At 46.3% G+C, this 55679-nt stretch carries 56 protein-coding genes, 20 tRNA genes, 1 rRNA gene and 2 riboswitches; of the genes, 21 read left to right on the top strand and 56 right to left on the bottom strand.

Annotation, left to right across the window (positions count from 1 at the left end):
• Positions 1 to 163: 163 nt before the first annotated feature.
• Together BTA31_RS09500 and BTA31_RS09495 are read right to left on the bottom strand one after the other, a co-directional pair.
• Positions 164 to 1345 carry an MDR family MFS transporter gene (locus BTA31_RS09500; RefSeq protein ID WP_076791069.1) on the bottom strand — a complete coding sequence of 394 codons (1182 nt, stop codon included), beginning with the start codon at positions 1343 to 1345 and terminating at the stop codon, positions 164 to 166.
• 120 nt (positions 1346 to 1465) lie between these two features.
• The gene (locus BTA31_RS09495; protein WP_043926269.1) at positions 1466 to 2290 is read right to left on the bottom strand and encodes a MetQ/NlpA family ABC transporter substrate-binding protein; all 825 of its coding nucleotides are present in this window, start codon (positions 2288 to 2290) and stop codon (positions 1466 to 1468) included.
• 56 nt (positions 2291 to 2346) lie between these two features.
• Positions 2347 to 2454, bottom strand: a riboswitch (SAM riboswitch).
• A gap of 127 nt (positions 2455 to 2581) precedes the next feature.
• On the opposite strand from BTA31_RS09495, the gene BTA31_RS09490 reads away from it, so the two are divergent.
• Positions 2582 to 3262: a sunset domain-containing protein gene (locus BTA31_RS09490; RefSeq protein ID WP_076791067.1), complete on the top strand. Its 681-nt coding sequence runs from the start codon at positions 2582 to 2584 to the stop codon at positions 3260 to 3262.
• A gap of 27 nt (positions 3263 to 3289) precedes the next feature.
• Here BTA31_RS09490 and BTA31_RS09485 read toward each other — a convergent pair whose 3' ends face one another.
• The 7 genes from BTA31_RS09485 to BTA31_RS09460 form a co-directional block, all read right to left on the bottom strand.
• Positions 3290 to 4621 carry an ABC transporter permease gene (locus BTA31_RS09485; RefSeq protein ID WP_043926271.1) on the bottom strand — a complete coding sequence of 444 codons (1332 nt, stop codon included), beginning with the start codon at positions 4619 to 4621 and terminating at the stop codon, positions 3290 to 3292.
• On the bottom strand, positions 4611 to 5309 hold the full coding sequence (locus BTA31_RS09480) for an ABC transporter ATP-binding protein (protein WP_076791064.1): 699 nt from the start codon (positions 5307 to 5309) through the stop codon (positions 4611 to 4613). The genes BTA31_RS09485 and BTA31_RS09480 overlap by 11 nt, the downstream gene beginning before the upstream one ends.
• A gap of 25 nt (positions 5310 to 5334) precedes the next feature.
• Positions 5335 to 6312 carry a permease gene (locus tag BTA31_RS09475; protein WP_076791062.1) on the bottom strand — a complete coding sequence of 326 codons (978 nt, stop codon included), beginning with the start codon at positions 6310 to 6312 and terminating at the stop codon, positions 5335 to 5337.
• On the bottom strand, positions 6306 to 7184 hold the full coding sequence (locus tag BTA31_RS09470; protein WP_076791059.1) for an ATP-binding cassette domain-containing protein: 879 nt from the start codon (positions 7182 to 7184) through the stop codon (positions 6306 to 6308). The genes BTA31_RS09475 and BTA31_RS09470 overlap by 7 nt, the downstream gene beginning before the upstream one ends.
• The gene (locus tag BTA31_RS09465; RefSeq protein ID WP_003184565.1) at positions 7177 to 7569 is read right to left on the bottom strand and encodes a GntR family transcriptional regulator; all 393 of its coding nucleotides are present in this window, start codon (positions 7567 to 7569) and stop codon (positions 7177 to 7179) included. The genes BTA31_RS09470 and BTA31_RS09465 overlap by 8 nt, the downstream gene beginning before the upstream one ends.
• 41 nt (positions 7570 to 7610) lie before the next feature.
• Entirely contained in the window at positions 7611 to 7739 is a 129-nt protein-coding gene (locus BTA31_RS23545) for a hypothetical protein (RefSeq protein ID WP_256164402.1), read from the bottom strand.
• Between the two features lie 126 nt (positions 7740 to 7865).
• A complete protein-coding gene (locus BTA31_RS09460) occupies positions 7866 to 8138 on the bottom strand; it encodes a YtzC family protein (protein ID WP_076791057.1) in 273 nt (90 codons plus the stop codon).
• Between the two features lie 152 nt (positions 8139 to 8290).
• Between BTA31_RS09460 and mnmL the strand changes: the two genes are divergently transcribed.
• Together mnmL and mnmM are read left to right on the top strand one after the other, a co-directional pair.
• Positions 8291 to 9259, top strand: coding sequence for a tRNA modification radical SAM protein MnmL/YtqA (gene mnmL / locus BTA31_RS09455; protein WP_043926277.1), 969 nt, complete (start codon positions 8291 to 8293; stop codon positions 9257 to 9259).
• The gene (gene mnmM, locus BTA31_RS09450; RefSeq protein WP_043926278.1) at positions 9256 to 9840 is read left to right on the top strand and encodes a tRNA 5-(aminomethyl)-2-thiouridylate-methyltransferase MnmM; all 585 of its coding nucleotides are present in this window, start codon (positions 9256 to 9258) and stop codon (positions 9838 to 9840) included. Before mnmL ends, mnmM begins: the two co-directional genes overlap by 4 nt.
• Before the next feature lie 13 nt (positions 9841 to 9853).
• Here the strand turns inward: mnmM and BTA31_RS09445 are convergent, their stop codons facing one another.
• Both BTA31_RS09445 and BTA31_RS09440 read right to left on the bottom strand, forming a co-directional pair.
• A complete protein-coding gene (locus tag BTA31_RS09445; RefSeq protein WP_043926279.1) occupies positions 9854 to 10933 on the bottom strand; it encodes a tetraprenyl-beta-curcumene synthase family protein in 1080 nt (359 codons plus the stop codon).
• Between the two features lie 14 nt (positions 10934 to 10947).
• A complete protein-coding gene (locus tag BTA31_RS09440) occupies positions 10948 to 11727 on the bottom strand; it encodes an alpha/beta hydrolase (RefSeq protein ID WP_076791054.1) in 780 nt (259 codons plus the stop codon).
• A 43-nt stretch (positions 11728 to 11770) separates the two neighbouring features.
• Here BTA31_RS09440 and BTA31_RS09435 point away from each other — a divergent pair, with 43 nt between their 5' ends.
• The 3 genes from BTA31_RS09435 to BTA31_RS09425 all read left to right on the top strand — a co-directional run bounded on the left by BTA31_RS09435 (position 11771) and on the right by BTA31_RS09425 (position 14182).
• A complete protein-coding gene (locus BTA31_RS09435) occupies positions 11771 to 12289 on the top strand; it encodes a gamma carbonic anhydrase (RefSeq protein ID WP_076791052.1) in 519 nt (172 codons plus the stop codon).
• A gap of 173 nt (positions 12290 to 12462) precedes the next feature.
• A complete protein-coding gene (locus tag BTA31_RS09430; RefSeq protein WP_043926281.1) occupies positions 12463 to 12987 on the top strand; it encodes a phosphatase PAP2 family protein in 525 nt (174 codons plus the stop codon).
• A 58-nt stretch (positions 12988 to 13045) separates the two neighbouring features.
• Positions 13046 to 14182, top strand: coding sequence for a glycosyltransferase family 4 protein (locus BTA31_RS09425; protein ID WP_076791050.1), 1137 nt, complete (start codon positions 13046 to 13048; stop codon positions 14180 to 14182).
• Between the two features lie 43 nt (positions 14183 to 14225).
• On the opposite strand, the gene asnB is transcribed toward BTA31_RS09425, so the two are convergent.
• Positions 14226 to 16124 (bottom strand): asparagine synthase (glutamine-hydrolyzing), encoded by a 1899-nt coding sequence (gene asnB / locus BTA31_RS09420; protein WP_076791047.1) that lies wholly within the window; start codon positions 16122 to 16124, stop codon positions 14226 to 14228.
• A gap of 144 nt (positions 16125 to 16268) precedes the next feature.
• Positions 16269 to 17471 (bottom strand): methionine adenosyltransferase, encoded by a 1203-nt coding sequence (metK, locus tag BTA31_RS09415; protein WP_043926284.1) that lies wholly within the window; start codon positions 17469 to 17471, stop codon positions 16269 to 16271.
• A gap of 390 nt (positions 17472 to 17861) precedes the next feature.
• Positions 17862 to 17999: riboswitch (SAM riboswitch) on the bottom strand.
• Between the two features lie 194 nt (positions 18000 to 18193).
• Between metK and pckA the strand changes: the two genes are divergently transcribed.
• On the top strand, positions 18194 to 19777 hold the full coding sequence (pckA, locus tag BTA31_RS09410; protein WP_076791045.1) for a phosphoenolpyruvate carboxykinase (ATP): 1584 nt from the start codon (positions 18194 to 18196) through the stop codon (positions 19775 to 19777).
• A 250-nt stretch (positions 19778 to 20027) separates the two neighbouring features.
• Positions 20028 to 21212, top strand: a complete 1185-nt coding sequence (locus tag BTA31_RS09405; RefSeq protein WP_076791042.1) for a dicarboxylate/amino acid:cation symporter — start codon at positions 20028 to 20030, stop codon at positions 21210 to 21212.
• 40 nt (positions 21213 to 21252) lie between these two features.
• On the opposite strand, the gene BTA31_RS09400 is transcribed toward BTA31_RS09405, so the two are convergent.
• Both BTA31_RS09400 and BTA31_RS09395 read right to left on the bottom strand, forming a co-directional pair.
• On the bottom strand, positions 21253 to 21495 hold the full coding sequence (locus BTA31_RS09400; protein WP_009329422.1) for a DUF2584 domain-containing protein: 243 nt from the start codon (positions 21493 to 21495) through the stop codon (positions 21253 to 21255).
• Positions 21496 to 22320: an alpha/beta hydrolase family protein gene (locus tag BTA31_RS09395; protein ID WP_076791040.1), complete on the bottom strand. Its 825-nt coding sequence runs from the start codon at positions 22318 to 22320 to the stop codon at positions 21496 to 21498. It abuts the gene before it with no gap.
• 143 nt (positions 22321 to 22463) lie between these two features.
• On the opposite strand from BTA31_RS09395, the gene BTA31_RS09390 reads away from it, so the two are divergent.
• From BTA31_RS09390 to BTA31_RS09380, 3 genes are read left to right on the top strand one after another with little or no spacing between them, the layout of a single operon-like run.
• Complete coding sequence (locus BTA31_RS09390; protein WP_076791177.1) at positions 22464 to 23420, top strand: ABC transporter substrate-binding protein; 957 nt, start codon at positions 22464 to 22466, stop codon at positions 23418 to 23420.
• Between the two features lie 12 nt (positions 23421 to 23432).
• Positions 23433 to 24221, top strand: a complete 789-nt coding sequence (locus BTA31_RS09385) for an ABC transporter ATP-binding protein (RefSeq protein WP_076791037.1) — start codon at positions 23433 to 23435, stop codon at positions 24219 to 24221.
• Positions 24184 to 25008 carry an ABC transporter permease gene (locus tag BTA31_RS09380; RefSeq protein ID WP_076791035.1) on the top strand — a complete coding sequence of 275 codons (825 nt, stop codon included), beginning with the start codon at positions 24184 to 24186 and terminating at the stop codon, positions 25006 to 25008. The genes BTA31_RS09385 and BTA31_RS09380 overlap by 38 nt, the downstream gene beginning before the upstream one ends.
• Positions 25009 to 25038: 30 nt before the next feature.
• On the opposite strand, the gene ytkD is transcribed toward BTA31_RS09380, so the two are convergent.
• From ytkD to BTA31_RS09360, 4 genes are all read right to left on the bottom strand, one after another.
• A complete protein-coding gene (gene ytkD, locus BTA31_RS09375; RefSeq protein WP_043926289.1) occupies positions 25039 to 25515 on the bottom strand; it encodes an RNA deprotection pyrophosphohydrolase in 477 nt (158 codons plus the stop codon).
• A 176-nt stretch (positions 25516 to 25691) separates the two neighbouring features.
• The gene (locus BTA31_RS09370; protein WP_003184604.1) at positions 25692 to 26015 is read right to left on the bottom strand and encodes a hypothetical protein; all 324 of its coding nucleotides are present in this window, start codon (positions 26013 to 26015) and stop codon (positions 25692 to 25694) included.
• A gap of 47 nt (positions 26016 to 26062) precedes the next feature.
• Positions 26063 to 26467 (bottom strand): phage holin family protein, encoded by a 405-nt coding sequence (locus BTA31_RS09365; RefSeq protein WP_003184607.1) that lies wholly within the window; start codon positions 26465 to 26467, stop codon positions 26063 to 26065.
• A 152-nt stretch (positions 26468 to 26619) separates the two neighbouring features.
• Positions 26620 to 27057 (bottom strand): Dps family protein, encoded by a 438-nt coding sequence (locus BTA31_RS09360; RefSeq protein ID WP_043926293.1) that lies wholly within the window; start codon positions 27055 to 27057, stop codon positions 26620 to 26622.
• A 133-nt stretch (positions 27058 to 27190) separates the two neighbouring features.
• Here BTA31_RS09360 and ytzI point away from each other — a divergent pair, with 133 nt between their 5' ends.
• Positions 27191 to 27334, top strand: coding sequence for a YtzI protein (gene ytzI, locus BTA31_RS09355; RefSeq protein WP_076791033.1), 144 nt, complete (start codon positions 27191 to 27193; stop codon positions 27332 to 27334).
• On the opposite strand, the gene BTA31_RS09350 is transcribed toward ytzI, so the two are convergent.
• Together BTA31_RS09350 and BTA31_RS09345 are read right to left on the bottom strand one after the other, a co-directional pair.
• Positions 27328 to 27771, bottom strand: a complete 444-nt coding sequence (locus BTA31_RS09350; protein ID WP_076791030.1) for a FixH family protein — start codon at positions 27769 to 27771, stop codon at positions 27328 to 27330. The genes ytzI and BTA31_RS09350 overlap by 7 nt on opposite strands.
• Positions 27772 to 27901: 130 nt before the next feature.
• Complete coding sequence (locus tag BTA31_RS09345) at positions 27902 to 28375, bottom strand: S-ribosylhomocysteine lyase (protein ID WP_043926295.1); 474 nt, start codon at positions 28373 to 28375, stop codon at positions 27902 to 27904.
• 137 nt (positions 28376 to 28512) lie between these two features.
• Between BTA31_RS09345 and yidD the strand changes: the two genes are divergently transcribed.
• Positions 28513 to 28740, top strand: a complete 228-nt coding sequence (yidD, locus tag BTA31_RS09340; RefSeq protein WP_043926296.1) for a membrane protein insertion efficiency factor YidD — start codon at positions 28513 to 28515, stop codon at positions 28738 to 28740.
• Here yidD and BTA31_RS09335 read toward each other — a convergent pair.
• Complete coding sequence (locus BTA31_RS09335; RefSeq protein ID WP_043926297.1) at positions 28737 to 29306, bottom strand: beta-class carbonic anhydrase; 570 nt, start codon at positions 29304 to 29306, stop codon at positions 28737 to 28739. The two genes, yidD and BTA31_RS09335, sit on opposite strands and share 4 nt — an antisense overlap.
• 126 nt (positions 29307 to 29432) lie before the next feature.
• Between BTA31_RS09335 and BTA31_RS09330 the strand changes: the two genes are divergently transcribed.
• Positions 29433 to 30614 carry a GTP-binding protein gene (locus BTA31_RS09330; RefSeq protein WP_076791027.1) on the top strand — a complete coding sequence of 394 codons (1182 nt, stop codon included), beginning with the start codon at positions 29433 to 29435 and terminating at the stop codon, positions 30612 to 30614.
• Positions 30615 to 30712: 98 nt separating this feature from the next.
• A complete protein-coding gene (locus tag BTA31_RS09325; protein WP_076791025.1) occupies positions 30713 to 31744 on the top strand; it encodes a metal ABC transporter solute-binding protein, Zn/Mn family in 1032 nt (343 codons plus the stop codon).
• 81 nt (positions 31745 to 31825) lie between these two features.
• On the opposite strand, the gene BTA31_RS09320 is transcribed toward BTA31_RS09325, so the two are convergent.
• The gene (locus tag BTA31_RS09320; RefSeq protein WP_003184624.1) at positions 31826 to 32071 is read right to left on the bottom strand and encodes a type B 50S ribosomal protein L31; all 246 of its coding nucleotides are present in this window, start codon (positions 32069 to 32071) and stop codon (positions 31826 to 31828) included.
• Between the two features lie 191 nt (positions 32072 to 32262).
• On the opposite strand from BTA31_RS09320, the gene BTA31_RS09315 reads away from it, so the two are divergent.
• The 4 genes from BTA31_RS09315 to BTA31_RS09300 are packed head-to-tail and all read left to right on the top strand — an operon-like array spanning position 32263 to position 35091.
• On the top strand, positions 32263 to 33588 hold the full coding sequence (locus tag BTA31_RS09315) for a cytochrome ubiquinol oxidase subunit I (RefSeq protein ID WP_043926301.1): 1326 nt from the start codon (positions 32263 to 32265) through the stop codon (positions 33586 to 33588).
• A gap of 36 nt (positions 33589 to 33624) precedes the next feature.
• Positions 33625 to 34668: a cytochrome d ubiquinol oxidase subunit II gene (locus BTA31_RS09310; protein WP_193427229.1), complete on the top strand. Its 1044-nt coding sequence runs from the start codon at positions 33625 to 33627 to the stop codon at positions 34666 to 34668.
• Positions 34669 to 34711: 43 nt separating this feature from the next.
• Entirely contained in the window at positions 34712 to 34873 is a 162-nt protein-coding gene (locus BTA31_RS09305) for a DUF1540 domain-containing protein (protein WP_076791022.1), read from the top strand.
• Between the two features lie 26 nt (positions 34874 to 34899).
• Entirely contained in the window at positions 34900 to 35091 is a 192-nt protein-coding gene (locus tag BTA31_RS09300) for a hypothetical protein (RefSeq protein WP_043925813.1), read from the top strand.
• A gap of 161 nt (positions 35092 to 35252) precedes the next feature.
• Here the strand turns inward: BTA31_RS09300 and menC are convergent, their stop codons facing one another.
• The 6 genes from menC to BTA31_RS09270 form a co-directional block, all read right to left on the bottom strand.
• Positions 35253 to 36362: an o-succinylbenzoate synthase gene (gene menC, locus BTA31_RS09295; protein WP_043925814.1), complete on the bottom strand. Its 1110-nt coding sequence runs from the start codon at positions 36360 to 36362 to the stop codon at positions 35253 to 35255.
• 12 nt (positions 36363 to 36374) lie between these two features.
• Positions 36375 to 37811 carry an o-succinylbenzoate--CoA ligase gene (locus BTA31_RS09290; protein WP_076791020.1) on the bottom strand — a complete coding sequence of 479 codons (1437 nt, stop codon included), beginning with the start codon at positions 37809 to 37811 and terminating at the stop codon, positions 36375 to 36377.
• Between the two features lie 77 nt (positions 37812 to 37888).
• On the bottom strand, positions 37889 to 38707 hold the full coding sequence (menB, locus tag BTA31_RS09285) for a 1,4-dihydroxy-2-naphthoyl-CoA synthase (RefSeq protein WP_043925816.1): 819 nt from the start codon (positions 38705 to 38707) through the stop codon (positions 37889 to 37891).
• A gap of 13 nt (positions 38708 to 38720) precedes the next feature.
• A complete protein-coding gene (gene menH, locus BTA31_RS09280) occupies positions 38721 to 39542 on the bottom strand; it encodes a 2-succinyl-6-hydroxy-2,4-cyclohexadiene-1-carboxylate synthase (RefSeq protein ID WP_076791018.1) in 822 nt (273 codons plus the stop codon).
• On the bottom strand, positions 39530 to 41266 hold the full coding sequence (gene menD / locus BTA31_RS09275; RefSeq protein ID WP_076791016.1) for a 2-succinyl-5-enolpyruvyl-6-hydroxy-3-cyclohexene-1-carboxylic-acid synthase: 1737 nt from the start codon (positions 41264 to 41266) through the stop codon (positions 39530 to 39532). Before menD ends, menH begins: the two co-directional genes overlap by 13 nt.
• Positions 41263 to 42687, bottom strand: a complete 1425-nt coding sequence (locus BTA31_RS09270) for an isochorismate synthase (RefSeq protein ID WP_076791014.1) — start codon at positions 42685 to 42687, stop codon at positions 41263 to 41265. Before BTA31_RS09270 ends, menD begins: the two co-directional genes overlap by 4 nt.
• A gap of 268 nt (positions 42688 to 42955) precedes the next feature.
• Here BTA31_RS09270 and BTA31_RS09265 point away from each other — a divergent pair, with 268 nt between their 5' ends.
• Together BTA31_RS09265 and BTA31_RS09260 are read left to right on the top strand one after the other, a co-directional pair.
• Positions 42956 to 43888 carry a 1,4-dihydroxy-2-naphthoate polyprenyltransferase gene (locus BTA31_RS09265; protein WP_076791012.1) on the top strand — a complete coding sequence of 311 codons (933 nt, stop codon included), beginning with the start codon at positions 42956 to 42958 and terminating at the stop codon, positions 43886 to 43888.
• A gap of 108 nt (positions 43889 to 43996) precedes the next feature.
• Complete coding sequence (locus BTA31_RS09260) at positions 43997 to 44752, top strand: TraR/DksA C4-type zinc finger protein (protein ID WP_076791172.1); 756 nt, start codon at positions 43997 to 43999, stop codon at positions 44750 to 44752.
• Positions 44753 to 44785: 33 nt separating this feature from the next.
• Here BTA31_RS09260 and BTA31_RS09255 read toward each other — a convergent pair whose 3' ends face one another.
• The 27 genes from BTA31_RS09255 to rrf form a co-directional block, all read right to left on the bottom strand.
• Positions 44786 to 47185 carry a glycogen/starch/alpha-glucan phosphorylase gene (locus BTA31_RS09255; RefSeq protein WP_076791009.1) on the bottom strand — a complete coding sequence of 800 codons (2400 nt, stop codon included), beginning with the start codon at positions 47183 to 47185 and terminating at the stop codon, positions 44786 to 44788.
• The gene (gene glgA, locus BTA31_RS09250) at positions 47146 to 48627 is read right to left on the bottom strand and encodes a glycogen synthase GlgA (protein ID WP_076791005.1); all 1482 of its coding nucleotides are present in this window, start codon (positions 48625 to 48627) and stop codon (positions 47146 to 47148) included. The genes BTA31_RS09255 and glgA overlap by 40 nt, the downstream gene beginning before the upstream one ends.
• Positions 48624 to 49652, bottom strand: a complete 1029-nt coding sequence (locus tag BTA31_RS09245) for a GlgC family sugar phosphate nucleotidyltransferase (RefSeq protein WP_076791003.1) — start codon at positions 49650 to 49652, stop codon at positions 48624 to 48626. The genes glgA and BTA31_RS09245 overlap by 4 nt, the downstream gene beginning before the upstream one ends.
• A gap of 26 nt (positions 49653 to 49678) precedes the next feature.
• A complete protein-coding gene (locus tag BTA31_RS09240; protein WP_076791001.1) occupies positions 49679 to 50818 on the bottom strand; it encodes a glucose-1-phosphate adenylyltransferase in 1140 nt (379 codons plus the stop codon).
• A complete protein-coding gene (glgB, locus tag BTA31_RS09235; RefSeq protein WP_076790999.1) occupies positions 50815 to 52698 on the bottom strand; it encodes a 1,4-alpha-glucan branching enzyme in 1884 nt (627 codons plus the stop codon). The genes BTA31_RS09240 and glgB overlap by 4 nt, the downstream gene beginning before the upstream one ends.
• 185 nt (positions 52699 to 52883) lie before the next feature.
• Positions 52884 to 52955, bottom strand: a tRNA-Glu gene (locus BTA31_RS09230).
• 12 nt (positions 52956 to 52967) lie between these two features.
• Positions 52968 to 53058 (bottom strand) — tRNA-Ser (locus BTA31_RS09225).
• A gap of 1 nt (position 53059) precedes the next feature.
• Positions 53060 to 53134, bottom strand: a tRNA-Asn gene (locus tag BTA31_RS09220).
• Between the two features lie 6 nt (positions 53135 to 53140).
• A tRNA-Ile gene (locus BTA31_RS09215) sits at positions 53141 to 53217 on the bottom strand.
• 12 nt (positions 53218 to 53229) lie between these two features.
• Positions 53230 to 53303, bottom strand: a tRNA-Gly gene (locus tag BTA31_RS09210).
• Positions 53304 to 53311: 8 nt separating this feature from the next.
• Positions 53312 to 53387 (bottom strand) — tRNA-His (locus BTA31_RS09205).
• A gap of 22 nt (positions 53388 to 53409) precedes the next feature.
• Positions 53410 to 53485 (bottom strand) — tRNA-Phe (locus tag BTA31_RS09200).
• Between the two features lie 11 nt (positions 53486 to 53496).
• Positions 53497 to 53573, bottom strand: a tRNA-Asp gene (locus tag BTA31_RS09195).
• A gap of 44 nt (positions 53574 to 53617) precedes the next feature.
• Positions 53618 to 53694, bottom strand: a tRNA-Met gene (locus BTA31_RS09190).
• A 24-nt stretch (positions 53695 to 53718) separates the two neighbouring features.
• Positions 53719 to 53811: transfer RNA gene (locus BTA31_RS09185), tRNA-Ser, on the bottom strand.
• Between the two features lie 7 nt (positions 53812 to 53818).
• Positions 53819 to 53895 (bottom strand) — tRNA-Ile (locus BTA31_RS09180).
• 5 nt (positions 53896 to 53900) lie between these two features.
• Positions 53901 to 53974, bottom strand: a tRNA-Met gene (locus BTA31_RS09175).
• A gap of 25 nt (positions 53975 to 53999) precedes the next feature.
• Positions 54000 to 54072 (bottom strand) — tRNA-Ala (locus BTA31_RS09170).
• A gap of 6 nt (positions 54073 to 54078) precedes the next feature.
• Positions 54079 to 54155 (bottom strand) — tRNA-Pro (locus BTA31_RS09165).
• 8 nt (positions 54156 to 54163) lie between these two features.
• Positions 54164 to 54240 (bottom strand) — tRNA-Arg (locus BTA31_RS09160).
• Positions 54241 to 54251: 11 nt separating this feature from the next.
• Positions 54252 to 54323, bottom strand: a tRNA-Gly gene (locus BTA31_RS09155).
• A 15-nt stretch (positions 54324 to 54338) separates the two neighbouring features.
• Positions 54339 to 54422: transfer RNA gene (locus BTA31_RS09150), tRNA-Leu, on the bottom strand.
• 6 nt (positions 54423 to 54428) lie between these two features.
• A tRNA-Lys gene (locus BTA31_RS09145) sits at positions 54429 to 54504 on the bottom strand.
• An 80-nt stretch (positions 54505 to 54584) separates the two neighbouring features.
• A tRNA-Thr gene (locus BTA31_RS09140) sits at positions 54585 to 54660 on the bottom strand.
• A 15-nt stretch (positions 54661 to 54675) separates the two neighbouring features.
• A tRNA-Val gene (locus tag BTA31_RS09135) sits at positions 54676 to 54751 on the bottom strand.
• Between the two features lie 280 nt (positions 54752 to 55031).
• Positions 55032 to 55229, bottom strand: coding sequence for a hypothetical protein (locus BTA31_RS23160; protein ID WP_193427228.1), 198 nt, complete (start codon positions 55227 to 55229; stop codon positions 55032 to 55034).
• Between the two features lie 233 nt (positions 55230 to 55462).
• Positions 55463 to 55578: ribosomal RNA gene (gene rrf, locus BTA31_RS09125) — 5S ribosomal RNA — on the bottom strand.
• Positions 55579 to 55679 lie beyond the last annotated feature (101 nt).

Below are 55679 nucleotides of genomic sequence, written 5' to 3'. Positions count from 1 at the left end.
TAGACCCCTTGCGATGATATTCGATACTACCATACAGAAAATGTGTTCTGTCTGAGAAGAAAAAAAGCTTGTTTCTTCCATTATATGTGAAGAATTGGTTGATAATCTTGATTCCTTCGATTCATTTTCGAATAATTACAATTACCTATTTTTTCTATGTCACTCACGCATCTGATTGAGCGGAGAGCTGCTTTTCCTTCCTGTCGTATAAAAACGCCGTCCCTATGGCGATCAGCAGCAATACGAGCAGAACCGCGAGCAAAAGCTGCATATTGAAATAATCAACCAGCATTCCGCCAAAAAGCGGCCCGATCATTCTTCCGCCGGTCGCCATACTGTTGACAAACCCTTGATAAAATCCTTCTTTCCCCCTCGGGGCGAGACGGTTTGCGATTGTCGGCACAGCCGGCCACACAAGCATTTCGCCAATGGTCAGCACAACCATCGCGGCAAGAAACGCAGGAAACCGTTCAGCGCCAAACAAAATTCCGTATGCCATCATAAAAATGACAAATCCGATCACGATTTGGTTTTTCAGCGATTCGGCAAACCGTTTCACAAAAAAACCGAGCAACGGCTGACCGAAAACAATGAGCGCCCCGTTCACTGTCCAAAGCACGCTGTACTGTCCCAGAGATATCCCCAGCTCCTGGGTATGTGAAGCGATGGTCGAGGACCATTGCGAATAAGCGACCCAGCCGAGCAGGTAGCCCGTACATATAACCAAAAGCGCGGAAAATCTCGATTTCCCGTTGACTGAATCGGCATGATCCAAGACAGAAGACTGCATGGTTTTTTCAGAGCGGATGCGTCTAAATCCGAAAAACGCAATCATGAAAAAGACGGCATACAGCATCGCATTCGCCAGAAAAACATACGTAAATGAAAAAGATGCGACAATTCCACCGAGCGCTGAACCGACTGCCACCCCTGCATTTTGCGCCACGTATACAGCATTGAACGGCTTTCTGCCGCCTTCCGGCCAAACCGAGCCGGCCATTGCATAGCATGCCGGAAAAACGATCCCTGATCCAAAACCGGCCAATGTCAAGAAAAGAATGTATTGGAACCAATCATGAAAAAAGACGAGGCCAGAAAGGCTCGCAAACGTGATTACAATTCCAAGAACAACCGTTTTAAATCCGCCGATTTTATCGAATAGATATCCCCCGAACAGGTTGCCCAGCACATTTGCCCCTGAGTTCAGCATCAGCACAAATCCGGCCGCTGTCAGCGACTTTCCCAAATGCTGATGGATATAGATGGTATTCAGCGGCCATAAAAAAGACGCCCCTGTGACATTGATAAACATTCCGATGACCAAAAGCCATAATGTGCGCGGCATAGCGTTTCCTTCTTTCTCTTTAGCATTCCCTCTAGATTCTATTCGTTTTGCCCATTTTTTTCAATTGACACGTTTTCGATTTTCAACATAAAAAACCCCCTTTTGAAAGGGGGGATTTGTTTATGATTGCGTCATCCATTTCGGCTTTCCGAAGCCGGCGAATTCCCGATCGATCGCATCTTCGAAAGCTTTGGATTTGACCGCTTCTTTGAGATCTTTGGCGAATGGCTTGTCTTTGTTTTTTTCATCCACCACCACTTGATTGCGGTAGCGGTCAGGCATGTTCTCAAGCGCCAGCGCGTCCTGCAGCTTCATATTGGCGGAGAGAGCGAAATTTCCCGGAACGGCCGCGATATCCAGGTCATCGACAGCTCTTGGAAGATTGGCGGATTCAAGCTGTTTAAATGTCAGCTTTTTCGGATTTTCCGCAATATCCTGCACAGAGGCTTTCAATGTGTCGACATCGCTTTTCAGCCGAATCAGCCCCTGATCCTGAAGGGTTAAAAATGCCCTGGCAGCATTTGCCGGATCGTTTGGAACCGCCACTTCCGCTCCCGTTTTGACATCGTTCAAGTCGTTATATTTTGCAGAATAGAGACCCATCGGAGCAGTCGGCACAGAAATGAGAGCGGCAAGATTTTTATTGTTTTCTTGATTGTATGACTTCATAAAAACCTCGTGCTGAAACAAATTGGCGTCGAGTTCGCCTTCGCTTAACGCCGTGTTCGGCTGTACATAATCGGTGAATTCGACCACTTCCACTTTGTAGCCTTTTTTCTCAAGCTCAGGTTGAATCGCTTTTTTGACCATGTCGTAATACGGTCCTGCAGTAGCGCCTATTTTGATCGTTTTGCCGTCGCTTTCGGCACTGTTTCCGCATGCGGCCAGAAGCGCCAGACTCAAGGCCAGTCCCAGCGCAGAAGTCCATTTTAATAACTTGTTCATGTTGATCTCCTCCTCCAAAATAAAAAAACTCTTTCAGCCGTCTGAAAGAGTTGTTCAACTTATCTTTCAGAATGCGCCTGACATTCTGCTGGATTTAGCACCTTGCACTGCTGCAGGTTGCTGAGATTTCGCCGGGCCAGTCCCTCCATCTCTCTTTATAAGCTGCATATTCGGTTTTTAAATGATTTCTTTATTTTACGTTTGAATATTTAGATTTGCAAGAAGTTTTTCGATATAAACATTTTTTTTTTAAGCTAAAATATAGTTATCAAATAAGAAAGGAGACGAATCATGGAATCTCTCATGTTGATCGGGTTTTTATCCTTCCTTTTTTCCATCTGCTATCTTGTATTTCATTTGATCAAAAGGATCTTTTCTCCAGGCAAAAGGTTTTCCAAGAAACTCTTTTATCCTTGTTTTGCAGGCGGACTTCTCCTCTTGATCATCTCTGCACCTTATTATGATGAGGAAACATATGCCGTCGATGAGACAAAAACGGAGGATCTGACAGTCGAGATTCAGGAACTGAAAACTGAACACAGCGCTTTGCAAAAGGAGCAAACCGCATTAAAGCAGCAGGTCAAACAAGCAAACGAAAAACTGAAGGCAGTCAAAACGGAGAATGACACATTAAAAAATGAAAACGAAAAACTGACAAAAGAAAAAGACTCGCTTACGAAAAAAACAAAATCGCTGACAGAAAAACTGGCCAAGGCTGAAGAAAAAAGCAGCGGTGCCGAAACCTCTGTAAAAGAAAAGAACGCCGCCGCTCAGGCCGGGACGTCACACAGCGCGCCAGCCGCTAAGAAAAGCAGCGCTGAAAGCAAACAGGAGTGCAAAATCAAAGGAAGCGTCAACCATATTTATCATACACCGGGAAGTACCTATTATGACCGCACGAAAAACGTCGCTCGCTGGTTCTGCACAGAACAGGAGGCGCTTGATGCGGGGTACAGACCGCCGAAACGTTAAAAAGCCGGCATAGCGCCGGCTTTTTCTTTACAGCTCTCTTCTTAATGCTGTCAGCACGTTCGTTCTTGTCGCTTTAATGGCCGGATTCAGGCCTGAAAGAATGGCGACGCCTGCACTGATCAAGGTCGCGATGAGGACAAGACTGACAGGAATGTACGAGAAGGTGATGCTGAGGTCTGCTGCACTCGCTTCTCCTTCTGAAACCGATGATAAAATGACAGGAATAATCTTGTTCACTAAAAAGCTGACACCGTATGAAATGATAATACCTAAAACAGATCCTAAGATACCGATATAGGCGCTTTCCAGCAGGAACATTCGGCGGATCACATTCGGACTCGCCCCGATCGCTTTCATAATGCCGATTTCCTGCGTCCGCTCTGTAACCGCCATTGTCATCGTGTTGAAAATGCCGATCGCTGAAATCAAGACGGCAATGACTCCGACAAAGATCAAACCGATTTTAAAAGCCATGAAAAAAAGATTGATGCTTTCGAGTTTTTTCGTTATTGAATCGACGTAGAAGCCTTCATCCTCCAAATCTGTTGTCAGCTGTCCGACATGTTCAAAGTTATCCGCGTAAACCGAAAGCGTTTTTTCGATCATGCCGCTGTCTTTGTCCGCCTTCAGAAAACCGGTGATGTCTTTTTGCATGTCGTCGCTGACATAGACTGTTGAATCGCTCGCCCATTCATAAGAAGGTTTTTTCGTCACTCCGACAACTTTCAGATCGTATGTTTTCGCCTTCCCTTCTTCACCTGTTTTTTCATCCATTTTTGAAATCTTTAATTCAATCGTTTTGCCGAGAATATCTTCTTCGTATCCTTTTGGTTCCTTTACTTCCTCAGCATTATTTTCCATCTGCTTTTCATAATCTGCGGCTTCTTTTTTCGTCCAGAGGTTCTTCCCGAAATGGTAGCCGACGACGATTTCATTCGGTGTTTTCGCTACGCGGCCGCGATCGAGTTTGATATTGGCTTTTTGCTCAGCGGCCATGTCAGTAATCGAGATATGCGAAATTTGATTGTTGGTCCTGCTGCCCAATTTTGCTTCAGCAGGTGCGTACACCCCCGTGCGCTCGATAATCGCAGACACATCTTTGCGGTTTTCAAACTCTTTCAAGTCTTTCTTTTGAACTTTCTGATCGCTCTTTCCTTCTTTTCCGACAACCTGAATTTCAGTGACAATCTGCTCTTTCATCAGCTGTTCAGTCATCGATTTTTGCAGGCCGAATCCGACCGATGCGAGCACGATTAAAAACGCGCAGGCCACTGTTGTTGCGAGAATGGTCATGAATACACGCAGGCGGTTTTTCTTCATATTTCTTCTAATGAACTTCAACTGATCCTTAAACTTCAACAGTCTCTCCCCCTTTCTCTAACACGCCGTCAAATAAATGAAATTTCGTTTTGGCGATCGATGCCACCTCGTCATCGTGCGTGATGATGACAAATGTAATGCCGCGCTCCCTGTTCAGCTGCCGAATGAATTCGAGGATTTCCTGCTCTGTTTCGGAATCCAGGCTTCCGGTCGGCTCGTCGGCTAAAATGATTGAAGGATTCAAAATTAAAGCGCGGGCGATGCTGACGCGCTGCTGCTGTCCGCCTGAAAGCTCATTCGGATAGTGGCCGGCATGGTTTTCAAGGCCGACGCGGTGAAGCATTTCATTGACGCGCTGCTTCCGCTCCGACGGATGAACACCTTTTAAAGTTAGAGGCAGTTCGATATTTTCAAAAGTCGTCAAGCTCGGAATCAGCTGAAAACTTTGAAAGATGAAGCCGAAATGTTCAAGCCTGAATGCGGCCCATTCTTTTTCGCTGTACTTCGTGACATCCGTGCCGTCGATGACGATGTTGCCTTTTGTCGGGGCAATGTAGCCGGAAATCAAGTTCAGCAGTGTCGACTTTCCGGAGCCGCTCCGTCCGACAATGCAGGCGATTTCGCCTTTTTCAACGGTAAGCGAGACGTCCTTTAACACTTTAATTTCATTTTCTCTCCCCTTTTTGCCGACTTTAAACGAGTGGTGAATATGCTCTACACTGATCATTTGTAAATCTCCTCTCCATTTTGGATTACAGCTGTTTTATTTTTTTAAAAATCAAGAAGTAACTGATTAAAAATCCGACTGCCGAACCGATCAACATACCGAAGATATAGCTGTACAGGCTTGAGCCAGAGGCTGTCCCGAATCCCCAGATGCCGAATAAAATAACAAGGATTTGAATCGGACGATCCATTTTTCCCCAAAGAAAAAAATGTCCGTTCCGTTCAATCTGCTGTCTGATAAAGCAGAAGTAGCCGATTATATAAAACAAGATCCCCATGGCGAGCGGAATAAGCGTAAAGGCCAGGCTGCCGTCTTGAATGCCGAAACGGTTGAGGTATATGATCGGCGTTATATAATCTAATAGTTCTGTTTCACCATAAAAGAAAGCAGGGTCATACCCAAAGAAACCTAGGATGATTCGAAAGTTGGCCAACGGAAGCCCGATCAGCAAATACGGCAGAATCGATGCTGAAAAAGCAACGATCATTTGGGCCAGCGGATTGCCGGTCATCGCGCCCGCCGCCATGACAAGCGAGTAGACCATAAAGCAGAAGATGACCGACCCGATAAAATACTCATGGAAATGGACGACGTCAATCTTATATAAAACAATCAAGGCATAAGATAAAAAGTAAGATAATAGCTGGGCTGTTAAAAGAATTGAAATGCCAAAGAAATATTTCGTATTGAAAATGACGCCGCGTTGATAAGGGAGGCCGAGTGTAAAATCAAGCGTTCCTCTGCTCCGTTCAAACCCGATCTGGCTGAGCGCAAGCGCGACTCCGCCAACCCAGAACATTCTGATAGTCCCGCTCAGCTCATAATCTTTATATAAAACGCACTCTATATCGGGAAATTTTTTCTGTTGTGCAAGGCATCCCTGGTACTGGAAATAATCATTCAAAATCGCTAGCGGTTCACTCAGCATCACCGCTGCGAACACAACTAAAAAAATCCAAAAATGCTGTTTCCACTCTTTATATAAAAGTCCGCGCTCTACCATCTTCGCTTACCTCCATACTTCGCGATGAATACTTCCTCTAGACTGACCGGAAGCTCGTTCCAAACTTTCGGAGACAAACTTTTTAGAAATTGTTTGCTCACATCGTCTTCTTTCGGAATCAACACCGTATAAAACACGCCGGTGTGATCCAAAACAGGGATTTCCCTTTCCCTGATTTTCAAATTGACATCTTCTTCAAATGCCATTTGGATTTTAATAAAATCGCCTTTCAGTTCATCAAGATCCATGATATTCGACAATGTATTGTCTTCGAGAAAACCGATTCGGTTGCACATTCTTTCAATATCCTCAAGCCGGTGGGATGTGATGAGAATCGTCGTGTTGTTTTCAGCCACTTCATCGACCATCAGCTGAAGAACGTCTTGTCTTGTGACGGCATCAATGCCGTCTGTCGGCTCATCAAGCAGGATGACCGCCGGCCGGATCGCAAATGACAAGATCAGCGACATTTGCTTTTTCAATCCTGTAGACAATTCCCTGTACTTTTTTGTTTCGGGAATATCGTACCGGTTCATTAATTCATTCGCATATGTAACATCAAAATCCGGATAAATGTTACGTAAAATATTGACGAGCTGTTTGTAATTGTATTTTTCGAAATAGGTGTTTTGAACCGGCATATAGACGATGTTGCGCTTGACGAGCGGATGGTCCTTCACCTTGACGCTGCCGAAAAAGATATCTCCCTCATCAAGCAGCAGGATTTGCTGAATCAGGCGGAGAAGCGTCGTTTTCCCAGAGCCGTTTCTTCCGAGCAGTCCGAAAATCTCTCCTTCCTCCAGCTTAAAGGAGATGTTTTTGAGTATTTGTTTTCCGTCAATCGTTTTTGACACAGATTTGAGCTCAATCATTCACTTCGCCTCCTCTCACTTCTTCGTCGATTTCCGCCATCCACTCCTGCAACTTTTTGGTGTCGATCCCCGCGTAATGCGCATCGATGATCAGCTGCTTTAACTGCTCTTTAATCATCGCAATCTTCCCTTCATCAAGCGTAACTTTCGCGTTTTCTGAAATATACGTTCCTCTTCCCCTCAACGTTTCAATAATTCCTTCCCGTTCAAGTTCTTTATAGGCTTTGCTGACCGTATTCGGGTTTGCAATGATAATGGTTGCAAGCTCTCTGACAGAAGGAAGTTTATCTCCAGGCTTGATTATCCCTTTTAAGCAAAGCTCTTTCATCTGCTGGATAATCTGCTCATAGATCGGGGTTGAGCTTCTCGGATCGATTTGAATCATCTATCTCCCTTCTTTCTCGTTCAATCTCAGGTCATTCACTTTTAAAAAAACACGTATCCCAAATTTTCTTGAATTATAAAGCCCAGCTTCGCAAGTACAAACAAGAACGAACAGGCAATGATAAACGCCACGACCACCATTGGCGTTACTTTTTTATGTTTATCACTCATGAGTATTGCTCCTTTACATGTGTGTGTTAATTGTATTACTCGATATAGTACACCTAATACATTAAATACATCGTCTTTTTTTGTCAATCACTTTTTTCAAAAAAAATGAACCCTTTCAAAAAGGGTTCATCTTTCATACGATCTCTGCAGAATCATATTGTTTTGAAGGGTTTGCAGCTGAAGCCTTTTGCGGTAAATTTCCTCCCTTTGCTGCTCATTGGCAAACAGCGAAAGCTTGTTTAATTCATTGACCGCGTTTTCAAGCATCACCTGCGCATCGCTGTACTCTGTCTCATTGTAATGTTCCTGCCTGCTTGCAGTTTCAAATTGAGATAAAGCATAATCATAAGCATCTTCGCTTCTTTGGATGTGCTCTCCGACGGATTGTCTTGTAGCCAAAGAAAACCCCTCCTTAATGGAAAAATCCATCGTGATTAGTTTGGCCATCACAGCCGTGATCATTGAAGAAAATAATTGGGAATCGGTTTGTTCTTATCGTGTTTATTTGCTACAATTTTAGGATGCGTGATACTAAAAGGAGGTCCTTTTGTTTGCATCAAAACAACCCTTTTCCATATACGAACAGTGAAAAACGATATCATACATGGAATTATCATTTGAGAAATCATTTCGGTCATAAAGTGTTTAAAGTCGCCCTTGACGGAGGCTTTGACTGCCCGAACCGCGACGGCACGGTCGCACACGGCGGATGCACATTTTGCAGCGCCGCAGGGAGCGGAGACTTTGCGGGAAACCGTGCCGACGATCTGATTACCCAATTTAATGAAGTGCGCGACAGAATGCATGAAAAATGGAAAGACGGCAAATACATGGCGTACTTTCAAGCATTTACGAACACGCACGCTCCTGTCAGCGTTCTTCGCGAAAAATACGAAACGGTCCTCGGCCTTGACGGCGTAGTCGGCCTTTCAATTGCAACCCGGCCGGACTGTCTTCCTGACGATGTTGTCGAATATCTTGCCGAGCTTAATGAACGAACATACCTCTGGGTAGAACTCGGCCTTCAGACCGTTCATGAACGGACGGCTGATTTGATCAACCGCGCCCATGATTTCGACTGCTATGTGGAAGGTGTGAACAAGCTGAGGAAACACGGCATCCGCGTCTGCTCTCACATCATTAACGGGCTGCCTCTCGAAGACCGCGGCATGATGATGGAAACCGCAAAAGCCGTCGCCGATTTGGACGTGCAGGGGATTAAAATCCATCTGCTGCACCTGTTAAAAGGAACGCCAATGGTGAAGCAGTATGAAAAAGGAAAATTAACGTTCCTTTCTCAAGATGAATATGTCCAGCTTGTCTGCGATCAGCTTGAAATTCTTCCTCCGGAAATGATCATTCACCGAATTACGGGTGACGGACCGATCGAATTGATGGTCGGACCGATGTGGAGCGTCAATAAATGGGAAGTCTTAAACGCCATCAACGGAGAACTGGAAAGGCGCGGCAGCTATCAGGGGAAATGGTTCAACAAGGCGAAAGAAGGCATGGCCACATGAAACTCAAGAAGATCCTCCCGTATGCGAAAGAACTGCTGAAAACAGCCGCAGGCGAAGGAGACATCGTCATTGATGCGACAATGGGAAACGGACATGATACTTATTTTTTAGCAGAACTTGTCGGTGAAAGCGGACATGTCTATGCCTTTGATATCCAGGAAGAGGCGCTGATCCATACCGCGGAAAGGCTTGGAGAAAAGCACCGCGGCAACGTCACCCTGATTCAAAAAAGCCACGATCAACTGATTCAATCGCTTCCGTCTGAAGCGATCGGCCGTGTGTCAGCAGCCGTCTTTAATCTCGGGTATTTGCCGGGCGGGGACAAAGCGGTAACAACAAGAAGCGAGTCGACCATTTCAAGCATCGAGCAGATGCTGCACATCCTGAAAGACGAAGGGCTGATCGTGCTTGTCGTCTATCACGGCCATCCTGAAGGAAAAAGGGAGAAGGAAGACCTTCTCGAATTTTGTTCTAAGCTTGACCAGGATAAAGCGCGCGTCCTTTGCTATCAATATTTAAACCAGCGGAATGATCCGCCGTTTATTATCGCCATTGAAAAAAAAGCTCAAATCAGCAAATGATTTGAGCTTTTCTTTACGAGCTTTTCATCCACGGCATTTTTTGAATTTTGCGGTATGCCCTGCCATTAATATAGAAAAAGAACGATGTTTTGCCACTCGCTTTAATCAGCTTTTTCGCAAGCCGGCCGATTTCCTTCTGGCCCGCTACTTTGTCATCCGACAAATAAACGCCTAACAGACCTCTGTTGATCAAACGGTGAAAGTTTTCGTGTGGAATCCCGCGCAAATGTTCATCCGCCATTTCGATAAAATATTCGAGCCTTTCCATCATATCTGAATGTGATGGGTAATAAGTGCAGAAATTCAAATCTCCGCCGATTAGATCTTCCTCCTGGTCAATTAAATAATCGAGCAGAATATGCAGTCCCTGTATGTACGGAAAATAGCTGTCGCGGATCTTTCCGGCCATCGATTCAGTAAAATCGGGACGGACGGAATACGATACGAGGCAAAAAATGCCGAGTGTTGAACCCGCACAGGCTGAGAACTCATACCATTCCATTTTCGGCAGAGCCGATTTATAATTCTCAAACCACGCTTCAAGCCGGGGAACGCGCTCATGCTCCACGACGTGTTTATGAACTTGCAGGTCGCAGTAGTAGCTGCAAAGCTCAAGCAGATGCTCCTTGATCAGATCATAGTTCTCAATTTCCGCAAGCACGCCTTGGCATGTTTTCACTAAGTCGTGCAAATAACCTTGATCATCCTGGTCTTCCCTGAATCGGTAATAGTTTTTCAATTCAGCCCCGACTGTCAGCGCGTCTTTCATCGACTGGTGAAGCATAGTAAAATCATCCGGATCAAGCGAGGTGCTCCGATCGCATAGATTGTCGAGATAGTCGCTTATCGTCTGATACGCCGTAATAAACCGGATCGACTGCTCGATTTTGTCGCCTGAAAGGAGGGCCATAATGCCGCCGCCTTCACAGTGAAAGGTTTTATCCCTGATGCTGGCTTTCGCCTGCGTTTTCAACTCGGGATTTTGAATCGTTTCAGCTTTTCGTTTCCACTTGTCCAATTCCTGATGAACAAGGGGAAAAACTTCTCTGTATACTTTAGCCATTAATCCAAAAGGATGCTCCGGTACTGCCAAAGAATGCACCTCCATTATGTCATATACTGTTCCGCAAACGCTCTGGCCGCTTTAAAAACGTCTTCCCGCTCAGGCTCATTGAAAATTTCGTGATATAAGTCCTCCCATTCCCTGTACGTCTTATTGTGGGAAGCAAGCTGGTTAAACCACTTGACGACCATTTTTTTGTCGACAAGCCAGTCTGTGCCCGCCTGCATGACAAAGAGCGGGATGTTGAGAAAGGCGTCCGTCGGCTCCATCGCGCTTTTCAACGCTTTTAACATTTCTTGATACCATCTGACAGAAACTTTTGTGATATATAATGAATCGTTGATGTCCATTTCGATGACTTCTTTGTTTCTCGTCGCTTTATCAGGCGTGATCCCGGATTCAAACCGCATGGACGGGGCCAAAACGTTGAGCCCTTTGGAAATCCAGTCCAGAAATTTGTTCGGCTTTATTTGCAGCCCGAGACAAGGGGATGATAAAATGAGACCGGCAATGCCGCTTTGCTGCTGCTTAAACCATTCGATCGCAATCAGGCCGCCCATGCTGTGCCCGAGCATAAACACAGGCAGTTCATATGCTTTCGCCCTGGCGACCCATTTGTCCACTTCATCAATATATTCTTGAAATGAGCGTATATGTCCTCTTTCTCTTGTCGAAGTTCCCTGGCCGGGCAAATCCCCCATCACGACATTAAACCCGGATGAACGCCACATTTCGGACAGCCATTTATACCGCCCGTGATGCTCACATGCACCGTGAATGATGACAATTGAAGCAACAGGTCTTTCCGCTTCCATGCACCACATGCTGACCACCTCACACAATTTTATAAATGAAAGGATGAAACCTATGATCTACCCTTATAAAAAAACGGAACCCGTTATTCATGAAACGGCGTTTATCGCCGACAACGCGGTCATCACCGGAGATGTAACAATCGGAGAGCGATCAAGCATCTGGTTCTCTTCTGTTATCCGCGGCGATGTCGCCCCGGTCAGAATTGGAAAAGGCGTGAACATTCAAGACCTTTCCTGTCTGCACCAAAGCCCTGAACGCCCTCTCGTGATTGAAGACGGTGTGACGGTAGGCCATCAGGTTACATTGCACAGCTCCGTGATTCGAAAGCATGCCCTTATCGGAATGGGGTCGGTTATTCTTGACGAAGCGGAAATCGGAGAAGGCGCTTTTATCGGGGCAGGCAGCCTTGTCCCGCCGGGCAAAAAGATCCCGTCCGGGCACCTCGCATTCGGCAGGCCCGCTAAAGTCATCCGCCCGTTAACCGACAAAGATAAACAGGAAATGGAAAGAATTCGCAAAGAATATATTGAAAAAGGACAATACTACAAATCCTTGCAAAAAAAAGATTAGCTTTGCTACAACTTTACCATTTTTCCACCGATAATTTAAGCAATAACCTTTTCGGCCGCACACGTCTGCGGCTTTTTCTTTTCCGAAATCTTTACAAATACTTATCATTTGCTAAACATTCATTTTTTACAATAAACATGTAGCAGCCATTCATGTAAAGGGGGTTATGACATTTGAATAAACTGATGGTCGGCATCTACAACTTTGAATGCCGGATTTTCCTCGGTATGAACAGCTTATTTCACCAAAAAACACTAAACCGTTATTTTCGTTCCTCAACTCATTTGGGAGGGGCTTTCTGCACGATTTCCGCCTGCCTGTCTCTCTTGCTGTTCGGATCCGGAAGTGTTCGTACAGCGGGGATCGCCAGCGCCCTTGCACTTTTGGTCAGCCATCTTCAAGTCATGCTGATCAAAAAGCTGTATCCGAGAAAGCGGCCGTATTTAACGCTAAAGGAAACACAGGTTTTGCAAAATCCGCTCAAGGATCATTCTTTTCCATCCGGCCATACGACCGCGGTATTTTCTGTCATTACACCGCTAATGATATTCTTTCCGATACTCGCGCTTTTATTAATTCCGGTAGGCATCAGTGTGGGGCTCTCCAGAATTTATCTCGGTCTTCATTATCCTTCGGATGTTCTGGCAGGCACGGCCCTCGGGATTTCAGTCGGAACCTTGTCGGCGATGATCTTCTAAGCCGACCGTTTCTTCCAAAGCGTCACTGATTTTTACATCACCAACAGGAGGGGAAACGATGAAAATTGCGATATTTACGGACACTTTTACACCAGATGTGAACGGCTGCGCCAGAACGTTGAAAAGGTATACGGATTATCTTGAAAAAAACGGGATACCCTATAAAGTATTTGCGCCGGAAAGCACGCATGAAACACAATTTTCGAGCCGCATCCGCCGTTTTACGAGCATGCCGTTCTTCTTATACCCCGAGTGCAGAATCGCTCTTCCTAATCTCATCAAAATGAAATCAGAACTCCGCGAATTCCATCCCGATCTCATTCACATCGCGACTCCTTTTAATATCGGCCTGGCAGGGCTCAAGCTTGCAAAGAAATGGAACATCCCCGTCGTAGGCTCTTACCATACCGATTTTGACCAGTACCTTTCATATTATGATCTTCAAATGTTTTCCAAATTATTATGGAAATATATGCACTGGTTTCATAAAGATTTTCGAAAAGTTTTTGTGCCTTCGCGTGAAACGTTCATGCAGCTTAAAGCCAAACAATTCAGGAACCTCTCCATCTGGAAGCGCGGCGTGGACTGCTCGCTGTTCAGTCCGGCGTATCAAACCGAACACATCCGTAAACGATACGGGATAAAGGAAACCTATATCCTGAGCTATGTCGGAAGGCTTGCACCAGAAAAAGACTTGGAGACGCTGCTCAAGATTGCAAGTCACCCCGCTTTGAAAGGTGATGTCCACTGGCTGATCGCCGGAGACGGCCCGTTAAAAAAAGAGCTTGAGAAGCGAGCTCCCCTCAACATGACTTTTGCCGGCTATGTCAAAGGAGAAGAGCTGGCAAGCATCTATGCGAGCTCAGATTTGTTCGTCTTTCCTTCGCCGACGGAAACCTTCGGAAATTCCGCTCTTGAAGCGCTCGCCTGCGGGACGCCTGTTATCGGGGCGGATTCCGGCGGCCTGAAAGACTTTATACAAAACGGAAGAAACGGTTTTCTTTCCGAACCTAGAAATCCGGAAGCATTCACCGAAAATATACTGCGCGTGCTCTCCAACCCGTCGTTAAAAAAACGGATGGCATACGATGCGAGAAGCTATGCCCTTACCCAGTCGTGGGATGTGATTTTTGACAATCTCCTCTCCGATTGTGAAAGTGTGCTTGCAGATTTATCAGCAGAAAAACCGGCATAAAAAAAGAAGGTTTTCGGTTAATCGAAAACCTTCTTTTATTAGCTTAAACAATAATGACCTCTTTTGGCTGATGGTTCAGTTCTTCCGGTACAAAGCGTTTTTCAACGAAAATACTGTGCCAGATCATAAAGATGAGAACCGTCCAGATTTTGCGGCTGTTATCCGCTTTGTTGGCGCAGTGGTCTTCAAGAAGCTGAAGCACGTAATCTTTATGAATATATGCGTCTGTCTCGCTCTCTTTAATGATGTTCACGGCCCAGTCATGCATTTCGTTTTTCAGCCAGTGGCGGATCGGCACAGGGAATCCCAGCTTTTTGCGGTTCAAGACATGATCTGGAACGATGCCTTCCGCCGCTTTTCTAAGCAGATATTTTGTCGTGCCGTTTTTCGTTTTCAGCTCTTCCGGAATTTTGGAAGCCGCTTCAAATACGACTTTGTCCAAAAATGGAACGCGGAGTTCCAGTGAGTTGGCCATCGTCATTTTGTCGGCCTTCAGCAAAATGTCGCCGCGCATCCATGTGTGGATATCGACATACTGCATTTTGTTGATTTCGCTGTAGGACTTGCTTTCTTCAAAATACGGCTTTGTCACGTCACAGTAAGAGAGGTTGCTGTCATACTGGCGAAGAAGTTTTGATTTCATGCCTTCTTCAAAAATCTTTGCGTTACCGATATATCTCTCTTCAAGAGGTGTACAGCCCCTCATTAAAAAGCTTTTCCCTTTCATTCCTTCCGGCATCGCTGAAGCTACGTGCAGAAGCATCTTTTTCAGCGGGGAAGGGATTCGCTCAAACGGCTTTAATGAAAGCGGCTCTCGGTAAATATTGTAACCGCCGAACAGCTCATCTGCCCCTTCTCCGGATAAAACAACTGTAACTTGCTTCTTCGCTTCCTTCGCGACAAAATACAAAGGAATCGCAGCAGGGTCTGCCAGAGGATCATCTAAATGCCAGACGATCTTTGGAAGCTCGTTCATATATTCTTCAGGCGAAATGATCGCGCTGAAGTTTTCCACGCCGACCTTATCAGCGGTTTCTTTCGCAACATCAACTTCGCTGAAGCCTTCATGTTCAAAGCCGACAGAGAATGTCTTTAAGTTCGGATGGAATTGCTTCGCCACTGACACGATAAAGGAAGAGTCAATGCCTCCGGAAAGGAAGGAACCTACTGGCACATCGCTTCGCATATGGACTTTTACGGAATCAAAGATCGCGTCTCTTACTTCCTGAACAAGCTTGTCTTCTTCGGTCTGAACCGGCTTGAATTGAACTTTCCAGTATGTTTTAAATTGAAGATCCTCGCCCGGGCGAACGGTAAACTGATGGCCCGGTTCTACTTTTTGCACCTTTTTGTCAAGCGTCTCAGGCTCCGGTACAAATTGGAATGATGTATACTGCTGCAGCGCTTTTTCATTCAATTCCAAGTCAGCATCGACAGCCATCAGGCTTTTTCTTTCTGACGCAAAATAAACGTGGCCGTCCGTTTTCGTAAAATAGAGCGGCTTAATGCCGAACGGATCGCGCGCTCCGTATAGGAGCTGTTCTTTTTTGTCCCAGATTAAAAAAGCAAACATTCCGCGCAGCTTGGAAGCGGCTTCCTGTTTGTAGTGGCGGTAAGTCGCAAGCAAAACTTCCGTATCTGAATCGGTTTTGAACTCGTATCCTTTTGAAAGAAGTTCGTCTTTCAGTTCTATATAGTTATAGATTTCTCCATTAAAAATAATCCAGTAGGAATCATCTTCATAAGACAGAGGCTGTCCTCCGTTTTCCACATCGATGATGCTGAGCCTTCTAAATCCGAAGCCTACATGCTCATCATGATAGTACCCATCATCGTCCGGACCGCGGTGTACAATCATTTCATTCATTTGTTTAATCAGTTCTTCCTGGGCTGCTGTCTCGGATGATGGGCGATGATTGAATACCCCTACAAATCCACACATAGTATTGCCTCCGATTTTTTAAATTTCGTGCAGAAATCAAAGTCTGCTTCTTGATTAGACAAGTGTTTAAAGAAAAACGTTTCACATCCGCCCGCTTTTTGCCATCGAAAAACAAAGCCGCTTATTAAAGCGGCTATGCGGTTGTTATTCTCCTAATGCTTCTTTCTTCAGCTGATCTGCTTTGTCTGTGCGCTCCCAAGGCAGATCAAGATCGAGGCGGCCGAAATGTCCGTAAGCTGCCGTTTGTTTGTAAATCGGACGGCGAAGATCGAGCATTTTAATAATGCCGGCAGGTCTTAGATCAAAGTTTTTGCGAACCACTTCGATCAATGTTTCTTCACTCGCTTTGCCTGTACCGAATGTATCGATTGAAATGGAAACCGGCTGTGCAACACCGATCGCGTAGGCAAGCTGCACTTCACAGGAATCAGCAAGGCCTGCGGCGACGATATTTTTCGCTACATATCTCGCAGCATAAGCTGCAGATCTGTCAACCTTTGTCGCATCCTTACCGGAAAACGCTCCGCCGCCGTGACGGGCATATCCGCCATAGGTGTCAACGATGATTTTGCGTCCTGTTAAACCGGCATCCCCCTGCGGTCCTCCGATAACAAAACGGCCCGTAGGATTAATGAAGTACTTCGTGTTTTCATCAATCAACTCTTTTGGCACTACCGGATTGATGACGTGCTCTTTCAGATTGCGCTGAATTTGTTCAAGCGAAATCTCAGGATGATGCTGAGTCGAAATGACGATTGTATCGATGCGAATCGGCTTGTTATTCTCATCATACTCAACAGTTACCTGTGTCTTTCCGTCCGGACGCAGATACGGGAGAATTTCCTCTTTGCGGACTTCTGTCAAACGGCGAGACAATTTATGAGCAAGCGAAATCGGCAGAGGCATAAGTTCCTTTGTTTCGTTGCAGGCAAAACCGAACATTAAACCTTGGTCTCCGGCTCCGATCGCTTCAATTTCAGCGTCGCTCATTGCTCCTTCACGGGCTTCAAGCGCCTGGTCGACTCCCATTGCAATGTCTGGAGACTGTTCATCTATAGACGTTAAGACCGCGCAAGTTTCGGCATCAAAACCGTATTTTGCACGTGTGTAGCCAATTTCTTTAATCGTTTCGCGGACTGTTTTCGGAATATCGACGTATGTGGACGTCGTAATTTCACCGCTTACCAGCACCAATCCGGTTGTCACAGATGTTTCACAAGCAACGCGGGCATTCGGATCTTTCTTTAAAATTTCGTCTAATATACTATCCGAAATCTGGTCGCAAATTTTGTCCGGATGTCCCTCCGTAACTGACTCTGATGTAAATAACCGACGGTTTTTGCTCATTTATGTTTCCTCCTGTATATGAAGATCAGCCGTGATCTTAAGTATGATACGGATCTCGTCCCTCTTGATTATATGACGATACTCGGGCTTCATACGCTCTCGTTTTGAAACAATTTCCATATGCTAGTCTTGACGAGATTCTGAGTCGAAATTCCCCTTAGGAGAATTTTTCCTGACTGGTTGCCCGGCTAGACCTTTCACGTCCTGTGAAAAACGCCCAGTACCTTCCTCCTGCTCGATACTCGGCTAAAACCTTTCACGTCCTGTGAAAAACGCCCAGTACCTTCCTCCTGAAGGCAGTTTTTTTAGCAATTTTTGTATCTCGATTTATGCAATAAAAAAACCTTTTCCTATTCGCTGAGGAAAGGGTCTGGTATTGCGTGCCTTTCACTCTTATCGCTCAAGGTATTGAACACCTTGCATCAGGTTAGCACCGTAGTTGTCTCAGAAACTGTTTTTTTCCATTAATAAGAGAAACCGGTTGCTGGGTTTCATTGGGCCTGTCCCTCCACCAGCTCGGGATAAGAGTATCCGCTCAATGAAATATCTTATCTTAAAATGGCTTGTTATGTCAATATCGGCCGAAATAAATTTGCACTTGTCTTTCGAGAAAAAACCCGAACGAAAAATGAAGAAACGGTATAGACTATAAGAGTAAATGTGTTATACTAATTCTACATTAATGTTATACACATTAAAAAACATGCAAAGGAAGGTTTTTTATGAATTCTGTAGATTTAACAACTGACTTACAAACGTTAATAACGGGCGAAAACGTTCAGCTGAACTTATCCGTTCCCCTTTTGGTTGAAAAAGTCCTTGAGCGCAAAGAAGGAGTCTTGACATCTTCCGGAGCCGTGCGGGCAACAACCGGTACATACACCGGCCGCTCGCCAAAAGACAAATTCATTGTGGAAGAAGCGAGCACAAAGGACAAAATCGATTGGGGTGCGGTGAACCAGCCGATTTCAGAAGCCGCCTTTGACCGGCTGTACACAAAAGTGCTCAGCTATTTAAAGGAACGCGATGAATTGTATGTATTTGAAGGGTTTGCAGGGGCAGACGAAAAATACCGGCTTCCGATTACAGTTGTGAATGAATTCGCCTGGCACAACCTGTTTGCAAGACAGTTGTTCATCAGACCTGAAGAACACGATAAAAAACCTGAAGAACAGCCGTTTACGATTCTTTCCGCTCCGCATTTCAAAGCCGATCCGCTCGTTGACGGGACCAGATCTGAAACGTTTATCATCGTGTCGTTTGAGAAGCGTACGATCTTAATCGGAGGCACCGAATATGCCGGAGAGATGAAAAAATCGATTTTTTCTATTATGAATTATCTTCTTCCTGAACAAAACATTTTACCGATGCACTGTTCGGCAAACATTGGCGAGGAAGGCGGAACAGCTCTCTTCTTCGGATTGTCAGGTACAGGCAAAACGACGCTTTCCGCCGATCCGAAGCGGAAGCTGATCGGTGACGACGAACACGGCTGGTCCAGCACAGGCGTTTTCAACATTGAAGGAGGCTGCTACGCCAAGTGCATTAACTTAAGCGAAGAAAAAGAACCGCAGATTTACAATGCGATCCGCTTCGGTTCCGTTCTCGAAAATGTCGTTGTCGACAGCAGAACCGGAGAGCCGGACTATTCCGACACATTCTATACGGAAAACACGAGAGCAGCTTACCCGATTGACGCGATTGACAACATCGTCAAGCCGAGCATCGCCGCACACCCGCAGACCATCGTGTTTCTGACGGCAGATGCTTTCGGCGTACTTCCTCCGATCAGCAAGTTAACGAAAGAACAAGCCATGTATCATTTCCTGAGCGGATATACAAGCAAGCTCGCCGGCACCGAACGCGGAATCACCACTCCTGAAGCCACATTCTCGACCTGCTTCGGTTCACCGTTCCTCCCGCTTCCGGCACACGTGTACGCTGAAATGCTCGGAAGAAAAATCGATGAGCACGGCGTCAGCGTTTTTCTTGTCAATACAGGCTGGACAGGCGGCGGATACGGAACCGGGGAAAGAATGAGCCTCGCTTATACGAGAGCGATGGTTCAGGCCGCGATAGAAGGAGAACTGGATAACGCCGAAATGAGGACTGACCGCATTTTCGGACTTCATTCACCGGTCCACGTTCCGGGTGTGCCGGATCAAGTGCTTGATCCGGCCAAAACTTGGGCAGATGAAAACGAATACGAGGAAAAAGCGATTCACCTGGCGAATGCATTCAAAAAGAATTTCAAAAAGTTCTCCAATACCGAAAACATCGAAAAAGCCGGAGGACCGCTCGTATAACTCAGCCCACTTGCAGCAGCGCAGAAGACATGCGCTGCTGCAGTTTCTCAAAAATCCTCTTCTCCTACCAACGACCGATGCCATTTTCTGGGTAATGATCAAGATGACAGTCAAGCACAGCCAATGATAAAGCGCTCCCAATTCACGAGTATTATTATTTGAAAATACAGACTTTTTTTATTTTTAACAAAAGAAATCTTTCATATGATAATATTATAAAAACATTTGTATATATCAGGAGGACACATCTATGAAATTTGGATTACTGCCGAGGATCATTACGGCAATTATTCTTGGTGTTATCGTCGGAAGCTTTGCTCCGCTTTGGTTCGTCAGAACGGCAGCTACTTTCAATGATATTTTTGGAAGCTTCATTAAATTCGTCATTCCTTTTATTATTATCGCTTTTATTATTCCCGGCATCGGACAAATCGGCCGCGGCGCCGGAAAAATCCTTGGCATTACAGCAGGTATCGCCTACACGTCAACCATTTTTGCCGGCCTCCTGGCGTACCTTGTCGGTTCAAATCTTCTTCCCGCGATCATTTCCGGCCATCAGCTGCAGGAGTTTAAAAATCCGGAAGAAGTTCTGCAAGCAGGATTTTTCACCATTGAAATGACGCCGTTTATGAGCGTGATGAGCGCACTGATTTTTGCTTTCATCATGGGGATCGGAATCGCTTATCTGCCCGGAAAAACATTGAAAAACGCGTTTGATGAATTTCAAACGATCGTTGAAAAGCTGATATCATATATTATTATTCCATTATTGCCTGTTCATATTTTCGGTATTTTCACCAATATGACGTTCGGCGGTCAGGTGCAGACGATTTTATCCGTATTTGCAAAAGTTTTCGTGATGATCATCGTGCTTCACCTCGTCATACTCTTGATTCAGTACTCCGTTGCGGGTGCTGCAAACGGCAGAAATCCGCTGTCGCTGTTGAAAATCGTGGCACCGGCATACTTCACCGCGCTCGGCACACAATCGTCAGCGGCAACGATTCCCGTCACGCTGAGGCAAGTCAGAAAAACGGGGGCAAGCCAAAAAGTGGCTGACTTCGCCGTTCCGCTCCTCGCCAATATTCATTTGTCAGGAAGCACGATTACACTGACAAGCTGTGCAATGGGCGTGATGATTCTAAACGGTCAAACGCCGACTTTTTCGGTCATGATGCCGTTCATTTTAATGCTTGGCGTCACAATGGTCGCAGCGCCGGGTGCACCAGGTGGTGCCGTCATGGCCGCGGCCGGATTGCTGCAGTCGATGCTCGGCTTTAATGAAACTAGCGTATCATTGATGATCGCTCTTTACCTTGCCCAGGACAGCTTGGGTACAGCAACGAACGTTACAGGAGATGGCGCTCTCACCATGCTGATTCACAGGCTGACTTCCAAAAAAGGAATCGGAAAAGAGGAAGATGTGCCTGCATAATAAAGAAAAGCCAAGGACGCTATCCGCGCCTTGGCTTTTTTTAATTCGTCGAATTTAATGATACGAGCCTGTATGTTAAATGAGTCCGTCCGTCTGACCATTCAAGGCGCTCCGCCTGCGCGGTGCCGGTAATGTCGCCACGCTTAGTCTTTCTGACTTCAAGCGGCACATGAAGAGGGTAAACCCGATAACCTTCTTTCTCGAGTGTAAATACATTTTCCTCAACCCGCGTTTCTTTTCCTTTTGTTACAATCATCGTGTTAAATTCAACTGGCATTCCCACCTAAAGTCCCCCTCCTTTTCTCTTTTCCTTTAGTTTACCATAACTTGTCCAAGGACGGCTTTTCATCCATTGAGACAATTCTCTTACAATCCGCCTGTTTTCGCGCGGAGGAAAATAGTGCGTATATCGGTTGAAATACCACGTATCCACCGACTTGTTTCTTTGCTGGAGTTCGCGCTCAAGGCGCCGCGCATGCTCGATGGAGACATTTTCATCGTTAGCTCCGTGGATCAAAAGCACGGGCGCTTCAATCTTCTCCAGCTCATCAAAAGGCGTCCTCCATTCGTATGCTTCAGGAACCTTTTCAGGCGTCCCGCCGATGACCCGCTTCATCATCCTCCGCAAATCTTTGCGTTCGCGATAGGTCATGACCATATCGCTGACACCGCCCCAAGACACAAACGAAGCGGCCGCTTCTTTCATTTTGATTGCCGTTAAGATCCCCATGATCCCGCCGCGGGAAAAGCCAAAAATGTGAACGCGTCCGTCCTTTACCAGTTCGTGCTTCTGAAGAAGACGAAAAGCGGCAAAAGCATCTTCCCTGTCATCACCTGCAAAGTCTTCATCGCCTTCTCCTCCTTGATTGCCCCTGTAAAACGGAGCAAGAACGACAAAGCCCTGTGAAGCGAACTGGACAATTCGGCCCGGTCTGACCATCCCGACGTTTTTAATTCCGCCGCGCAAATACAAAAATCCGTCATAATATCCGGGAGCGGCCGGCTCGGCCAAGAGCCCCTTAACCTTGAGTCCTTGTGAAAGGTATGTGACGGAAAACAGACGTACCTCTTTGTTCGGCGATGGAAACCTTCTTTTTTCTATCCACATTCGTCACGTCACCTCTTTTAATCCGCAGCTGTCCCTCACACCTGTTTAGTATATAACATAAACTATTTTATGCCGAAAATAACCGAAATTAAAGGAGGGAAATCGGTTTGAAGCGTTTCTTTTTTACCATATTGTCCTTCATCATGATGCTGTTTATCCTCGCTTCATGCGGCGGACAAAAGACTGAAAAGATCCGTCTGGCGGAAGTGACCCGTTCCGTTTTCTATACGCCTTTATATATCGCCTTTTCTGAAGGTTTTTTTAAAGAAGAAGGCCTTGATGTTGAACTGAAAACGACCTGGGGCGGAGATAAAACGATGACTGCCCTTCTGTCAAACGGCGCCGATATTGCGCTTGTCGGATCGGAAACGTCGATATACGTGAATGCCCAGGCCGCAAGCGATCCGGTGATTAATTTTGCACAGCTTACCCAGACGGACGGAACATTCCTCGTCTCCAGGAACGATTCGGGGCATTTCAGCTGGGATGATTTGAAAAACAAAACATTCCTGGGCCAGCGCAAAGGCGGAATGCCGCAGATGGCTGGCGAATTTGTCCTGAAACAGAAAGGTATCGATCCTAAAAAGGATGTGAACCTGGTCCAAACGATTGATTTCGCGAATATCGCAAACAGCTTTGCATCTGGTACAGGTGATTATGTTCAATTATTTGAACCCCAGGCATCCATTTTTGAAAGAGAAGGCATCGGCCGCATTGTCGCCTCCTTCGGAAAAGAATCGGGCCGAATTCCATATACCACTTTTATGGCCAAACAAAGCTACTTAACGAAAAACGAAGAAGCTGTCGAAAAGTTCACCCGCGCGGTTTTTAAAGCGCAGCAGTGGGTGGAGACGCACTCTGCAAAAGAAGCAGCCGAAAGCATTCAAGATTATTTTAAAGATACCGAGCTTTCAATCATTGAATCTTCAATCGAACGGTATAAACAACAACGGTCTTTTGCCCTTGATCCTGTTTTGGATGAAAAAGAATGGAACCAGCTTCAAACCATCATGGATGAAGCCGGCGAGCTGCCGAAGCGCACCCCTCATCAAAAGCTGGTCAATACAAAGATCGCCGAAAAGGTCACAAAAAATCACTAGGAGGTGGCCGCAGTGTCTTTTTTGCAAGTTCAGGATGTCACACATACTTACTTTTCATTGAAGGAAAAAACAGCAGCGCTGGAACACGTCAGCATTGAAGTCGAAAAAGGCGAATTTGTTTCGTTTCTCGGCCCAAGCGGATGCGGCAAAACAACACTTTTATCGATCATCGCCGGCATCGTTTCCCCCACGGAAGGACGCGTCTTGATTGAAGGGCGCACGCCTGAAGAAAAGGATCGGCACATCGGTTATATGCTCCAGCAGGATTATTTATTTCCCTGGAAAACAATTGAGGAAAACGTCTTAATCGGTTTGCACATTTCCAAAAAATTCGGACCGGAAACGAAGGAAGCCGCTCTCGGCCTGCTGAAAAAATTCGGGCTTTACGAGGTTGAAAAAAAGTATCCAAAAGAGCTCTCAGGCGGTATGAGACAAAGGGCGTCGCTTGCCCGCACACTCGCTGTCGACCCCGATATCCTTCTGCTTGATGAGCCTTTTTCAGCCCTTGACTATCAGACCAAATTGAACCTCGAAGATTTAGTGTTCAACACGTTAAAGACGTATCAAAAAACAGCGGTGCTTGTGACCCATGATATCGGTGAAGCGATAGCGATGAGCGACCGGATTCTGCTATTTTCAAAGCAGCCGGGCACCATCCATAAAACATTTGCCGTTCCTGAACCGCTCAGGAAGCTGACACCGTTTGAAGCGAGGCAGGAACCGGAATTTCAGCCCCTCTTTCAGAACATATGGAAGGAGCTCAATGACCTTGAACAACAAACATCTGAAACCAAAAGTTGACTTCCTTCATGAGGCTTTTTTAAAGGAGCAGCAGGCCGAAAAAAGGCGGGTCCGCTTTTTTCAAATCGCGATTTTCATCGTTTTCTTTTCGCTGTGGGAAACCGCAAGCCGTCTGGCATGGATCGATCCGCTGATCTTCAGCTCCCCTTCAGCCGTCTGGGCGCTTTTCCTCGAAAAAATGGGAGACGGATCATTGCCGGGGCATATCGGTGTAACCGTATTTGAAACCATCCTCGGCTTTCTGGCCGGAACATTGCTTGGAACTTTTCTGGCCGCCCTCTTATGGTGGTTCCCGAGGCTCTCCAAAATATTGGATCCGTATCTTGTCGTCTTAAATGCGATGCCGAAAGTGGCGCTGGGCCCCATTCTCATCGTTGCGATCGGCCCCAGCTTGACGAGTATTATTGCAATGGGCGCCATCATCAGCGTTATCATTACGACAATCGTCGTCTACACGTCCTTTCAAGAAATCGATGAAAACTATTTAAAAGTCATGAAGACATTCGGCGCTACGAAACGCGAGATTTTCAAAGAAGTCATTCTGCCCGCTTCCATTCCGACGATCATATCTACACTGAAGGTCAATGTCGGCTTGAGCTGGGTCGGTGTCATCGTAGGAGAATTTTTAGTGTCGGCTCAAGGCCTCGGCTATATGATCATCTACGGCTTTCAAGTCTTTAATTTCAACCTTGTCATGCTGAGCCTCCTGATTATCGCCGTCTTTGCAACATTGATGTATCAGGGTGTCGAGCTGTTGGAAAGAAAGTGGATGAAAGGCAGAGTATAACATGAAAAAACCCTGCAAATGCAGGGCTTTTTATTTAATGATGCCGGCCGTTTTCAGCTTTTCAAGACTGATCGTCAGGACGGAATCTTTCATAATGAAACTGTAATTTCTGTTTTTAGCGATATCCTTCGGGAGGCTCTTCAGCAAAACAGGGCCATTCGTCTCATAGTACGTCTGCTGTTTTTCGATCTTTTCAATATCGGCAAAATAAATATTTTTGACGATCACTTTCTCTCTGCCAAGAACTTTATATTGTCCGAGATAGGTCAGCTTTCTTACGACAGCGCCTGTTTCTTCCTTCACTTCCCGCAAAGCCGCCTCCTCAGCGTTTTCGCTTGGTTCGACTTTGCCGCCGGGGAATTCACGGCCCCTGTCCTTATGATTTGTCAACAGCCATTGATCCTCGTAACGGCAGATCACCCATACATGCTTTGGTTCTTTTGAAAAAGGTTCCTTTTCAAAAGAAAGCTGAACCGTATTACGGTAAAAATCTTTAAATTCGTACATCATAATCCCTCTTATCCGTTTCCTTGCTTCTTCCACTCATCATATCATATATTGGTTCTTTCGGTAGAGTTTTTGTCCAGTTCAACTCAGTAATTTTATTGTTGCCTCAGAACTTCAGTGTCCATTTTGAGTGAGAAGGCGGCAAGGCTGGGTAACTCCGTGCCTGCGGGCTTCGTTTAATCTGCTGAATTGAGTTCGGCAAGGCCGTTTTCACTGATAAACGACTTCGTTTCTTCATTGCCCAGACGGTAAAGCATCGAGTAAATGTCTTTGCGCAGTTCATCCATTTTGTCATTTGCACTGTCATTGTGGTATTCGACTGCGGGCACGTGAGCTCTGAAAAAGTTGACCCAGTCTTCTGAATACAGCTGATCAAAATATTCCCTTAAAATGATGATGTCATCATCTGTCGCCGAAATTTGAAATTCCCACGGGGAAGCGTCTGAGCTCTGCGAAATCATTCCATCTTGCACCGAAACATAGTACGTCTTTTTTTCCAAAGCCAATCATCCTTTTTCGTGTTAGTATGACCAGTTGTGTTAAAATGTTACGGCTTTCCCCGGAGTTTTTCCTTTATGGTATTTAAAATGTCCAATAACATCTGCGGCACGGGAATTCCTAACGAATGTGCTGTGCTCACGATTTGAAACGCTTCATATAAAATATAAAACATAATAGAAAAATCGCGGATCGAACTGCCTGTTTGCAGCATTTGATCAAAAAGATGGGCAACGGATATCAGAAAGAGCGTAACTAATTTTTTCGCCAGCCTTGTAAACAGCCTCTTGATCGTAAATCGATCTTCCACACATTCGTTCAAGCTTTTGCTGACAAATTCAATTCCCATCAGTGTAATTAAGATCATAAATAAATATTCGATTCGGCCAAACAAAAATCCGATGGCTGATAAACCAATTGTAAAGAGCGAAAAGATGCTTAAGTCCTTAAACATGTGCTTCAACATCCTTTCAAAAAAGACTTTTCATAGCTTATCCTATGAAAAAAGACTTTGAAAGGCTTGGATGAATTGTTTGACAATTTCTAAAAAAGGCTTTAAAAAGAACGAAAACATAAAAAAAGCTCAGGCATTGCCCGAGCTTTTCTTTACCCTAAGTAGGCTTTCAGCATCCAGTTGTGCTTTTCAATCGATTGATGAATCGCGAGCAGCATGTCTCCCGTCGTTTCATCATTGACTTCATCGGCAAGTTCCATTCCGCTTTTCAGCTCCTCTGCCACCGTTAAAAAGTCATTATAAATATTTTGCACCATTTGTTCAGAAGACTCGCTTCCGTCCGCTTCTTTAATCGCGGACATTTCCAGGCATTCCTTCATCGTTCCGACCGGGGAGCCCTGTATGGCCAATAGGCGTTCAGCCAAATCATCGATATGCTCTGCCGCTTCTGTGTAAAGCTCCTCAAATTTTTCATGCAGCGTAAAGAAATCTTTCCCTTTCACATACCAATGATAATTATGTAGCTTCACATATAGAACGGTCCAGTTCGCGACTTGTTTGTTGACGGTTGCTTTCAATTTTTCAGACATTAGATCGTCCTCCTTTTCGTTTACTTTTGATTTACCCGTTTAGCTTGTGCAGGAAACATTTCTTTTACTCTTTATCATGATTTTCTTTGCCTGATATGGTAAACTGTTGGAAAAAGCTATTCGGAGGTAAGTGATGATCCTCTTTTGGATTATTGTCGGAATTCTGATCACCGGTGCCGTTCTGGCCATATCGCTTGTCACAACGTCAAAAGCTTATGACTACAAGCATGAAGTCGATCCCCTTCCGTCGCGCGAAGAAGAACAGCCCCATCAATGATGGTGGGCTTCTTCTTTTTCATCTTCATCGGTCACATCCGTCGCTTTCCCTACTTTAATGTCTGCAACAGGCATTGTATGCTGTTTTTTCGCCGTGACATGGACTTGGACTTTGTAATGGCCGTCTTCTGGAAACGCTTTTTCCATGCTGTATACGCCTTTTCCCTCATTTTTCGCTTTGATTAGCTCGCTATCTTCCTTGCTCCCGGCCTTCCAGCATTCAAACTCCACCTCATCGGCATCTGCAACAGGCTCGTCCCCATAGAGCACGGTCGCTTTTATGACAGCCTTTTCATTTTTGGCCGCCGCTTCAGGCGCCGCCAGTTTGGCCGTCAGCACTTGGGGCTCCTCATCCGATGCCGCCTGCTTGTCCCCCTGGCTGCAGGCGGAAAGACTGACCGCTAAACATAAGAGAATGAACCATTTTCCCAAACGCATCCTATCACCCTTCTTCTATGATATGTATTACAATATAAAGTGTAGCAAAGTTCAGGGGTAAATGGCATTATTTTCTTTGTGAACAAAAAATGAAAACCGGCTCAGAAGAGAGCCGGTTTTTTCAAACATTTTATCCAAACACTTTGAGCAGGTCTTCTTTATGTTGCGAAAGCCAAAAACGCATCATGCGCTTTGCGCCTTCAAGATCGTGAAGCTTTGCCTGGCCGCACTGTTTTTCGTTAGCCGCCGGAATTTCAGTCACTTCAACGGCTTCTTTGAACGTATCCTCAAGCAAATCAACGATTTCTTCCACTTTCGGTTCACCGCTTACCACCAGGTAATAGCCTGTTTGGCAACCCATCGGCGAAATGTCGATAATATCAAAGTGGTCATATTTTTCCGCATACGTGCGGATCGTAAATGCAAGAAGATGCTCCAAAGTATGAATCGTATCAGGTTTCATCGCCTGTTTATTCGGCTGGCAAAAGCGGATGTCAAACTTGTTGACGACGCCATCCGATCCTACTTTATGGACGCCGCAGTGTCTGACATAAGGCGCTTTTACCGCATTATGGTCAAGTTCAAAACTTTCAACTGAAGGCATGGTTCCTCTCTCCCCTCTAATCTGTCTTTTTGTATTATATCATACTTTACCGATAAGTTTTCAGGTGAATGCTTTTCCTTTTTATGAGTTTTTTACTTATATTATAATAAGGTCAAAACAAAAAAGGTGCGAAAAACATGAAAACCGTATTCCTGCTGCTCATCCGCTTTTATCAAAAATGGATATCACCGGCTCTTCCGCCGACCTGCCGTTTTTATCCAACATGCTCCAATTACGGCCGTGAAGCGATCGAAAAGCACGGCGCATGTAAAGGCGGATGGCTCACCATCAAGCGGATTCTCAAATGCCATCCGTTTCATCCCGGCGGAATAGATCCCGTTCCGGAAAAAAAGCAAAAGGATTAACGCTCTTCCGGATATCCGTTGACAATGAGATCCAGTCTGCCTGTTTCAGGATTGATGACAAGTCCGTGAACAGGTACTTCTTCCGGCATCAACGGATGGTTCCGAATAACGCTTACGCTGTCCCTGACGCTGTCCTCTACAGAATCAAAGCTTTTCAGCCATTGTTCAAAATCGACACCGGAGTATTCAAGAGTCTCAATCCGTTCTTTTGGAATGCCGCGCTTGACGACTTTGTCCAAAAAGCTGTCGCAGCTCAGCTTGCTCATGCCGCAGTCATGGTGGCCGATCACGCATACTTCATCAGCGTTCAGTTCGTATACCGCAACGAGAATGCTCCGCATAATACTTCCGAAAGGATGAGCCACGAGTGCGCCCGCGCTCTTAACGATCTTCACGTCTCCGTTCCGCATATTCATGGCATGAGGAAGCAGCTCGACAAGCCTTGTGTCCATGCAAGACAGAATCACCATTCTCTTATCGGGAAACTTGCTTGTTTGATATTTTTGATAGTCCTGCCGTTCAACAAACTGTTGATTGAACTGTAGAATATTATCCAAAAGTTTCATGGCTCATTTCCTTTCTAAACGCTTTTTATATCTAAATATAACATATTTCTTGTATTTTTTTCACAAGTCAAGTAAGATTCCCTTTGTATAAATCGAAACGATTACGTTTTAAGGAAGGTGAAGAACATGAAGCAAGACCTGATTCCGGTCACTGTTTTAAGCGGCTATCTCGGGTCCGGGAAAACGACGCTGCTGCAGCATGTCCTGCATGAAGCGCATGGCTTAAAAATCGCCGTGATCGTCAATGACATGAGTGAAATTAATATCGACGGCTCCCTGGTGAAAAAAGGAAACCTCATCCACACGGATGAAAAGCTTGTCGAAATGCAGAACGGCTGCATTTGCTGTACGCTGAGAGACGATCTGCTCATCGAAGTCAAAAAGCTGGCGGAGAACGGCGGAATCGATTATATTCTCATCGAATCTTCCGGTATCAGCGAGCCGATTCCCGTTGCCCAAACCTTTACTTACAAAGATGAGGAGCTGGATATTGATTTAGGCAAATATTGCAGGCTTGATACAATGGTCACCGTTGTCGACGGCAACCGCTTTTTTGAAGACTTCGCTTCGGGCGAGAGCCTTTTCGAACGGAAACAGGCGGCAGACGAAACAGACAGCCGGGAAGTGGCCGACCTTTTAATTGAGCAAATCGAATTTGCCGATGTCCTCATTTTGAATAAAACTGATTTACTCAATAAAGAAGAACAGGAAAAGCTTTTCTGGTCTCTGAGAAAACTGAATCCGGACTGCAGAATCATTTCTTCGACATTCGCAAAAGTGCCGCTTTCGGCTATCATAAATACGAAATCGTTTGATTTTGAAAAAGCAAGTCAATCAGCGGGGTGGATCAAAGAGCTGAATGAAGAGCACACACCTGAAACAGAGGAATTCGGAATCTCTTCCTTCGTCTATCAAAAACAAAGGCCTTTCCATCCTGAAAGACTGAAGCGCTGGCTTGAAAACTGGCCGCCGCAAATTATGAGAGCAAAAGGCTTCTTCTGGCTTGCTTCTCGAAATGACACAGCTGGCCTTCTGTCCCAGGCAGGCTCTTCACTGATGATCCAGAGCGCAGGCCCCTGGATTGCAGCGTCTCCCGAGGAAGAACAAAAGCTCGCGTTTGAAGAAGATCCCAATTTAAAAGCGGGCTGGGATGAAACATACGGAGACCGGAAAACTGAAATCGTTTTTATCGGCATCGACATGAATCAGGAAGACATGATCCGCTCCCTGGATCAGACCCTTCTGACAGATGAAGAAATGAATTCAGACTGGTCGGCCTTCCATGATTCACTGCCTGAATATATTTAACTATCATTTCCTCTTTTCAAATCGTAATTATTACGATACAATGATACAGGACCATTAAATCGGAACCATTTCAGTTTTACATTGAGAGGAGAAATACCATGAAAAAAACATTCGGAATAGCATCTGCATTCATTCTTGCTGCCGGATTAACAGCGGGTTGCTCAAGCAATGGAGCTTCCAGTGAACAAAAAGAAAATAAAGACACGCTGGATGTCTATACAACCATTTATCCGCTTGAAGACTTCACCAAAAAGATCGGCGGAGATTATGTGAACGTTAAAAGTGTTTACCCGCCAAACGTTGAAGCGCACACTTATGAGCCAAGCTCAAAAACGATGGCGGAGATTTCCGACTCGGATGCCTTTATATACTCTGGAGTCGGTGTGGAAGGATTCGCAGACAAAGCTGTAAACACATTAAAAAACAGCGACGTCAAAATCGTCAAAGCCGGAGAAGGCATTGACCTTCTGTCACGTGAAGAAGAAGGCGAACATGATGAGCATGCACATGAAGAAGAACACGGTGAGCATGATGAGCATGCACATGAAGAAGAACATGAACACGGAGAAGCCGAAGGCCATGATCATCATCACGACCATGGAGATCATGACCCGCACGTATGGCTTGATCCTGTCCTTGCTGAAAAACTGGCCGAAAACATTAAAGATGAACTCGTAAAATTAGAACCGGAACACGAAAAAACGTTTACGAAAAACTATGAGTCTCTAAAAAAAGATTTGGAGCAGCTTAACAAAGACTTTAAACAAACCATCGACAAAGCTGATAAAAAAGAAATTCTCGTCTCACATGCCGCCTACGGCTACTGGGAAAAACGCTACGGCATTAAACAGATAAGCGTTCTCGGCCTTTCGCCTACTGAGGAACCTTCACAAAAGCAGCTTGAAAACATTGTTAAAACAGCGAAAGAACATAATATTAAATATGTCATTTTTGAAAGCAATGTCAGCAGCAAAATCTCCGAGATCATCAAAAAAGAAATCGGAGCCGAAAGTCTGACGATGAAAAACCTTGAATCTGTATCAAAAGAAGACATTGAAAACGGCAAAGACTATACCGCCATCATGAAAGAAAACCTGGCCGTCTTGAAAAAAGCTTTATCAAACAAATAACAAAGAACAAGCGCATGACACCTCATGCGCTTGTTTTTTTATATGGACAAAAAAAGGCCGGAAACATCCGGTCTTTTTAGTTTAATCCATATTAAATCTTTTCTTGAATTGTTCGACCCTTCCGCCTCTTTCATTAAATTTCTGTCTTCCGGTATAAAACGGATGGGTATCAGAACTTACCTCAACTTTTATAACGGGATATGTCTTGCCGTCTTCCCACTCAGCCGTCTCATCAGAAGTTTTAGTTGAGCGGCTTAAAAAACGGTATCCGCTGTTTACATCCTGAAAGATCACTTGGTAAGTTTTCGGATGAATATTTGGTTTCATATGCTATTCCTCCTATCAAAACGTAATAATTACGTTTTATTATATACCTTTCAAATCCTTGTGTCAAAAATGAATGTTCATTGCCATGTTTTAATCACTTTATCCATTTTAACCGCTCACAGGAAGAATAATCTAAAAAAGGCGGTAAACAATAAAAAGCAAAATGGTGTAAATGAAAGGTGGTTTTCCGGATGAATGACTTGATTTTTGCAAGAAGCCTTTTCGGAACAACGATGGGGTTCCATATTATTTTTGCCTCGCTCGGTGTCGGAATTCCTTTAATGATTTTGCTGGCCGAGCTGATCTATCAAAGAACAAAAGATCCCCACTACGCCATTATGGCCAAAAGATGGACGAAGGCACAAGCCGTGTTGCTCGGGGTCGCCATACCGACCGGAACCATTGCCGGAACACAGCTGGCCCTGCTTTGGCCGGGATTCATGGAAGTGATCGGAAAAGTCATGTCCCTCCCATTTCAAATTGAAATCTACGCCTTTTTTATTGAGGCTTTATTTATGTCCATTTATGTGTACGCAGCCGATCGGCTGACTCCCCTTATGAGAATTACAGCTGTCATTTTTATCGTTATCGGAGCAGCCGCATCAGCCATTTTAATTACAAATGTGCACGCTTTCCAGGGAACGCCTGAAGGCTTCAAAATTGTGAACGGTGAAATTACGGATGTTCAGCCGTGGACGGCGTTTTTCAATAAAAGCTTTGTGGCCACAGCAGGACACGTTGTCGTCTCCGCTTTTATGACGGGCGCGTTTATTATTGCGACGATAGCCGCCTACAAAATGCTCCGAAACCGCGGTGATGAAAGAGTCTACGCCCTCCATAGAAAAGCGCTGCTGCTCGGGCTGATTGTCGGAGGAGCGTTTTCATTGGTCACGGCTCTGAGCGGGCACGAATCCGCACAGCTTCTTCACCGCTACCAGCCTGAAAAACTGGCCGGCGCAGAAGGGCTGTTTGAAACCCAGTCCCATGCCCCTCTTGCGATCGGCGGATTTACCGATGAAAAGACGCAATCGGTCAAATGGGCGATTGAGATTCCGTGGGCTTTAAGCTTTTTGGCCGACAACCGCTTTGACACCGTCGTGAAAGGGCTGAATGACTTTCCAAGGGATGAGTGGCCTCCTCTGTTCATTCATACCTTGTTTAACGGCATGGTTTTTATCGGCAGCCTTTTGATTGTTTATGCCGCTGTCGGTTTTATTTGGAGGAAAGTCATGAAAAAAGACCGCTTTCCCCGCTGGATGCTGGCCGTATTTATAACCGGCGGCCCGCTCGCTTTGCTCGCAATCGAATTGGGCTGGGTGTTCGCTTGCACCGGAAGGCAGCCTTGGGTCATTTACCATATGCAGAAAACGTCCGAAGTGGTGACAGCCTCCGGCTCGATCGGCATATTGTTTCTTTTGTTCTTTATCGTCTATATCATTTTAGGAGCAGCGGTGGTGTTTGTATTGCAATATTACTTTAAACGCCACCCTGTCGAAGAGGATTTAAAAAGCAGCTGAATGCACAAAAAACAGAAGGGAAGTCATATGATGCAACTGGATGGAACAACAGATGCCCTGCTGGCTATTTCGATCGTCTGGGGATTTATATTTATCTACGCCGTGATGGCGTCGATGGATTTTGGAGCGGGATTTTGGTCGATGATTTATATGAACAAAAAACAGCTGAAAGCAACCAATATTGCAAACCGCTATCTTTCTCCGACCTGGGAAGTAACCAATGTTTTCATCGTCGGAATTGTCGTGGCCCTTTTCAGCTTTTTCCCGGGCGGCACTTTTGTGCTGGGAACGGTGCTTTTGATTCCCGGCAGTATTATTTTATTGCTTTTGGCGATTCGAAGCGGATTTTTGGTCTTTTCTCATGCTGCAAAAGATTATGAAAGAGCGCTGACATACGTTTCAGGGATCAGCGGCTTTATCATTCCGGCTGTTTTAATCCTTGTCTTGCCCGTGACACACGGCAACTTCGTATATCAGGTAGACGGAAGCCACCAATTGGACTTTGTCAATTTGTTTTTAAGCCCCCATGCCTATTCTTTTATGGGTTTTGCCATTTTCAGCACGCTGTTTCTGTCTTCATTACTGCTGGCTGATTTTTCAAATGTAGCCGGAGAAAAGGACGCCTATCAGGTCTACCGCCGAAACGCTTTAATCACCGGGCCGCTTGCATTACTTATGTCGTTTGGCATCATGATGACCATGAGGACGGAAGCCAGCTGGCTTTATACGAAGATGATGGACGGGCTTCCATGGCTGGTTTTATCGTTTTTGCTGTTTCTCGTCGCATTTGCGGCACTGTTTCTGCCAAACCGACATAACAGCGACAGGCTGGGAAAGCCGCGCCTGGCTGTCATCGCCATTACGCTGCAGTATTTTACGGCGAGCTATGTGTACGGGAGAGCGCACCTTCCTTACATGGTCTATCCAGATGTCACGATTCAATCGGGCTTCACCGCACCGGAGACATTCAGGGCGCTGTTCATCTCCTACATCGTCGGTTTTATTATTTTATTCCCCGGCTTTTATTATTTCTGGAAATTGTTCATGAAGGACAAGCGGTACATCAAACAGCATGAATGAGGTTAAGCTAAATGTGTACAACTTTTAAAGGGGGCCCAAATACATGGAGCAAAAAATACTGTGTGAAGTCAGCAACTGCACCTATTGGGAACAGGGAAACAAGTGCACAGCCGACGCCATCTATGTTGTCAGCCATGCTGAAGGTGAAAAAGCTTCTAATAGCGAAGAAACGGACTGCAAAACATTTAAACCCGAACATCATTAAAGCGAATGAATGAAGGAGGGACAGTCATGAATAAAGAGTCGCTGTTACAGGCTTTTTATCAGGAAATCCACGGGGCGGACGAAATCGCATTTCAAAAAGCCGCCTGCTCCTTCATGAACTTATGGGATTATGAATACGGCTGTCTTGACGGGCTGCCGGATCAAGCGGACCGGCTGATCGGACAGATCATACACGAAGATTTGTTTTTGGGCGATTAAAGGAAAGGGCTGTCATCAAGGCAGCTCTTTTCATATTTTTAAAAAAACCGGCTTGAAAGCCGGTCCAAACGAGAAGGGAATAATGTACAGCTTTAATATACATGAGAAGCCGCCCATTTAACAAAGCTTGAAAATCTGGAAATCAGCGTTTAAAACAGCCTTTACTGTTTGAAAACGTCTATTTTCGATGAATTCTTTCTTAAAATATGAGTATCGACTTCAAATCCCATTCCCGGTCGGCTTGGAACCTGAATAAAACCGCCTTCAATGCGTATTTCCGGTTTTACGATATCCTCTTCCCAATACCTTGAGGATGAAGAAATATCCCCGGGAATCAAAAACTGCGGAAGAGAACTCAACGCAAGATTGTTGGCTCTTGAAATGCCGGTTTCAAACATGCCGCCGCACCAGACGGGCATTTGATGTTCTTTGCAGATGTCGTGGATTTTCAGAGCTTCTGTCAAACCGCCGACTCGGGACGGCTTAATATTGATAATTTTGCAGCTGCCGAGCTCGATTGCCTTTCGGGCATCATCAGCCGAACGGATACTTTCGTCAAGGCAAATTGATGTTTTGATATGTTTTTGCAGATGGCGGTGGTCAACGATATCATCATCCGCCAGCGGCTGTTCGATCATCATTAATTTAAATGCGTCAAGCTCTTTAATCCGGCTGATATCTTTTAATTCATAAGAAGAGTTGGCATCTGCCATCAGCGGCACCTTCGGAAAATGCCCGCGTATTTCTTTTAAAAGCTCTATATCCTGCCCCGGCTGAATTTTGATTTTTATTCTTTGATATCCTTCTTTTACATATTGTTCAATTTCCTGAAGCATATCATCCAATGGGGCAAGACCGACGACGACCCCGGCAGGAACTTCTGTTTTTACTCCGCCCAGCGCCTCTCTTAAAGAGATCCCTTTTTTCCTGGCGTAAATGTCCCAAAAGGCGGCTTCAAGGCCGGCCTTTGCCATTCTGTTGCCTTTGAATCCGCGAAGCGCCTCGGGCACTTCTGAAGGGTGTGTGAATGATTCGCGCAGCACAGCCGGAATCAAAAAATCTTTTAGCATGTGGTAGCATGTCTCCGTTGTTTCTTCTGTGTACCACGGAGATGAAAAAGCGGATACTTCCCCCCAGCCTGTCACACCTTCTTGGTCAGCAGCTTCAATGATGATAAACTTGCGATCCTGAAAGGTTTCCAAGCTTGATTTAAAAGGCTTTTTCAGCCGCATGCTGAGATGGTACAATGTCAGCTGTTTGATTTGAATCATGGCGCTCTCCTTCTACAATTGATGTCTCATCAGTTTATTTGAAGCATTTCTCGGCAGCTTGCCGACAAAATGAAAGGCTTTAGGCACTTTATATGAAGCAAGCCGTTCTTTGCAAAATTCGCTCAGCTCCTCTTCAGCAACGTGGCTGTCGGCGACGAGATAGGCGTGGGGAACCTTTCCCCAAGTTTTGTCATCGACCCCTTTCACCCCCGCTTCCGCGACATTGGGGTGTGACAGAAGAACGGCCTCGACTTCAGCCGGATAGATATTTTCTCCTCCTGATATGATTAAGTCTGAACGCCTGTCCAGCACAAATAAAAATCCGTCATCGTCAAGATACCCGATATCACCGGTTTTAAACCAGCCGTCATTGAATGAAGCTTTATTTGCCGCCTCATTTTTCAAGTAGCCCTTCATAACGGTCGGCCCTTTTACGGTTATTTCGCCATGTTCTCCGGGTTGGCATTCCGTTCCGTTGTTTTCGATTTTGATGCTTGATGCAAACAGCGGTTTGCCGGCTGAACCGAGCTTTTCAATCGAGTATTCCGGGGCGAGGGTTGCAATCTGTGAGCACGTTTCAGTCATCCCGTATGACTGGACGACCGGCAGCCTCTTTCTTTTGCATTCCTCAAGGAGAGAAAGTGGTGCTGGCCCTCCGCCCAGTAACAGGCACCTTAATGATCCGGGGCAGCTGTCGACTTTTGCCGCAAGCCTCGACAGCATCGTCTGAACGACTGATGCAATTGTTACTTGATTGTCTTTGATCGAACGGAGAACTTCTTCCGCGTCAAACCTTTGATGCAAAACAACAGTCATTCCGTAAATGACCGATTTAAAAAGAGCCGATAAGCCGCTGATGTGGAAAAGCGGCAAGGCGATCAGCCAGCGGTCGTGTTCTTGGAGCCCCAAATTCAAGGCCGATGAAACCGCGCTGAAATAATGGTTGGCAAATGTCTGCATAACCCCTTTCGGTCGTCCGGTCGTTCCAGAGGTATACATAACTGTTGCCGCATCGTCCAAATGAATGCTTTCGATTTCCGTAACCGGAGGGCAAGCGGCGTTTTGAACGTCTTCAATGTCAACAGCGCGAGCGAGCTGTTCCCCTCTATGCTTTTCTATGAAAGGCTGCTCTGTAAGCAATAGCTTTGCTTCCGAGTGTTCAATTTGATATGTTCGTTCGGCCATTGACAGCTTCGTATTCAGCAAAACGATACGAACACCGAGAAGAAAGCAGGCATGGACGGCGATGACCATCTCCATCCGGTTTGTGAGAAGTACAGCTGCTGTATCCCCTTTCCTCAGACCAAAGCTCTTCAGCTGTCCGGCCATTTTTTTTGCTTCGTGAAATAATTGAATAAAAGTCAGCTTGTGATCTCCCTGAATCACAGCCATCCTGTCAGGTGTCAGATTTGCTCGCTGTTTAAGCCAATTCGGATGGTCCATCAGCATATCATCATCTCCAAAAAATGTCTTGAATGATAAAAGAAACAGCTCAGTCGCACTAAGCTGTTTCTCTCTACCGGTTTTTAAGGAAAACGCGGGAACTGTCCGAAGTCTGGACGGCGTTTTTCTTTAAACGCATCGCGGCCTTCTTTCGCTTCATCTGTTGTGTAATAAAGCAGTGTCGCATCTCCGGCAAACTGCTGGATGCCGGCAAGTCCGTCTGTGTCGGCATTAAAGGCCGCTTTAAGGAATCTGAGTGCTGTCGGGCTTTTCTCAAGCATTTCCTCACACCATTTAATCGTTTCTTCTTCAAGCTTTTCAAGCGGTACAACCGTATTGACAAGACCCATTTCCTTTGCTTCCTGAGCATTGTACTGACGGCACAGGTACCAAATTTCCCGCGCTTTTTTATGGCCGACGATACGCGCCAGATAGCCTGATCCGTATCCTGCATCGAAGCTGCCGACTTTCGGTCCTGTTTGTCCGAAAATCGCGTTGTCCGCAGCAATCGTCAAATCGCATACGATGTGGAGCACATGACCGCCGCCGATCGCATAGCCTGAAACCATCGCAACAACAGGCTTCGGAATGACGCGGATCAACCGCTGAAGATCAAGCACGTTCAGACGCGGAATCTCGTCTTCACCGACATAGCCTCCGTGTCCCCTTACTTTCTGGTCTCCTCCTGAACAGAACGCTTTATCGCCGGCACCTGCAAGGACAATAACGCCGATATTGGCATCATCCCGCGCATATGCAAACGCATCGATCAGTTCCGAAACCGTTTTTGGACGAAATGCGTTATGTACCTCAGGGCGATTGATCGTGATTTTGGCGATGCCGTTATATGTTTCATATAATACATCTTCGTATTGACGTTCGCTTTTCCATTCTACAGTCATAGATGTGTACCTCCTACTTTAAAATAAATTCACTTACTATTTTACCAAAAAAATCGGGCTCTTCCACATGAACCGCATGACCGGTATGTTCAACAATCTCAAGGCGGGCGGCTGGAATGCGCTGTGCCATGCTTTCATTGATCTCGATAAATTTCCGATCCAGGCTTCCCGCAATGAGAAGCACCGGATAATCGATTCCGCTCAGTTTGTTCCACCAGGACGGCTGTGAGCCGGTCCCCATTCCGATTAAGCTGCCACGAAGCCCGACCGGATTGTTGTTCAGACGTTCTTCGCGCACTTTTTTCCTTTTCGAAGGGTCCATTGAAAGCTGGGATGCAAACAGCGGAATGCCTTCCCAATAATCTACGAAAGACTCAATTCCTTCTTCCAGTATCCGCCTGCTGAGCCGGCTGTCCTGCTCCCTGCGGGCTTTTCTTTCTTCCGGCGAATCAAGCCCCGGGGAACTGCTTTCCAGCACAAGACCGGACACACGCTCCGGGTGAATCATCGCCAAGGATAAGGCAAGTCGGCCGCCCATTGAATAACCGATGAGGTAAGCCTGTTTCACATTTAAACGATCAAAAATCTCGATCAGATCAGCTGCCTGCTTCTCTGTTGTGTAGCGCCGGCTGTCTGCCGGCGAGTCGGTTCCGCCGTGTCCGAGCAGATTCAGCTTGATCAGACGCATTCCCTGAAAATAGCCGTCTATCCCGTCCCACGTTGCCGCGCTTCCTGTAAAGCCATGCAAAAACACCGCCGTTTTTTCCGCAGACAGGCCATTGTCTTCTATTTTATAGGAAACGCCGTCTTTCAGTGTCAATTTCAAAACGGCCACTCTTTTCTTATTTCATGCATCGCGGAATCAAGCAGCTGGCGATGCTGCTCCACACGATCATCGCGCTTCGTTTTCACCTCAATAATATCCAAGCCGCGGCGGTTGACGGAGGACAAATACGCATCGGCAAAATGGGCGGATGACTCAGGGCATATATAGCGTCCCCCATACAGCTTGGCGGCATGCTCGAATTCGAGCCCCGTCGGCGTTCCGAACAAGAGCTCGAAGTACCTTTCTTCAGCAGATTGGGGAAGAAATGAGAAAATGCCGCCGCCGTCATTGTTGACGAGAACGACAGTCAGCGGGATGTCGAGCGTTTTACTGACGAGGAGGCCGTTTAAATCGTGATAAAACGACAGATCGCCGATGACAAGGGTTACCGGTTCTTTCGTTGCGGCATATACGCCCAGCGCAGTTGAGACAACGCCGTCAATCCCGTTTGCCCCTCTATTGGCAAAAATCCGGAAAGACCGTTCCTGATTTTCAAAAAATGTATCCGCATCGCGAATCGGCATGCTGTTTCCGACAAACAGGGAGCTGTTTTCTGGAATCAAATGCTGCAGATTACGGTAGATATTTCCTTCAAAGGTAAGATCCTCAGCTTCAAGATTTCTTAAAAGAGCGCGGAAGCGGCTGTTGGCAAACCGCCACTTCTCCGGCCAGTTGCCTGATCTTTTTTTGACAGCGGAAGCCGCAAGAGCCGCGAACTCCTCTTCCGTGCAATGCAGCATATGTGCGCTGAGCTGAGTCGGATCGCGCCACCCTCCATCTGGATCAACGATGATTTGCCTGATGCTCGGATTTTGCTTTAGCAGCTGAAAAAGCGGCTTTGAAACCGGCATCGCGCCGAAGCGGATGACAAGCTCAGGCATGAGCTCGCGTTTCAGCTGTTCTTCTTTCAACAATGAATCGTATGCATCGATAATGGTTTCTTTTGAATGGCTGCCGTTTCTCAAGTTTGAGAGCGGGTCAGCCAAAATCGGATATCCCGCTGCCTGCGAAAGAGATACAATATGTGCTTTAGCATCATCATCTTGCAGCTCTCCGCAGACGATCACGCCTTTTTCCGTCTCTTTGATCAGATCACTCAGCGCTTCAAGCTCATGCCGGTCAGTACGGAAACGGCCGCTTTCAACCGTCACATGACTGCCGTTTCTCAGCCTTTGAAACGGTTCATCCTCAAGGTTCGGCATGAGCGGCTCTCTCAGCGGAAAGTTGATATGCACGGGCCCGCGCGGCGCTTTTTTGGCTTCTCCGGCTGCACGTGCAGCCAAAGACCGGATGTACGCCAGCATTTCAGGATGATTGTCAGGCAAAGCCGAGTCTGTGAAAAACTTAACAAAGTTTCCGAATAAGAATTGCTGATCAATCGCCTGAGGTGCTCCTACTTCTCTCAGTTCATGCGGCCGATCAGCCGTTAAGATCATAAGCGGTATTCTTGAATAATGAGCTTCGATCACAGCCGGGTAAAAATTCGCCGCAGCCGTTCCGGATGTACAGATCAATGCGACAGGCTTCCGTATTGCCTTTGCCATGCCCATTGCAAAAAACGCAGCCGATCTTTCATCCACATGGATATGAACATTGATGTCCGGATGACTCGCGGCCAAAATCGCAAGGGGCGTCGATCTTGATCCCGGGCAGATGACCGCTTCTGTCACGCCTGCGAGGGAAAGCTCATCAATAAAATTCCCTATATATTTTGTAATTGGATTTTCAGTCAACGGATATCGCCTCCAAGTGCAGACAGCATCGGCTTCATCTTAATTTGCGTTTCTTCGTATTCCATAAGAGGATCGGAATCAGCCACAACTCCGCAGCCGGCAAAAATTCTGGCCTCTTTTGAATCGATAAGTCCTGACCTGATCGCCACCGCGAATTCCCCATTGCCGGACATGTCGACCCAACCCGCCGGTGCCGCATACCAGCCCCTTGACAGCGGTTCTAACTCCCTGATGACCTCAATCGCTTTTTGCTGAGGTGCTCCCCCGAGCGCAGGAGTTGGATGAAGTTTCTCGATTAAATCAAAAAGCGAGGACTCCGCATTCATTTTACCGACAATCGGCGTATACAAATGCTGCACATTTTTTGTTTTGTACAGTCCCGGCTTGGCCGGCTTTTTGATATTGCTACAATTTGACAAAAGCGCCTGATGAATCATATTGACGACAATGTCGTGTTCAATGAGATTTTTTTCATCGTTTAACAGCTCAAGACCGAGCATCCGGTCTTCCTGCTCACTTTCGCCTCTCTTGATTGAACCGGCAAGGCAGGTCGACAGAACGTTCTCTCCGTCTTTTTTGACCAGACGTTCAGGAGACGCTCCCAAAAAACTTTTGCCGTTTTCTTCAATGGCGAATATATAGCTCGTTTTTTGTTCAGACATCAGATTGAATAATACTCTGTGAAGTTCGACAGGCTGATCGAACGTTAAAAGGATCTCTCTTGCGAGCACGACTTTATCGTACTTCCCGTTTTTAATGTCGTCTGTCGCCCGTCGGACCGCTTCAAGCCATTCAGGAACATCAAGTTCCTCCTTGGCGGTATAACGCGTATGACCTTTTTCGGGATAACGGGAAGCGTCCGCCTTGGTCAGCTGTGAAGCAGCGCCCTTTATTTCTTCAAGTACTTTGCGCACGTCTTCTTCAGGAGCCTTCCATCTATTGACCGTTATAAATGTTTCCTCTCCGTCCTGTGTCAGCATAGCGGAGGGAATAAAAAAAGCGCCTTCCTGGTAGCCGTTCCAATGCTGCTTGCGATCTTCCAGCGGATCAAATGAAAAACCGCCAAACAGCAATGGCCCCACCGCTGCCTGACTCCTGCTTTGATCTTCATGGAAGTGATAGGTTTTCTCTTTTAAGCGCTCCCATTTTTCATGTACAGCCTGATAACGTCCGGCATCCTTCAGATCTGTGGAAACCGAAACTTCCTTTCCTAGTCCGACAAGCGTCAGTCCGCCGTCCGGATCAGACCAGAAGAAACGTTCCCCGGCAAATTGTTCTTCCCCGTTTATGAAAAAGGAAAGAGCATCTATGCTCTCAATTTTTCTGGAATAACTTATTAAAACAGCATGGTTGACTTTTTTGACGATGTTTAATGCTTCAGGCGCTTCCCTGAGGAAAGTGCGCTGCACTGTTGTCACCATGATACATTCCTCCAAAATCCGTAAAATGCTTTTATAACCATACACCTGTGAACGGTATGTGTCAACAAAACGACACTTTATTAACAACCGCCCTTACCTATTATAAACGTAATCGGCCGATTGAAAAAGACAAGGTCATTTAATATTTTCGAAATGCGTGACGACCGCTTTTTTTCTAACAATATCCCCCATTATATTGACACCTTTTTTAACTTTTTCTAAACTTAGTATGGACGTGTACGTATTAAAACTAAAGGAGTCATACTTTATGCAGCATCAATCACTTTCAGGGAGTGTTTCTGAAATAAAGCCGGAAAAATGGCGCGTATGGTGGATGTTAACAAGACCCCATACACTGACAGCCGCCTTTGTCCCTGTAACGCTCGGGACCGTGATGTCCCTTGAATCGGGAAAAATTGATATCTGGCTGTTTTTAGCTATGCTGGCCGCATCAATATTAATTCAAATCGGAACAAACTTATTCAATGAGTATTTTGATTTTGTAAGAGGACTTGATAATGAAAACTCGGTCGGCATCGGAGGTGCTATCGTCCGCTATGGAATGAAGCCAAAGACGGTATTATATCTGGCATACGGACTGTTTGGAGTCGCCGTTTTACTCGGCGTGTACATCTGTGCTTCTTCAAGCTGGTGGCTTGCGCTGATCGGATTGGTATGCATGGCCGTCGGCTATCTTTATACAGGCGGGCCGATTCCGATCTCCTATACGCCGTTCGGTGAAATTATGTCGGGCGTTTTTATGGGAATGGTCATCATCCTGATTTCATACTATATTCAGACAGGCGGGCTGACCTGGAACGTCTTTCTGATCTCCCTTCCGATTACGATTTTAGTCGGAGGCATCAATCTTTCCAATAATATCCGCGATTTGGTCGGAGATAAAGAAAACGGAAGGAAGACGCTGCCGATTTTGGCCGGAAGAAAAAACGCCGTACAGATTTTGAGCTGGGTTTTTGCTGTTTCCTATATACTGATCGGTATATACATCGGCTTTGAGATCGTTTCTCTGTGGAGCTGCCTCGTTCTTTTAAGCCTGCCGAAACCGATTAAAGCCATCCAGGAGTTCAAGGCAAAAGAAAAGCCGGCGGAACTGATGGTCGCCATGAAATCAACGGCGCAGACGAACACCTTTTTCGGTCTTCTGCTCGCCATTGCCCTGCTCATTCAGTACATTTTTTAAAAAAGAGCCTTTACGGCTCTTTTTTTTTGCTTTTATTTACAATGAAAGTTCTGTTTGAATTCGTTCATACTAAAAACGCGAGCACTTTAAAGAAACGAGGCGATGCATGTGCTAACAAAAGAACAGTTGACAAAACTCGAAAATGAACTGAAAGCCGGAAAGGAAGAGATCGTCAGCCGCTTTAAAGAAAACGGACATTTTGGCATCGATGTAACGCACCCGTTCAACTCGACGGGCGATCTTTCGGCTTATGACAATCATCCGGGAGATGAAGGTACAGAACTGTACGAACGCGAAAAAGACCTTGCCCTTTTTGAACATGAAAGAGAGCATTTACACGATATCGAACACGCTTTGGCCAAGATCGAAAAAGGGACATACGGCCGCTGTGAAGTATGCGGAAAGGACATCCCGTATGAAAGGCTGTCCGTACTGCCAACCGCAACGACGTGCAGTGAACATTCGTCAACCGTCTCCGTTTCAAAAGACCGTCCGATTGAGGAAGAAGTGCTGAACCCGCCGTTCGGACATTTTGAACAAGACGAAGACGATGAAAACGTCGCATACGATTCAGAAGACGCTTACCAGGATGTCGAACGCTACGGCAATTCGGAAACGCCTCAGGATCTTGCCGTTCCACCGCTGTCATACAGCCAGATGTACATGGAATATGAAGAGCCGCTCGGGTATGTCGAAGATTACGAAAACTATGCCGCAACAGACATTACCGGAAAAGAAGTAACCGTCTATCCGACGAAAGAACACGAAAAATATGAAGACCTTCTTGATGAAGAAGGTATCATGACCTCTTTCGGCGATCTCCCGGCTTATGAAAAGGACCCTTATACTGAAGACGACGACTAAGCCCCTGACCAGCGGGGCTTAGCGTTTTTAAATTCAACGGTGGTACGGCTCAATTTCCCAAATGTCGTCCGCATACTCCCGGATCGTGCGGTCGCTTGAAAAATATCCGGCATGCGCGATGTTTGTGACGGCTTTTTCGGCCCAAAGACGCTTATTCAGGTAGTCTTTTTGAATCCGCTCCTGCGCTTCAATATACGAAGCGAAATCTTTTAAAACGAAGTATTCATCATTATATGCGATCAGCGAGTCATAAATCGGCTCAAATTCGCCGGCTTCTCCTTCGAAAAAACCATTGATCAGCTGATCGGCCGTCTGTCTGATCCTTGCATCATGCTGATAGTATTCCCTTGACAGATAGCCGCCTTTTTCGGCGTAGTTCAGCACTTCATCCGCCTTTAAACCGAACGTATAGATACACTCAGGTCCCACTCTCTCAAGCATTTCAATATTGGCGCCGTCATGCGTGCCGATCGTCAAAGCCCCATTAATCATGAACTTCATGTTCCCAGTTCCGGAGGCTTCTTTGCTGGCCGCAGATATTTGCTCGCTGACATCTGACGCCGGAAAAATACGCTCGGCGGTTGATACCCGGTAATTTTCCAGAAAGATGACATTGATCGATTGTCTGACATCCGGATCATGATTGATTTTGTCTGCGACTGAATGGATCAGCTTGATCACCTTTTTGGCATAATGATAAGTCGGCGATGCTTTCGCTCCGAAAATAAACGTTTGCGGATAAATGGCAAAGCCTTTGTCTTCCTTCAGCCTGTTGTACAAATACATGATATGGAGCACATTTAAAAGCTGGCGTTTATAAGCGTGGAGACGCTTGACTTGAACATCGAAGATGCTGTCAGGATTAACGGCGAAGCCGAGGCTGCCTTTCATCATGTCTGCCAAAAGCTGTTTTCGTTCCCTTTTAATGCGCTGAAACGATTCAAGAAACGCGGAATCGCGCGCAAACGGACGAAGATCCAGAAGGCTTTCCGGATCTGTCAGCCACCCGTCTCCTATCGCTTCAGTTATCAGGTTCGCAAGCGGCGGATTTGCCTTTAACAGCCACCTTCTATGTGAGATGCCATTCGTTTTATTATTGAATTTAAAAGGGAAAATGGAATAAAAATCGTTCATTTCCCGCTCTTTTAATATGGTTGAATGAATGTTGGCGACGCCGTTAACACTGTAGCTTCCGACAATCGCCAAGTGGGCCATTTTCACTTCGCCGTGGGCGATGACGGCAAGCTTTTCGATCCTTCCCCATTCACCCGGGTATTTTTCCCACAGCCAGGAGCAAAACCGCTCATTGATCTCCTCAATGATCATAAAAATTCTCGGCAGAAGCGGTTTAATTAAATCGATCCTCCATTTTTCCAGCGCTTCGGCAAGCGTCGTATGATTCGTATATGAAATCGTATGTACGGTAACATGCCACGCTTCATCCCACGTCATTTTTTCTTCATCAAGCAAAATTCTCATCAATTCCGGCACAGCCAAAGCGGGGTGGGTGTCATTGATATGGATCGCGACTTTTTGATGAAAATCATGGAGTGACGGGTGGTTTTTCTTATAGCGTTTCACAATGCTTTGCAGGCTTGCCGATACTAAAAAATACTGCTGTTTCAAACGGAGAATCTTGCCTTCGTCATGCGTGTCATCCGGATACAGACATTCAGATACAGCTTCTGTCTCACGTTTATACTTCAAAATATTCGGTTCATGATGGAGCGAGCAAGGCTCCGCATTCCACAGCCGGAGGGTGTTGACCGTCTTGGTCTCATAGCCGATGATCGGGATGTCGTGAGGCACGGCTGTCATCACTTCCGCTTCTTCCTGCCAAAAGCGGAGGCGCCCTCCTTCCTGCGCCATCTTGACCCGGCCGCCGAAACGAACACAAACAGCCTGATCGGCATTGCGGATTTCCCACACGTAACCATGTTTGAGCCATTGTTCAGGCAGTTCGACTTGATGACCGTCGACGATTTTTTGTTCGAAAAAACCATGCTTGTAGCGAATCCCCATTCCATGCCCGGGAAGGTCGAGCGAAGCCAGTGAATCCAAAAAGCACGCCGCAAGCCTGCCCAACCCCCCGTTGCCAAGGCCTGCATCCATTTCGGCCTCTTCGATGTTTTCAAGACAAATGCCAAGCTCGGAAAGACCTTCTTTGACAATCTCACGGACGCCGAGGTTGAGCAGGTTTTGGCCGAGCAGTCTGCCCAGGAGAAATTCAATCGATAAATAATAGGTCTGTTTATTTTGGTTGGAGCGGCTTCTTTCATTGGTTCCGATCCAGTTTGCGCTGATATGTTCCCTGACCATGATGCCGAGCGTCTGATACTGGTCAAGCGTTGAAGATTCCCGAAAGCTTTTTCCGCACAACCGTTCTAGACGCTTCAAAAAGCATTGTTTAAAGCTTTCTTTACACGAGAACATGGCGCTTCCCCCTTTATCTCCCGGCTGTATAACCCCTGATACTGACGGGCTGACAAAGCCCAGCTTACATCATGTGTCATCGCTTTTTGAACGATGCTGCCCCACTCTTCTTTCCGGTGATAAAAAGACAGCGCTCTTTTGACTGTATGCTTCATATCATGGGCGTTAAAATGGGCGAACGTAAAACCGTTGCCTTCACCGGTTGCTTCCTGATAAGCGGTCACCGTATCGTGAAGCCCGCCTGTTTCCCTGACAACCGGAACCGCACCGTACCTGAGGGCAATCAGCTGGCCAAGACCGCACGGCTCGAATTTTGAAGGCATCAGGAAAAGATCGCTCGCTGCATAAATCTTGCGGCTGAGCGGTTCATGAAAACCGATATACGCCTTGCACCGCTCCGGAAAAGCATGCTCCATATAGCGGAAGTAATTTTCAAATTCCGCTTCTCCGGTTCCTAAAACGATCAGCTGCATGTCTTCTTCTTCAAACAGTTCATGCAATACCCGCTTGATCAAATCGATGCCTTTTTGCTTCGTCAGCCTTGTCACCATGCTGATGAGCGGAATGTCTTCATTCACCGGCAGACCGAATGTCTTCTGGATCACGGCTTTATTTTTCCGTTTTCCGTCCCGGTTGACGGCATCGTAATGATAATCGATGTGAGGGTCGTTTAAAGGGTCGTACAGCACATCGTCAATCCCGTTTAAAATGCCGGTCAGCACATCCTTCTTGTCTGACAGAACCCCTTCAAGCCGCTCGCCGTAGTATGGAGTCAAAATTTCATCGCGGTACGTCGGACTGACCGTTGTCACCCGGTCAGCAGCAATAATGCCGCCTTTCATATAATTGATGTCCCCATAAAACTCGAGCTTTTCGGTCGTGAAATGGGAAATGTCGAGGCCGAGCAGATCATGGACTGCTTCCTTTGGAAAAACTCCTTGAAATTGAAGGTTATGAATTGTAAATACGCTTTTCATACACTGATAGAACGGCTTTTTTCGATATTCTTCTTTTAATAAATAATTGACCATCCCTGCGTGCCAATCGTGGGTATGGATGACATCAGTTTCAAAATTCAGCGCGTATAGTGCTTCCAAAACGGCCCGCGAGAAAAAAGCAAATCGCTCTCCATCATCATAATGGCCGTAGAGGGAATCCCGATTAAAATAATACTCATGATCAAGAAAATAATAAGAAACTCCGTCATATTCAAGGTGTTCAATGCCGCAAAACTGCCTGCGCCACCCGACGCGAACCTCGCATTCAGCCTTTTTAACCATCCTTCTTCGGAAATCTTCCGCAATCAAGCTGTATTTCGGCATCATGACAGCCGTTTCTATTCCTAAAAGGGCGAGCTCTTTCGGGAGCGCCCCTGCGACATCGGCGAGCCCGCCTGATTTAACAAACGGCACACATTCAGAGACAGCAAATAAGACTTTCAAGAGTTCATCAGCGCTCCTTGTACGGCTCCTTTTTTTAATATGAAAGGGAGACTCATTGTGCCGGACATTTCGATATGATGCCCGATTTTAACATCTTTGTCGCAAATGACGTGCTCCAGCCGGCAGTTTTCCCCGATCCTTGTTTTTTGCATGACAACGCTGTTTTTGATGATCGTTCCTTTTCCTACGTGGACTCCTCTGAACAAGACCGAATTCTCAACCTCACCTTCGATTACGCAGCCGTTAGCGATAATCGATTGCTTTACCCTGCTGTTTTTAGCGTATTTTACAGGAGGATCGTTTTTTATTTTTGTGTAGACAGGCTGGCCCATATGAAAGATTTGCTCCCGAAACACAGGCTGAATGAGGTTCAAACTATGAAAGAGGTAGCTTTCGGGGGAGTCGATCACGGCGGTATACCCCGAATGCTCATAGCTGTTGACGGATAGCGAATCACGCTCTTTCCGGCAGACTTCCTCAAAAGATTGCGCTCCTTCGGCGCCATGCCCTTCAATCATCTCCCTCAACAGACTTTTCTTAGTGACATACATGCCTAAAGGCTTTCCGTCTTGACAAATTTCAGTCAAAGCACATCCGGATTCAAGGTGTTGCTTAAGCACTTCTTGAAAAGGAATGTGACCAACCGTATAGCTGTTTGCGACAGCTGCATATTGCTGAGTGCTTCTTTGAAAATAATCGAGATGCTCGGCAAATTGCCGAAACGATCCAAGCCCAACGTGCTCCTCATGGGGAAGTGAAGATGGAAGAAAGAAAAGACCGTCCCTTTTCCTGTTTAAATCCCACTCTTTTCCCGACCCTAAATGATCCATCAAGGAACGGTACGGGGATTTGGAAAATACAGCGACACTCCGAATGCCTGCATGAATCATGCCTGACAACGCAAAATCGATCAGCCGGTACCTTCCTGCAAACGGAACGGCTCCGATCGAACGGCATGCCGTTAAATCCTGAAGAGAGTGCTGGTTTACAGCTGCATCAATAATTCCCAACATTTGATTATTCATTGGCACCATCCGCCTCTCCGTGTTGTTTAAACAACCTTATGTTTTTTGACATATTCCTCTGTGATCAGCAGGACTTCGCTATCTTCCGCCTTCGCGCGAAAACCATCCGGAATTCGAATTCCTGCCGATACAATGGCATTTTCGATCTCAACATGCTCTCCAATTGAAACGTCATGCATCACGACTGAACGATTGATGGAGGAATGTCTGCCGATTGCAACGCGCTGAAATATAACCGAACGGGTGACCGACCCATATACGGTGCACCCTTCGCTGATGAGCGATTCTTTGATTTCCGCCTGATCGGCAACAAACTGCGGCGGGAGGTTCGGGGCGACGGAATAAATCCGCCAGTTCCGTTCAAACAGATCAAGCGGAGGATGATCTCCAAGCAGATCCATATTGGCTTCCCATAAACTTCTGACCGTACCTACATCCTTCCAGTACCCTTTAAACGGATAAGCGTTCAGCTGCTTTTTTTCTTCGAGAAGAGCCGGTATGATATCTTTACCGAAATCGTGGCTTGAGCCGGATTTTTTTGCATCGCGTTCCAACGCCTCTTCTAGCACGCGCCATTTAAAAACGTAGACACCCATCGATGCCAAGTTGCTCTTCGGGTATTTTGGCTTTTCCTCAAAGCTTGTAATCTCCATCTTGTCATTGGTATGAAGGATGCCGAAACGGCCCGCTTCTGCCCAGCTGACTTCGATGACGGCAATGGTGGCGTCAGCCTGTTTCTCCGCGTGGTATTCGAGCATTTTTCCGTAATCCATTTTGTAGATATGATCTCCTGATAGGATGAGTACATGTTCAGGCTGAAGCTCTTTTAAAAAATGGCGGTTTTCATAAATCGCACTTGCCGTCCCTTTGTACCACTTCACTTCCGACGCTTCAGCATAAGGGGACAAAATGGAGACCCCGCCGTCATTGCGGTCAAGATCCCATGGTTCGCCGATGCCGATATATGAGTTTAATAAAAGCGGCTGGTATTGAGTCAGCACACCGACATGATGAATTCCCGAGTTGGTGCAGTTGCTGAGGGCAAAATCGATGATTCTGTACTTGCCGCCAAATGGAACGGCAGGTTTTGCGAGGTTTTTGGTTAAGGCATTCAGCCTGCTTCCCTTGCCGCCTGCCAAAAGCATGGCCACACATTGTTCTTTCATCCCTTTTTCGCTCCTCTCTTTTTGACTGCTCTGAAAACCGCAGCTCCCAGCGGAGGGACTGTCAAGCTGATGCTGTATGGTTTGCCGTGCAGAACGCCTTCTTTTGCTTGAAGGCGTTTTGGGTTGATTTGATGTGAACCTCCGTATTTTGCATCATCGCTGTTAAGCACTTCGATATATTCGGTTTGAAAAGGGACGCCGACCCGATATTCGTGATAAACGGAAGGCGTAAAATTGCAAACGATGATCAGCGCTTCACCAGGCTGCTTTCCATAGCGGATAAACGATACAATCGACTGTTCCGCATTGTTGACGTCAATCCACTCGAATCCTTGCTGCCGATGGTCATTTTCATACAGGATACGGCTTTTTTTGTAGAGGTGAAGAGCCTCCTTTGTAAACACACGGGCTTTGCGGTGCATGTCGAAATCGTCCAAAAACCAATCGAGCTCTTCTTCGTCTTTCCATTCATCAAATTGAGCAAACTCACCGCCCATAAAGAGAAGTTTTTTTCCCGGGTGTAGCGTAAAATAACTGATCAGCAGGCGGTACTGGGCGAACTTCTGCCAATAATCGCCGGGCATCTTATGAAGCAGAGACTTTTTGCCGTACACCACTTCATCGTGGGAAAACGGCAGGATGTAATTTTCTGAGTAGGCATACATTAAGGAGAATGAAACAAGATGATGCAGGTGTTTTCTTTGTTCTGGGGAAGCTTCCATATAGGTTAATACATCGTTCATCCAACCCATATTCCACTTATAATTAAACCCGAGACCGCCTTCATAGGTCGGATGCGTCACAAGCGGCCAATCTGTGGAGTCCTCTGCAATCATCAAAAAGTGGGGATCTCTTGCAAAAACCTGTTCATTTAACGTTTGAATAAATTCGATCGCAAAGCCGTTCGCTTCAGGCTGAGGACGGTTTGGCCAATACAGGAGGTTTGCAACTGCATCGACTCGAAATCCATCTATATGATACATCTCGATCCAATACAACGCATTCGATATTAAAAAACTGTGAACTTCTCGTTTCCCGAGGTCAAAATTGGCGGTCCCCCATTCCCAATTTTCCCTGTCATGCTCGTGCGTATATTCATACAGAGGCATACCGTCAAACAAATACAACCCGTGGTCATCTTTGCAGAAATGGCCGGGAACCCAATCCATAATGACGCCGATCTCATGCTGATGGCACTGGTCGATGAAATACATCAAGTCATGCGGTTCGCCATATCTGCTCGTCGGACTGTAGTACCCCGTTGTCTGGTAGCCCCATGAACGGTCAAACGGGTGCTCTGTCAACGGCATCAGCTCGATATGTGTGAATCCGTGTTCTTTGACGTAAGGAATGACCGTTTCGCTCAGTTCCCGGTATGTGAAGAAACGCCCATCCGCTTTCTTTTTCCACGATCCGACATGAAGCTCGTAGATGGAAACAGGTTTTTCATACACGGCTTTTTGTTTCTTTTTCTTTTGCCACTTCCGGTCGCCCCATGGGTATCCGGCCAATTGATATGTGATCGATGCGGTTTTCGGCCTGACTTCAGAAAAAAAAGCATAAGGATCGGCCTTCAATTTGGTTTCATTTGCGGCTGTGACAATTTCATATTTATACAGCTCCCCTTCTCCGATACCGGGGATAAACAGTTCCCATATGCCTTCCTGATGACGCTTTTCCATTTGATGCAGGGCACCGGACCAGCCGTTAAACGTTCCGGCGATTCGAACTTCCTTCGCATGCGGGGCCCAAACACAGAACCGGAAACCTTGGCGGCCGTCCTGTTCCGTCTGATGAGCGCCGAAAAATCTGTAGCTTTCATAAAGCCGACCTTCATGAAAGAGATGCGCTTGAATATCCGAGGCACTCACACAAGCCATTGATTTCATCCTTTCTGCCACTATATTTAAAGATTACTCTTTTATTCGGATAATATGGCTTGATCCCTTTAATGAAAGCGCTTCTTTTTATTGACAAAGTTCAACAATTTGTTTTGCACATTGACTGAAGTCATAAATGGCATACAAAAAAACTCCGCATCGTAATGATGCAGAGTTTAACTTGATGACCCGTACGGGATTCGAACCCGTGTTACCGCCGTGAAAGGGCGGTGTCTTAACCACTTGACCAACGGGCCTTATTGAAAAAATGGCGGAGAAGGAGGGATTTGAACCCTCGCGCCGCTTACGCGACCTACACCCTTAGCAGGGGCGCCTCTTCAGCCACTTGAGTACTTCTCCATGGCTCCGCAGGCAGGATTCGAACCTGCGACCGATCGGTTAACAGCCGATAGCTCTACCACTGAGCTACTGCGGAATATCATGGTGGGCCTGAATGGACTCGAACCATCGACCTCACGCTTATCAGGCGTGCGCTCTAACCAGCTGAGCTACAGGCCCATGATATGCAAATGGAGCGGGTGATGGGAATCGAACCCACGACATCAGCTTGGAAGGCTGAGGTTTTACCACTAAACTACACCCGCATTTCGCATGGGGCGGTTGATGGGAATCGAACCCACGAATGCCAGAGCCACAATCTGGTGCGTTAACCACTTCGCCACAACCGCCGCAATATATAGAATTGTAAAATGGTGGCTCGGGACGGAATCGAACCGCCGACACACGGATTTTCAGTCCGTTGCTCTACCAACTGAGCTACCGAGCCTTTATTTAAAATGGCGGTCCGGACGGGACTCGAACCCGCGACCTCCTGCGTGACAGGCAGGCATTCTAACCAACTGAACTACCGGACCAATTTTGCTGCACCCTTCGGGCACTCCTCATTTAATAAGTAAATTGGTTGCGGGGGCAGGATTTGAACCTGCGACCTTCGGGTTATGAGCCCGACGAGCTACCGAACTGCTCCACCCCGCGATGATCAAAATAATGAAAGATATATGGCGGAGGAAGAGGGATTCGAACCCCCGCGGGCTTTGACACCCCTGTCGGTTTTCAAGACCGATCCCTTCAGCCAGACTTGGGTATTCCTCCGTAACAATGGTGGACCTTGTAGGACTCGAACCTACGACCGGACGGTTATGAGCCGTCTGCTCTAACCAACTGAGCTAAAGGTCCTTTAATAGCGGCGGAGGGGATCGAACCCCCGACCTCACGGGTATGAACCGTACGCTCTAGCCAGCTGAGCTACACCGCCATGGTGAATATTAAAGATAACAAAGTGGAGCCTAGCGGGATCGAACCGCTGACCTCCTGCGTGCAAAGCAGGCGCTCTCCCAGCTGAGCTAAGGCCCCGAATAATGGTCGGGAAGACAGGATTCGAACCTGCGACCCCATGGTCCCAAACCATGTGCTCTACCAAGCTGAGCTACTTCCCGTTATATAATGGCGCGCCCGAGAGGAGTCGAACCCCTAACCTTTTGATCCGTAGTCAAACGCTCTATCCAATTGAGCTACGGGCGCTTAGATGATTAAGCGGAAGACGGGATTCGAACCCGCGACCCCCACCTTGGCAAGGTGGTGTTCTACCACTGAACTACTTCCGCAAAATAGATTGGCAATGCGGATGAAGGGACTTGAACCCCCACGTCTTTAAAGACACTAGAGCCTGATTCTAGCGCGTCTGCCAATTCCGCCACATCCGCATGAAATGGTGAGCCATGAAGGACTCGAACCTTCGACCCTCTGATTAAAAGTCAGATGCTCTACCAACTGAGCTAATGGCTCCAATACTGTAATGAAATCTGAAGACTTTTCTAAAGCTATCTGTCTTTTTTCAGCAACTTTTATATTATATCATAAAATCATGGTGCCGGCAAGAGGACTTGAACCCCCAACCTACTGATTACGATTCAGTTGCTCTACCAATTGAGCTACACCGGCCCATTCCAATATGAATGGTGGAGGATGACGGGATCGAACCGCCGACCCTCTGCTTGTAAGGCAGATGCTCTCCCAGCTGAGCTAATCCTCCTCGTCAGTTATTGGAGTAACTCTCGATCTGACAAGGACTATTATATACGGGAATACACCCATTTGTAAAGGCTATATTAAAAAAATTTTATTTTCAGTTTATTCTATCATGACAGATGAATGTGCACACGACGTTCCGCTCAATCCGCATGATGGCATCAAAAGCTTCAGTGCAACATTTATCCCTATTTACAGCTAATAATAGGTTCTCCAGACGCTCCATGAATTCCTGTCTTTTCTCCATGGCAAATTTGTATTCGAATTGATTTTTCAAAACAGTTTTAAGTCCGTTTCGAACAATAAGCAATATATTTCGCTTCTCGGCTCTTTCTATCCCGCCCCTTAATATGAAGCGGCGTGTTTTGAAAATGAACGTCGTGCGGCTCAAAATATGTGCATTTATTTGTCAATCCTCCCACTCCCCCAATCCCTTGAAATCCATTTGCCGGAACATCCATAATGCGCTCCTCTATTTGCATTCGTTTTACTCCCTAACTTCACTGATTTTACAGCTTATTGGCTCCATATCCCACTTTGGAACTCGCACCTGAACCGCCAGACCGCAAGCCTGAGAAGGTGAAGATCGCCTGCCTATTCGTATCACCGTTTCGCGGGGCCTGAAGGATTGAAATCGTCTATACACCGCCCTCCCGATATAAACAATTGAACAGCAGCAAAAAAGACCAGCTGATATCAGCTGGTCTTTCTAAGTGCTTGGCGGCGTCCTACTCTCACAGGGGGAAGCCCCCAACTACCATCGGCGCTGAAGAGCTTAACTTCCGTGTTCGGCATGGGAACGGGTGTGACCTCTTCGCTATCGCCACCAAACTATGCCTTCAGGACGAAGGTACTGGGCGTTCCTCACAGGATGTGTGAGGGCCTTTAGCCGAGTTTCCTTGCCTTTGGCTTTTTGAGAGGTGTTCTCTCAA

Source organism: Bacillus haynesii (assembly GCF_001969855.1).
Classification (GTDB): Bacteria; Bacillota; Bacilli; order Bacillales; family Bacillaceae; genus Bacillus; species Bacillus haynesii.
Note: the sequence above shows the minus strand (reverse complement) of the source record. Positions and strands in the feature narration are given on the sequence as shown.

Excerpts from the sequence above, each read along its gene's own strand:
- BTA31_RS09500 (WP_076791069.1), bottom strand. The coding sequence starts at position 1,345 with ATGCCGCGCACATTATGGCTTTTGGTCATCGGAATGTTTATCAATGTC.
- BTA31_RS09495 (WP_043926269.1), bottom strand. The coding sequence starts at position 2,290 with ATGAACAAGTTATTAAAATGGACTTCTGCGCTGGGACTGGCCTTGAGT.
- BTA31_RS09490 (WP_076791067.1), top strand. The coding sequence starts at position 2,582 with ATGGAATCTCTCATGTTGATCGGGTTTTTATCCTTCCTTTTTTCCATC.
- BTA31_RS09480 (WP_076791064.1), bottom strand. The coding sequence starts at position 5,309 with ATGATCAGTGTAGAGCATATTCACCACTCGTTTAAAGTCGGCAAAAAG.
- BTA31_RS09475 (WP_076791062.1), bottom strand. The coding sequence starts at position 6,312 with ATGGTAGAGCGCGGACTTTTATATAAAGAGTGGAAACAGCATTTTTGG.
- BTA31_RS09470 (WP_076791059.1), bottom strand. The coding sequence starts at position 7,184 with ATGATTGAGCTCAAATCTGTGTCAAAAACGATTGACGGAAAACAAATA.
- BTA31_RS09465 (WP_003184565.1), bottom strand. The coding sequence starts at position 7,569 with ATGATTCAAATCGATCCGAGAAGCTCAACCCCGATCTATGAGCAGATT.
- BTA31_RS23545 (WP_256164402.1), bottom strand. The coding sequence starts at position 7,739 with ATGAGTGATAAACATAAAAAAGTAACGCCAATGGTGGTCGTGGCGTTT.
- mnmM (WP_043926278.1), top strand. The coding sequence starts at position 9,256 with ATGAAACTCAAGAAGATCCTCCCGTATGCGAAAGAACTGCTGAAAACA.
- BTA31_RS09440 (WP_076791054.1), bottom strand. The coding sequence starts at position 11,727 with ATGTGGTGCATGGAAGCGGAAAGACCTGTTGCTTCAATTGTCATCATT.
- BTA31_RS09435 (WP_076791052.1), top strand. The coding sequence starts at position 11,771 with ATGATCTACCCTTATAAAAAAACGGAACCCGTTATTCATGAAACGGCG.
- BTA31_RS09425 (WP_076791050.1), top strand. The coding sequence starts at position 13,046 with ATGAAAATTGCGATATTTACGGACACTTTTACACCAGATGTGAACGGC.
- asnB (WP_076791047.1), bottom strand. The coding sequence starts at position 16,124 with ATGTGTGGATTTGTAGGGGTATTCAATCATCGCCCATCATCCGAGACA.
- metK (WP_043926284.1), bottom strand. The coding sequence starts at position 17,471 with ATGAGCAAAAACCGTCGGTTATTTACATCAGAGTCAGTTACGGAGGGA.
- pckA (WP_076791045.1), top strand. The coding sequence starts at position 18,194 with ATGAATTCTGTAGATTTAACAACTGACTTACAAACGTTAATAACGGGC.
- BTA31_RS09405 (WP_076791042.1), top strand. The coding sequence starts at position 20,028 with ATGAAATTTGGATTACTGCCGAGGATCATTACGGCAATTATTCTTGGT.
- BTA31_RS09395 (WP_076791040.1), bottom strand. The coding sequence starts at position 22,320 with ATGTGGATAGAAAAAAGAAGGTTTCCATCGCCGAACAAAGAGGTACGT.
- BTA31_RS09390 (WP_076791177.1), top strand. The coding sequence starts at position 22,464 with ATGATGCTGTTTATCCTCGCTTCATGCGGCGGACAAAAGACTGAAAAG.
- BTA31_RS09380 (WP_076791035.1), top strand. The coding sequence starts at position 24,184 with ATGACCTTGAACAACAAACATCTGAAACCAAAAGTTGACTTCCTTCAT.
- ytkD (WP_043926289.1), bottom strand. The coding sequence starts at position 25,515 with ATGTACGAATTTAAAGATTTTTACCGTAATACGGTTCAGCTTTCTTTT.
- BTA31_RS09365 (WP_003184607.1), bottom strand. The coding sequence starts at position 26,467 with ATGTTTAAGGACTTAAGCATCTTTTCGCTCTTTACAATTGGTTTATCA.
- BTA31_RS09360 (WP_043926293.1), bottom strand. The coding sequence starts at position 27,057 with ATGTCTGAAAAATTGAAAGCAACCGTCAACAAACAAGTCGCGAACTGG.
- ytzI (WP_076791033.1), top strand. The coding sequence starts at position 27,191 with ATGATCCTCTTTTGGATTATTGTCGGAATTCTGATCACCGGTGCCGTT.
- BTA31_RS09350 (WP_076791030.1), bottom strand. The coding sequence starts at position 27,771 with ATGCGTTTGGGAAAATGGTTCATTCTCTTATGTTTAGCGGTCAGTCTT.
- BTA31_RS09345 (WP_043926295.1), bottom strand. The coding sequence starts at position 28,375 with ATGCCTTCAGTTGAAAGTTTTGAACTTGACCATAATGCGGTAAAAGCG.
- yidD (WP_043926296.1), top strand. The coding sequence starts at position 28,513 with ATGAAAACCGTATTCCTGCTGCTCATCCGCTTTTATCAAAAATGGATA.
- BTA31_RS09335 (WP_043926297.1), bottom strand. The coding sequence starts at position 29,306 with ATGAAACTTTTGGATAATATTCTACAGTTCAATCAACAGTTTGTTGAA.
- BTA31_RS09330 (WP_076791027.1), top strand. The coding sequence starts at position 29,433 with ATGAAGCAAGACCTGATTCCGGTCACTGTTTTAAGCGGCTATCTCGGG.
- BTA31_RS09325 (WP_076791025.1), top strand. The coding sequence starts at position 30,713 with ATGAAAAAAACATTCGGAATAGCATCTGCATTCATTCTTGCTGCCGGA.
- BTA31_RS09320 (WP_003184624.1), bottom strand. The coding sequence starts at position 32,071 with ATGAAACCAAATATTCATCCGAAAACTTACCAAGTGATCTTTCAGGAT.
- BTA31_RS09315 (WP_043926301.1), top strand. The coding sequence starts at position 32,263 with ATGAATGACTTGATTTTTGCAAGAAGCCTTTTCGGAACAACGATGGGG.
- BTA31_RS09305 (WP_076791022.1), top strand. The coding sequence starts at position 34,712 with ATGGAGCAAAAAATACTGTGTGAAGTCAGCAACTGCACCTATTGGGAA.
- BTA31_RS09300 (WP_043925813.1), top strand. The coding sequence starts at position 34,900 with ATGAATAAAGAGTCGCTGTTACAGGCTTTTTATCAGGAAATCCACGGG.
- menC (WP_043925814.1), bottom strand. The coding sequence starts at position 36,362 with ATGATTCAAATCAAACAGCTGACATTGTACCATCTCAGCATGCGGCTG.
- BTA31_RS09290 (WP_076791020.1), bottom strand. The coding sequence starts at position 37,811 with ATGCTGATGGACCATCCGAATTGGCTTAAACAGCGAGCAAATCTGACA.
- menB (WP_043925816.1), bottom strand. The coding sequence starts at position 38,707 with ATGACTGTAGAATGGAAAAGCGAACGTCAATACGAAGATGTATTATAT.
- BTA31_RS09270 (WP_076791014.1), bottom strand. The coding sequence starts at position 42,687 with ATGGTGACAACAGTGCAGCGCACTTTCCTCAGGGAAGCGCCTGAAGCA.
- BTA31_RS09265 (WP_076791012.1), top strand. The coding sequence starts at position 42,956 with ATGCAGCATCAATCACTTTCAGGGAGTGTTTCTGAAATAAAGCCGGAA.
- BTA31_RS09255 (WP_076791009.1), bottom strand. The coding sequence starts at position 47,185 with ATGTTCTCGTGTAAAGAAAGCTTTAAACAATGCTTTTTGAAGCGTCTA.
- BTA31_RS09245 (WP_076791003.1), bottom strand. The coding sequence starts at position 49,652 with ATGAATAATCAAATGTTGGGAATTATTGATGCAGCTGTAAACCAGCAC.
- BTA31_RS09240 (WP_076791001.1), bottom strand. The coding sequence starts at position 50,818 with ATGAAAGAACAATGTGTGGCCATGCTTTTGGCAGGCGGCAAGGGAAGC.
- glgB (WP_076790999.1), bottom strand. The coding sequence starts at position 52,698 with ATGGCTTGTGTGAGTGCCTCGGATATTCAAGCGCATCTCTTTCATGAA.
- BTA31_RS23160 (WP_193427228.1), bottom strand. The coding sequence starts at position 55,229 with ATGCAAATAGAGGAGCGCATTATGGATGTTCCGGCAAATGGATTTCAA.